The 55,902-nt window shown below is 61.6% G+C and carries 52 protein-coding genes and 8 tRNA genes (1 of these 60 only partly in view); 30 read left to right on the top strand and 30 right to left on the bottom strand.

The genetic code is table 11. The features are described from left to right. Positions 1-18: 18 nt before the first annotated feature. The 7 genes from AB5Y93_RS09080 to orn form a co-directional block, all read right to left on the bottom strand. Positions 19-94, bottom strand: a tRNA-Gly gene (locus tag AB5Y93_RS09080). Between the two features lie 38 nt (positions 95-132). After that, positions 133-208 (bottom strand) — tRNA-Gly (locus tag AB5Y93_RS09085). 24 nt (positions 209-232) lie between these two features. Further along, positions 233-308, bottom strand: a tRNA-Gly gene (locus tag AB5Y93_RS09090). Between the two features lie 114 nt (positions 309-422). Continuing rightward, positions 423-498, bottom strand: a tRNA-Gly gene (locus AB5Y93_RS09095). Positions 499-530: 32 nt separating this feature from the next. Beyond that, positions 531-606, bottom strand: a tRNA-Gly gene (locus AB5Y93_RS09100). 25 nt (positions 607-631) lie between these two features. Beyond that, positions 632-707, bottom strand: a tRNA-Gly gene (locus AB5Y93_RS09105). 177 nt (positions 708-884) lie between these two features. After that, on the bottom strand, positions 885-1,430 hold the full coding sequence (gene orn / locus AB5Y93_RS09110; RefSeq protein WP_041212448.1) for an oligoribonuclease: 546 nt from the start codon (positions 1,428-1,430) through the stop codon (positions 885-887). Between the two features lie 91 nt (positions 1,431-1,521). Here orn and rsgA point away from each other — a divergent pair, with 91 nt between their 5' ends. The 5 genes from rsgA to AB5Y93_RS09135 are packed head-to-tail and all read left to right on the top strand — an operon-like array spanning position 1,522 to position 4,363. After that, positions 1,522-2,556 carry a small ribosomal subunit biogenesis GTPase RsgA gene (gene rsgA / locus AB5Y93_RS09115; RefSeq protein ID WP_042879889.1) on the top strand — a complete coding sequence of 345 codons (1,035 nt, stop codon included), beginning with the start codon at positions 1,522-1,524 and terminating at the stop codon, positions 2,554-2,556. A 29-nt stretch (positions 2,557-2,585) separates the two neighbouring features. After that, positions 2,586-3,458 carry an archaetidylserine decarboxylase gene (gene asd, locus AB5Y93_RS09120; RefSeq protein ID WP_042879887.1) on the top strand — a complete coding sequence of 291 codons (873 nt, stop codon included), beginning with the start codon at positions 2,586-2,588 and terminating at the stop codon, positions 3,456-3,458. Continuing rightward, complete coding sequence (locus AB5Y93_RS09125) at positions 3,455-3,703, top strand: VF530 family DNA-binding protein (RefSeq protein WP_041212447.1); 249 nt, start codon at positions 3,455-3,457, stop codon at positions 3,701-3,703. The genes asd and AB5Y93_RS09125 overlap by 4 nt, the downstream gene beginning before the upstream one ends. A 4-nt stretch (positions 3,704-3,707) precedes the next feature. Continuing rightward, positions 3,708-3,959, top strand: coding sequence for a DUF2960 domain-containing protein (locus tag AB5Y93_RS09130; protein WP_010675489.1), 252 nt, complete (start codon positions 3,708-3,710; stop codon positions 3,957-3,959). 2 nt (positions 3,960-3,961) lie between these two features. Beyond that, the gene (locus AB5Y93_RS09135; RefSeq protein ID WP_042014295.1) at positions 3,962-4,363 is read left to right on the top strand and encodes a hypothetical protein; all 402 of its coding nucleotides are present in this window, start codon (positions 3,962-3,964) and stop codon (positions 4,361-4,363) included. A 100-nt stretch (positions 4,364-4,463) separates the two neighbouring features. On the opposite strand, the gene AB5Y93_RS09140 is transcribed toward AB5Y93_RS09135, so the two are convergent. Beyond that, a complete protein-coding gene (locus AB5Y93_RS09140; protein WP_029314787.1) occupies positions 4,464-4,958 on the bottom strand; it encodes a hypothetical protein in 495 nt (164 codons plus the stop codon). Between the two features lie 166 nt (positions 4,959-5,124). Between AB5Y93_RS09140 and AB5Y93_RS09145 the strand changes: the two genes are divergently transcribed. Continuing rightward, positions 5,125-7,098 carry an EAL domain-containing protein gene (locus tag AB5Y93_RS09145; protein WP_069652056.1) on the top strand — a complete coding sequence of 658 codons (1,974 nt, stop codon included), beginning with the start codon at positions 5,125-5,127 and terminating at the stop codon, positions 7,096-7,098. Between the two features lie 68 nt (positions 7,099-7,166). On the opposite strand, the gene rraB is transcribed toward AB5Y93_RS09145, so the two are convergent. After that, entirely contained in the window at positions 7,167-7,502 is a 336-nt protein-coding gene (gene rraB, locus AB5Y93_RS09150) for a ribonuclease E inhibitor RraB (protein WP_010675493.1), read from the bottom strand. 380 nt (positions 7,503-7,882) lie between these two features. Here rraB and AB5Y93_RS09155 point away from each other — a divergent pair. Beyond that, positions 7,883-7,958 (top strand) — tRNA-Phe (locus tag AB5Y93_RS09155). Between the two features lie 5 nt (positions 7,959-7,963). After that, positions 7,964-8,039 (top strand) — tRNA-Asn (locus tag AB5Y93_RS09160). 64 nt (positions 8,040-8,103) lie between these two features. Here AB5Y93_RS09160 and AB5Y93_RS09165 read toward each other — a convergent pair. Next, complete coding sequence (locus tag AB5Y93_RS09165; RefSeq protein ID WP_010675494.1) at positions 8,104-8,325, bottom strand: hypothetical protein; 222 nt, start codon at positions 8,323-8,325, stop codon at positions 8,104-8,106. Positions 8,326-8,480: 155 nt separating this feature from the next. Beyond that, complete coding sequence (locus AB5Y93_RS09170) at positions 8,481-8,615, bottom strand: hypothetical protein (protein ID WP_080560565.1); 135 nt, start codon at positions 8,613-8,615, stop codon at positions 8,481-8,483. Between the two features lie 236 nt (positions 8,616-8,851). Here AB5Y93_RS09170 and AB5Y93_RS09175 point away from each other — a divergent pair, with 236 nt between their 5' ends. Then, a complete protein-coding gene (locus AB5Y93_RS09175) occupies positions 8,852-10,129 on the top strand; it encodes an alpha/beta fold hydrolase (RefSeq protein WP_368229208.1) in 1,278 nt (425 codons plus the stop codon). A gap of 97 nt (positions 10,130-10,226) precedes the next feature. After that, a complete protein-coding gene (locus AB5Y93_RS09180; protein ID WP_368229209.1) occupies positions 10,227-13,787 on the top strand; it encodes an ATP-binding cassette domain-containing protein in 3,561 nt (1,186 codons plus the stop codon). A gap of 55 nt (positions 13,788-13,842) precedes the next feature. Here the strand turns inward: AB5Y93_RS09180 and AB5Y93_RS09185 are convergent, their stop codons facing one another. Beyond that, positions 13,843-14,049 carry a YgdI/YgdR family lipoprotein gene (locus AB5Y93_RS09185; protein ID WP_041215736.1) on the bottom strand — a complete coding sequence of 69 codons (207 nt, stop codon included), beginning with the start codon at positions 14,047-14,049 and terminating at the stop codon, positions 13,843-13,845. A gap of 879 nt (positions 14,050-14,928) precedes the next feature. Between AB5Y93_RS09185 and AB5Y93_RS09190 the strand changes: the two genes are divergently transcribed. The 6 genes from AB5Y93_RS09190 to AB5Y93_RS09215 all read left to right on the top strand — a co-directional run bounded on the left by AB5Y93_RS09190 (position 14,929) and on the right by AB5Y93_RS09215 (position 22,373). After that, positions 14,929-17,469, top strand: a complete 2,541-nt coding sequence (locus AB5Y93_RS09190; RefSeq protein ID WP_368229210.1) for an SLBB domain-containing protein — start codon at positions 14,929-14,931, stop codon at positions 17,467-17,469. Between the two features lie 47 nt (positions 17,470-17,516). Further along, complete coding sequence (locus tag AB5Y93_RS09195; RefSeq protein WP_151027896.1) at positions 17,517-18,476, top strand: Wzz/FepE/Etk N-terminal domain-containing protein; 960 nt, start codon at positions 17,517-17,519, stop codon at positions 18,474-18,476. Between the two features lie 107 nt (positions 18,477-18,583). Then, on the top strand, positions 18,584-18,829 hold the full coding sequence (locus tag AB5Y93_RS09200) for a hypothetical protein (protein ID WP_213319685.1): 246 nt from the start codon (positions 18,584-18,586) through the stop codon (positions 18,827-18,829). Positions 18,830-18,895: 66 nt separating this feature from the next. After that, complete coding sequence (locus AB5Y93_RS09205) at positions 18,896-19,540, top strand: YjbF family lipoprotein (protein WP_368229211.1); 645 nt, start codon at positions 18,896-18,898, stop codon at positions 19,538-19,540. Next, positions 19,537-20,286 (top strand): capsule biosynthesis GfcC family protein, encoded by a 750-nt coding sequence (locus AB5Y93_RS09210; protein ID WP_041212433.1) that lies wholly within the window; start codon positions 19,537-19,539, stop codon positions 20,284-20,286. The genes AB5Y93_RS09205 and AB5Y93_RS09210 overlap by 4 nt, the downstream gene beginning before the upstream one ends. Next, positions 20,286-22,373 (top strand): YjbH domain-containing protein, encoded by a 2,088-nt coding sequence (locus AB5Y93_RS09215; RefSeq protein WP_368229212.1) that lies wholly within the window; start codon positions 20,286-20,288, stop codon positions 22,371-22,373. The genes AB5Y93_RS09210 and AB5Y93_RS09215 overlap by 1 nt, the downstream gene beginning before the upstream one ends. Before the next feature lie 82 nt (positions 22,374-22,455). Here the strand turns inward: AB5Y93_RS09215 and AB5Y93_RS09220 are convergent, their stop codons facing one another. The 4 genes from AB5Y93_RS09220 to trmB form a co-directional block, all read right to left on the bottom strand. After that, on the bottom strand, positions 22,456-23,748 hold the full coding sequence (locus AB5Y93_RS09220; RefSeq protein WP_151027893.1) for a sulfurtransferase: 1,293 nt from the start codon (positions 23,746-23,748) through the stop codon (positions 22,456-22,458). Between the two features lie 29 nt (positions 23,749-23,777). Then, a complete protein-coding gene (gene glsB, locus AB5Y93_RS09225) occupies positions 23,778-24,698 on the bottom strand; it encodes a glutaminase B (RefSeq protein WP_010675499.1) in 921 nt (306 codons plus the stop codon). 96 nt (positions 24,699-24,794) lie between these two features. Then, complete coding sequence (locus tag AB5Y93_RS09230; protein WP_039040181.1) at positions 24,795-25,127, bottom strand: YggL family protein; 333 nt, start codon at positions 25,125-25,127, stop codon at positions 24,795-24,797. 26 nt (positions 25,128-25,153) lie between these two features. Continuing rightward, positions 25,154-25,867, bottom strand: a complete 714-nt coding sequence (trmB, locus tag AB5Y93_RS09235; protein ID WP_010675501.1) for a tRNA (guanosine(46)-N7)-methyltransferase TrmB — start codon at positions 25,865-25,867, stop codon at positions 25,154-25,156. 260 nt (positions 25,868-26,127) lie between these two features. On the opposite strand from trmB, the gene AB5Y93_RS09240 reads away from it, so the two are divergent. Both AB5Y93_RS09240 and AB5Y93_RS09245 read left to right on the top strand, forming a co-directional pair. Next, positions 26,128-27,195 (top strand): M28 family metallopeptidase, encoded by a 1,068-nt coding sequence (locus AB5Y93_RS09240; RefSeq protein ID WP_368229213.1) that lies wholly within the window; start codon positions 26,128-26,130, stop codon positions 27,193-27,195. A 199-nt stretch (positions 27,196-27,394) separates the two neighbouring features. Next, complete coding sequence (locus AB5Y93_RS09245) at positions 27,395-28,576, top strand: PLP-dependent aminotransferase family protein (protein WP_368229214.1); 1,182 nt, start codon at positions 27,395-27,397, stop codon at positions 28,574-28,576. A gap of 63 nt (positions 28,577-28,639) precedes the next feature. On the opposite strand, the gene AB5Y93_RS09250 is transcribed toward AB5Y93_RS09245, so the two are convergent. Further along, a complete protein-coding gene (locus tag AB5Y93_RS09250; protein WP_368229215.1) occupies positions 28,640-30,181 on the bottom strand; it encodes an EAL domain-containing protein in 1,542 nt (513 codons plus the stop codon). 245 nt (positions 30,182-30,426) lie between these two features. Here AB5Y93_RS09250 and AB5Y93_RS09255 point away from each other — a divergent pair, with 245 nt between their 5' ends. Continuing rightward, a complete protein-coding gene (locus AB5Y93_RS09255) occupies positions 30,427-31,332 on the top strand; it encodes a TIGR01777 family oxidoreductase (RefSeq protein ID WP_214004343.1) in 906 nt (301 codons plus the stop codon). Positions 31,333-31,374: 42 nt separating this feature from the next. On the opposite strand, the gene AB5Y93_RS09260 is transcribed toward AB5Y93_RS09255, so the two are convergent. Together AB5Y93_RS09260 and AB5Y93_RS09265 are read right to left on the bottom strand one after the other, a co-directional pair. Beyond that, positions 31,375-33,816, bottom strand: coding sequence for an ABC transporter permease (locus AB5Y93_RS09260; RefSeq protein WP_368229216.1), 2,442 nt, complete (start codon positions 33,814-33,816; stop codon positions 31,375-31,377). 64 nt (positions 33,817-33,880) lie between these two features. Continuing rightward, a complete protein-coding gene (locus tag AB5Y93_RS09265; protein ID WP_010675507.1) occupies positions 33,881-34,591 on the bottom strand; it encodes an ABC transporter ATP-binding protein in 711 nt (236 codons plus the stop codon). Positions 34,592-34,648: 57 nt separating this feature from the next. Here AB5Y93_RS09265 and AB5Y93_RS09270 point away from each other — a divergent pair, with 57 nt between their 5' ends. Further along, on the top strand, positions 34,649-35,257 hold the full coding sequence (locus AB5Y93_RS09270) for an arylesterase (RefSeq protein ID WP_039040186.1): 609 nt from the start codon (positions 34,649-34,651) through the stop codon (positions 35,255-35,257). An 87-nt stretch (positions 35,258-35,344) separates the two neighbouring features. Here the strand turns inward: AB5Y93_RS09270 and AB5Y93_RS09275 are convergent, their stop codons facing one another. The 3 genes from AB5Y93_RS09275 to AB5Y93_RS09285 form a co-directional block, all read right to left on the bottom strand. After that, positions 35,345-36,289 carry a chemotaxis protein CheV gene (locus AB5Y93_RS09275; protein ID WP_368229217.1) on the bottom strand — a complete coding sequence of 315 codons (945 nt, stop codon included), beginning with the start codon at positions 36,287-36,289 and terminating at the stop codon, positions 35,345-35,347. A gap of 335 nt (positions 36,290-36,624) precedes the next feature. After that, on the bottom strand, positions 36,625-37,725 hold the full coding sequence (locus AB5Y93_RS09280; RefSeq protein WP_043156284.1) for a porin: 1,101 nt from the start codon (positions 37,723-37,725) through the stop codon (positions 36,625-36,627). A 328-nt stretch (positions 37,726-38,053) separates the two neighbouring features. After that, positions 38,054-38,464 (bottom strand): CBS domain-containing protein, encoded by a 411-nt coding sequence (locus AB5Y93_RS09285; protein ID WP_041212425.1) that lies wholly within the window; start codon positions 38,462-38,464, stop codon positions 38,054-38,056. A 147-nt stretch (positions 38,465-38,611) separates the two neighbouring features. Between AB5Y93_RS09285 and AB5Y93_RS09290 the strand changes: the two genes are divergently transcribed. Genes AB5Y93_RS09290 through AB5Y93_RS09300 form a run of 3 tightly spaced genes read left to right on the top strand, consistent with a single transcriptional unit; the run spans position 38,612 to position 41,824 of the window. Then, positions 38,612-40,522 (top strand): ABC transporter ATP-binding protein, encoded by a 1,911-nt coding sequence (locus AB5Y93_RS09290; RefSeq protein WP_368229218.1) that lies wholly within the window; start codon positions 38,612-38,614, stop codon positions 40,520-40,522. After that, on the top strand, positions 40,515-40,976 hold the full coding sequence (locus AB5Y93_RS09295; protein WP_368229219.1) for a DUF2390 domain-containing protein: 462 nt from the start codon (positions 40,515-40,517) through the stop codon (positions 40,974-40,976). Before AB5Y93_RS09290 ends, AB5Y93_RS09295 begins: the two co-directional genes overlap by 8 nt. Then, positions 40,970-41,824: a 23S rRNA (adenine(2030)-N(6))-methyltransferase RlmJ gene (locus AB5Y93_RS09300; protein ID WP_180911392.1), complete on the top strand. Its 855-nt coding sequence runs from the start codon at positions 40,970-40,972 to the stop codon at positions 41,822-41,824. The genes AB5Y93_RS09295 and AB5Y93_RS09300 overlap by 7 nt, the downstream gene beginning before the upstream one ends. Positions 41,825-41,874: 50 nt before the next feature. On the opposite strand, the gene AB5Y93_RS09305 is transcribed toward AB5Y93_RS09300, so the two are convergent. Continuing rightward, on the bottom strand, positions 41,875-42,804 hold the full coding sequence (locus AB5Y93_RS09305; RefSeq protein ID WP_319900963.1) for a LysR family transcriptional regulator: 930 nt from the start codon (positions 42,802-42,804) through the stop codon (positions 41,875-41,877). Between the two features lie 109 nt (positions 42,805-42,913). On the opposite strand from AB5Y93_RS09305, the gene AB5Y93_RS09310 reads away from it, so the two are divergent. Further along, positions 42,914-43,510 (top strand): FMN-dependent NADH-azoreductase, encoded by a 597-nt coding sequence (locus AB5Y93_RS09310; protein ID WP_368229220.1) that lies wholly within the window; start codon positions 42,914-42,916, stop codon positions 43,508-43,510. Between the two features lie 113 nt (positions 43,511-43,623). Here AB5Y93_RS09310 and AB5Y93_RS09315 read toward each other — a convergent pair whose 3' ends face one another. After that, positions 43,624-43,845, bottom strand: coding sequence for a hypothetical protein (locus tag AB5Y93_RS09315; RefSeq protein ID WP_039040192.1), 222 nt, complete (start codon positions 43,843-43,845; stop codon positions 43,624-43,626). 181 nt (positions 43,846-44,026) lie between these two features. Here AB5Y93_RS09315 and AB5Y93_RS09320 point away from each other — a divergent pair, with 181 nt between their 5' ends. The 6 genes from AB5Y93_RS09320 to AB5Y93_RS09345 all read left to right on the top strand — a co-directional run bounded on the left by AB5Y93_RS09320 (position 44,027) and on the right by AB5Y93_RS09345 (position 48,577). Beyond that, a complete protein-coding gene (locus AB5Y93_RS09320; protein ID WP_010675518.1) occupies positions 44,027-44,395 on the top strand; it encodes a DUF2061 domain-containing protein in 369 nt (122 codons plus the stop codon). A gap of 110 nt (positions 44,396-44,505) precedes the next feature. Further along, the gene (locus tag AB5Y93_RS09325) at positions 44,506-45,099 is read left to right on the top strand and encodes an MliC family protein (RefSeq protein ID WP_368229221.1); all 594 of its coding nucleotides are present in this window, start codon (positions 44,506-44,508) and stop codon (positions 45,097-45,099) included. 396 nt (positions 45,100-45,495) lie between these two features. Then, positions 45,496-45,924 carry a VOC family protein gene (locus tag AB5Y93_RS09330; RefSeq protein WP_368229222.1) on the top strand — a complete coding sequence of 143 codons (429 nt, stop codon included), beginning with the start codon at positions 45,496-45,498 and terminating at the stop codon, positions 45,922-45,924. Between the two features lie 300 nt (positions 45,925-46,224). Continuing rightward, on the top strand, positions 46,225-47,277 hold the full coding sequence (locus AB5Y93_RS09335; RefSeq protein WP_368229223.1) for a hypothetical protein: 1,053 nt from the start codon (positions 46,225-46,227) through the stop codon (positions 47,275-47,277). Between the two features lie 208 nt (positions 47,278-47,485). Further along, on the top strand, positions 47,486-47,917 hold the full coding sequence (locus AB5Y93_RS09340) for a MerR family transcriptional regulator (protein WP_368229224.1): 432 nt from the start codon (positions 47,486-47,488) through the stop codon (positions 47,915-47,917). 54 nt (positions 47,918-47,971) lie between these two features. Further along, the gene (locus AB5Y93_RS09345; protein WP_324041739.1) at positions 47,972-48,577 is read left to right on the top strand and encodes an NAD(P)H-dependent oxidoreductase; all 606 of its coding nucleotides are present in this window, start codon (positions 47,972-47,974) and stop codon (positions 48,575-48,577) included. Between the two features lie 71 nt (positions 48,578-48,648). Here the strand turns inward: AB5Y93_RS09345 and putP are convergent, their stop codons facing one another. From putP to AB5Y93_RS09375, 6 genes are all read right to left on the bottom strand, one after another. Next, positions 48,649-50,157, bottom strand: coding sequence for a sodium/proline symporter PutP (gene putP / locus AB5Y93_RS09350; protein WP_368229225.1), 1,509 nt, complete (start codon positions 50,155-50,157; stop codon positions 48,649-48,651). A gap of 274 nt (positions 50,158-50,431) precedes the next feature. After that, on the bottom strand, positions 50,432-51,358 hold the full coding sequence (locus AB5Y93_RS09355; protein WP_010675523.1) for a L,D-transpeptidase family protein: 927 nt from the start codon (positions 51,356-51,358) through the stop codon (positions 50,432-50,434). Between the two features lie 185 nt (positions 51,359-51,543). Then, a complete protein-coding gene (locus AB5Y93_RS09360; protein ID WP_010675524.1) occupies positions 51,544-52,785 on the bottom strand; it encodes a mechanosensitive ion channel family protein in 1,242 nt (413 codons plus the stop codon). Between the two features lie 131 nt (positions 52,786-52,916). Continuing rightward, on the bottom strand, positions 52,917-54,116 hold the full coding sequence (locus AB5Y93_RS09365; protein ID WP_010675525.1) for an acetate kinase: 1,200 nt from the start codon (positions 54,114-54,116) through the stop codon (positions 52,917-52,919). Positions 54,117-54,334: 218 nt separating this feature from the next. Continuing rightward, entirely contained in the window at positions 54,335-54,805 is a 471-nt protein-coding gene (locus AB5Y93_RS09370; protein ID WP_368229226.1) for a YhcH/YjgK/YiaL family protein, read from the bottom strand. Positions 54,806-55,114: 309 nt separating this feature from the next. Next, positions 55,115-55,902 carry the 3' portion of a 1-acyl-sn-glycerol-3-phosphate acyltransferase gene (locus AB5Y93_RS09375; RefSeq protein ID WP_010675527.1) on the bottom strand. The gene runs 319 nt beyond the window's last position, so the window shows 788 of its 1,107 coding nt (coding positions 320-1,107); its start codon lies off the right edge, out of view; it ends in the stop codon at positions 55,115-55,117.

Consider the following 55,902-nt stretch of genomic DNA (forward strand, 5'->3'; position numbering starts at 1 on the left):
ATGTCATCTGCAAGTGATTGGAGCGGGAAACGAGACTCGAACTCGCGACCCCGACCTTGGCAAGGTCGTGCTCTACCAACTGAGCTATTCCCGCAACGGAATGTCACTTACACATATCTACCGGACACTGTTTGGAGCGGGAAACGAGACTCGAACTCGCGACCCCGACCTTGGCAAGGTCGTGCTCTACCAACTGAGCTATTCCCGCAACAGAATGTCATCTGCAAGTGATTGGAGCGGGAAACGAGACTCGAACTCGCGACCCCGACCTTGGCAAGGTCGTGCTCTACCAACTGAGCTATTCCCGCATCGGAATATCACTTACATATTTTTGGAGCCAGCAACGAGAATCGCGCTCGCTACCCCGACCTTGGCAAGCACTGAACATGCTCTACCAACGCGGTGACTCCGGCACTGCATATTGGAGCGGGAAACGAGACTCGAACTCGCGACCCCGACCTTGGCAAGGTCGTGCTCTACCAACTGAGCTATTCCCGCAACATGGATTGTCTTGAGGCTGTGCTGATGATTGGAGCGGGAAACGAGACTCGAACTCGCGACCCCGACCTTGGCAAGGTCGTGCTCTACCAACTGAGCTATTCCCGCATCGGAACGTCATCAGCAAACATTTTGGAGCGGGAAACGAGACTCGAACTCGCGACCCCGACCTTGGCAAGGTCGTGCTCTACCAACTGAGCTATTCCCGCAAAACCTGAAAACAGACCGTACAGCATTTGGTTGCTTGCGCTACTGTACGGGAGCCGAATTATAAGAGCAGACATTCCAATTGCAAGGGCTTTTTTGTCTGGTTGCAGCCGTTCGCTCAAAAGCTGGCCGAACTGCTGATTTTAGCAACCGAACGACGGCAAACCCTTGCCAGCCACTCAGATTTTGAAGACGTGGGTGCGGTAGAACTGCAGTTCGGCGATGGATTCGCGGATGTCGTCCAGCGCCTGGTGGGAGCCGCTCTTCTTGAATTGATCCAGCAGTTCAGGCTGCCAGCGACGGACCAGCTCCTTGATGGTGCTGACGTCCACGTTGCGGTAATGGAAGAAGGCTTCCAGATCGCTCATGTGCTTGACCATGAAGCGGCGATCCTGGCCGATGCTGTTGCCGCACAGGGGGCTGGTGCGCTCCGGCACCCACTGGCGAATGAAGGCGAGGGTCTCGGCAACGGCCTTGGCCTCGTCGTACTCACTCGCCTTGACCCGTGCCACCAGCCCGCTCTTGGTGTGGGTGTTGACGTTCCAGTCATCCATCTTGCCCAGCTCTTCCTCGCTCTGGTGGATGGCGATGACCGGCCCTTCGGCCAGCACGTTCAGGTCCTTGTCGGTGACGATGGTGGCGATCTCCAGTACCACGTTCTCTTCGGGGTCCAGACCCGTCATCTCCATGTCGATCCATACCAGGTTCTGCGCGCTGACTGTCATGATTGCTCTCTCTATTGGGAGGAATGGCGGAATTTTGCCAATTTGCATGTATCATACTGGCTTTGAATCTGTTCATAAACTGGCAAACCCCGTGGCAAAGAAAGCAAAACTCAATCTGGGTCAACAAAGGCGCGTCCAGGCCAACCGCGAGCGGCGGCTGCAAAAAGAGCACACCACAGAGGTGGATGACACCCTGTTCGGCCCCGCCATCGAAGGGGTGGTAATCAGCCGCTTCGGCCAGCACGCGGATGTCGAGGCGAGCGATGGTGCCATCCACCGCAGCAACCTGCGGCGCAGCAGCATCAGCAGCCTGGTGTGCGGCGACAAGGTGGTGTGGCGCCCCGGCCTCAATGCCGCGACTGCCGGCGTCATCGAGGCGGTGCATCCGCGCCACTCGGTGCTGACCCGGCCGGACTTCTACGACGGGGTCAAACCCATCGCCGCCAACATCGACCAGATCATCATCGTCTCGGCGGTGATGCCCGAGTTCTCCACCAACATCGTCGACCGCTACCTGGTGGCGGCAGAAGATGTGGAGATAGCGCCCCTCATCGTGCTGAACAAGGTCGATATGCTCGATGACGCGGCCCGCGCCCGTATCGAGCACCAGCTCGAGACCTACCGCAAGCTCGGTTATGAGGTGCTGCTGGTGAGCTGCGAGAGCGGTGAGGGCATCGACGCCCTCAAGGCGGCGCTCACCGACAAGATCAGCATCTTCGTGGGCCAGTCCGGGGTGGGCAAGTCGTCCCTCACCAACGCCCTGATGCCGGGGCTGGACGTGCTCACCGGCGAGATCTCCGAGAACTCGGGGCTCGGCCAGCACACCACCACCACGGCGCGGCTCTACCACTTCCCGAGCGGCGGCGATCTCATCGACTCCCCCGGGATCCGCGAGTTCGCCCTCTGGCACCTGGAAGCCGACCGCATCACCTGGTGCTTCGTCGAGTTTCGCGACTACCTGGGTGGCTGCAAGTTCCGCGACTGCACCCACAAGGATGATCCCGGCTGCGCCCTGCGCGCCGCGGTCGAAGCGGGCGCCATCAGCGCCGATCGCTTCCACAACTACCACCGCATCCTGGAAACCATGCAGGAAGCCCGACACGGTCGCCAACAGGCGCGGCTGTGACCCGTTCAACTCATTCCCAGATGAAGATCATGAGCATCACTGACAACCTGAAAATTGCCGGTCAATACTGCCTGCCCAAACACGCCCTCTCCCGCCTGGTGGGCAAACTTGCCGCCGCCGAAGCGGGCAACCTCACCACCAAAGTGATCGAGGCCTTTATCAAGCAGTACCAGGTCGACATGAGCGAGGCGCTGCACGAGAGCCCTGCCCACTACAAGAGCTTCAACGCCTTCTTCACCCGCGAGCTCAAACCCGGCATCCGCCCCGTGGTGGAAGACGCCATGACCCTGGCCCTGCCGGTGGATGGCACCGTCAGCCAGCTCGGGCCCATCAGCCAAGGTCGCATCATCCAGGCCAAGGGCCACGACTACAGCGCCCGCGAGCTGCTAGGGGGCTATGAAGATCTGGTGGCCCCGTTCAAGGATGGCGACTTCGCTACCATCTATCTGGCACCCAAGGATTACCACCGCATCCACATGCCGCTGGACGGCGTGCTGGAGAGCATGGTGTTCGTGCCGGGGGATCTCTTCTCCGTCAACCCCCTCACCGCCGAGAACGTGCCCAACCTGTTTGCCCGCAACGAGCGGGTGGTGGCCACCTTCCGTACCCCCCACGGCCCCATGGCCCTGGTGCTGGTCGGTGCCACTATCGTCGCGAGCATCGAGACCATCTGGGCCGGCAACATAGCGCCGACCAAAGAGAAGAAGGTGGTGCGCTGGGACTACACCGGCGACGAAGCCATCACCCTGCAAAAGGGGGCCGAGATGGGCCTGTTCAAGCTGGGCAGCACAGTGGTCTGCCTGTTTGGCCCGGGCATGCTGGCCGGTTTCGAGCCGCACCTGGCCAACGGGGTCACCACCCGCATGGGTCAGCCCTTTGCCACCCTGGCGGCGCAAGCATGAGCGATCAACCCGCTTCCCAGAAGAACAACCCGCTGCACGGGCTGACCCTGGAGGCCATCGTCACCGCCCTGGTCGCGCACTATGGCTGGGAAGCGCTGGGGCAGCAGATCAATATCCGCTGCTTCACCGATAATCCCAGCATCAAGTCCAGCCTGAAGTTCTTGCGCAAGACCCCCTGGGCCAGAGAGAAGGTCGAAAGCCTCTATCTGTACGTCCAGCGCAAGCAGGCCAAAGAGAAGGAGTGACGCCATGGCGTTCAAGATTACCTATACCTACAAGAAGCAGGCCAGGGAGATTGGCTACGCCAACGACAAGTTCAACAGCATCTATGATGCCGTTGCCGCCGCCGAGGGGATCGATCTGACCCGCTTCCACGCCATGGAAGAGCAGCTGGCACAGGTGTGCCGCCGCGACAAGAAGAGCGTGAAGGATTACCGGGAGAACTACTTCAAGGAACTGGGCTTCTCCAACATCGTCATCGAACGGGACGCCAAGGAGTAACCATGCGCACCCTGACCCTGATGGCGGCCACCCTGCTGCTGGCCGCCTGCAACACGACACCGAAGGAGCCCCTGGTCGGCGCGGATCGCGACGAACATGGCTGCATCGGCAGCGCGGGCTATCAATGGTCGGCGCTGGCAGGCCAGTGCGTGCGTCTGTTCGAGCAGGGCATTCGCCTCAACCCGACCGATGCCGGTCAGACCGTCAGCGCTTTCGTGCTGTTCAATGCCGATCAGAGTCAGGCCGAGCTGACCCTGCCAGAGGGCGAGCCGATCCGGCTGATCCGCCAGGGCGAAGAGGGCAACTGGTCCTGGCAGGGCGGCGGCTATCAGCTCTTCCCCTGGAAGGGGTATGTGCTCAAGTCCGGCGACCATGTGCTCTATCACGGCGATCTGACCCCCTGATCCTCTGGCTTCATCCCTCCCCCCACGCCCTGATCGGCGCTGAGCAGGCATAAAAAAACCCCGTAGCACGCAACGGGGTTTTTCATGATACCCGGCAGGATCAGTTGCCGAGGGTGGAGAACAGGCTCTGTTCCAGGCTGCCGCGGGAGACGCACACCGGGGTGATGGAGGGAGCCAGCACTCGCTCGCCGGAGGACTCGACGAAGTAGAGCTGGGTATTGCCCTTGACGTTCACGGTGGCGACGCTGTTGTTGCCGCTCTGGGTGATGATCAGGTTGATCTGCAGGTTGGGGTTGCCCAGCGCCACCTTGGACCCCATGGTGCCGCAATCCAGCCACTCCAGACCATCGGCCGAGTTTTCCACGTTGGCGGTCATCAGACCGGCACCACGCTGGCTGTTCTCGATGTTCAGGCCGTGATCGCCGAACCACTTCTCGGCACGGGCCCACACCAGATCCACCGGGATCGCCATCTCCTGGGTGTTGTTGGTTGCCTTGGCAACCGGCGGGGTATAGCGATACTGCTCGCCGCCGTTGTTGTCGCTCGCACAACCCACCATCAACAGGGCCAGGGCGCCCCCCATTATCTTCTTCATGCTGCTTCTCTCATCCATAAGGCCATAGGCCAACCGGCGGCTATTATGGCGATCGCGACACAGGCTGTCAGCAGGGATCCGCACAAATGGCGTACTCTTAACCCAGGCTTTACAAAACCCACCTGTTATCATAGATTTGCTCGAAGTCTCCCCCGTGAGTGCTCTCGTGACTTCTTCGCTCTCCCTGGCGCTGCTGCAGCAGATCATCGACCAGTTACCCATGAATATCTTCTGCCGGGACAAGCACGGACGGTACCTGTTTGCCAACAAGGCATTCGCCAGGGAAGCCGGCCTGCAAGACCCGAGCGAACTCATTGGCAAGAGCGATGCCGAGATGCCCTGGGGGGATGTATTCCGGGAGGAAGATGACCGCCTGCTGGCCGACGGCAAACCCCTGCTGCACCAGCAGCTCCATTGCCACAGCGGCGAAGGCGCCAGCTGGATGGAGATCAACAAGGTTCCCCTGTATGACGAGCACGGCGACCCCATCGCCCTGTTTGCCATGGTCAGCGCCATCGATCAGCGCAAGGAGCTGGAGCAAACCTTCCGCCAGCAGCAGTTGCTGCAACGCCGCCTGCTGGATGCCATTCCCGACCTCATCCGTCTCGAGGATCACCAGGGCGTGCTCATCGACTGCAACCAGGCCTTTCTCGACTTCATGGGGCTGGTGGCAAGCGAGGCTCTGGGTCGGCGCGTCCCGCCCCGGCTGCCCGTCGAACAAACCCTGGGTCAGGGGGAGTATTGCGTGGTGGATGCCCAGGGCAGAGGCCGCCATCTGGAGGTCACCCGGGTCGAGGTGCCGGATGACGAGGGCAACTCCCTCGGCATCCTTACCCTGAGCCGCGACATCACCGGGCTGCGCACCACCCAGGCCCAGTTGCAGCAGGAGCAGCACTACGACAGCCTGACCGGCCTGCTCAAGCTCTCCCACTTCCTCCAGACCAGCCGTCATCTGGGCGCCCGCAAGGCCAGCCTGCTGCTGGTGGATCTGCAACATTTTCGCGAGATCAACGATCGCTTCGGCATCCGGGTCGCCGACCGCCTGCTGAGCCAGGTGGCCCGCCGCCTGCAACGGCTGGCGCCGCCCCAGTCCCTGCTCTGCCGGGTCGCGGCGGATGACTTCGCCCTGCTGCTGCCCGAGCTCCCCCTCTCTCTGGATACGTGGAGCCGCAACCTGCAGCAGGAGCTGATGACACCCTACCAGGTCGAGGAGCACAGGATCCAGATCCCGGTGTTCCTCGGCATCGCCCATGGCAAGGCCAAGGATGCCGAGCGTCTGCTGAGCCACGCCGAGGCCGCCCTGGCCCAGGGCAAGCGCCAGCAGCAGCACTGCACCCTGTTCGACCCCGCACTCGATGCCAAGCTCAAACGCCGCCAGCTCATCGCCGCCCAGTTGCCACTCGCCATCAAGTCCGCCGAACTGACCGCCGTCTACCAGCCCATCATCTGCACCCACAGCAACCGGCTGCACGGGGCAGAGCTGCTCTGCCGCTGGCCCCATCCCGAATTCGGCATGATCTCCCCCGACGAGTTCATTCCGCTGGCGGAGGAGCTGGGGCTTATCGGCCAGCTCGGCCAGCTGATGCTGGAGCTCGGCTGTGCCCAGCTTGCCCGCTGGCAGGTGGCGGCCCCGGATCTGGTGCTCTCCATCAACCTCTCGCCCCTGCAGTTCCGCGATCCCGAGCTCTGCCCGCAGATCTTCGACTGCATCGCGCGCCACGGGCTCGCCCCCTGGCAACTGGAGCTGGAGATCACCGAAGGGGTGCTGATGGAGAATGCCGACGAGATAGAGAGCAACCTGGCCAGCCTCATCGAGGCGGGCTTCCAGCTCGCCATCGACGACTTCGGCACCGGCTACTGCTCCCTCGCCTACCTTCCCAGACTGCAGGTGGCGACCCTCAAGCTCGACAAAAGCTTCACCCAGGGGCTGGCCACCAACCAGGCCACCACCGCCATCGTGCGTTCCGTCATCGGGTTGGGCCATGAGCTTGGCATCAAGATCACCGCCGAAGGGGTGGAGACACCGGAGCAGCAGGCCTGGCTGGTGCAGGTCGGTTGCGATCGGCTGCAAGGCTATCTGTTCAGCCGCCCCCTCCCACCGGCCGACTTTGCCCGCAGCTACCAGCTGCCGGAGCAGTAAGCCAGCAACAACAAGGCCACCCGAGGGTGGCCTTGTTGTTTTTGCAAAGCGTGCATGATCTGGCGCACTTACTCCTGGAAGTAGGTGCCCCAGCCGTCGTAGTCCACCCCGTATTTCTCGAGGATGGGCAGCATCTTCTCGATGTCGGCGACGATGGTGTCGATGTCCAGCTTGCACTCCACCATGGCGTCGAAACAGAAGATGGTGGCGCCGTCGTCCAGCTCCATCTCCTCGGCGTCGGTCACTTCGAAACCGGCCTTGAACAGATCGACCGCCGCCTTCTCCAGCAGATCGAACTTCTGGCAGGCAAAGTGGTGCTCAATCTCGTAATCCAGATCCGGGTTGCTGCCATCGGCCAGCAGCTCGTTGACGATGGCGGCGGTCTCTTCGCGCCACTCTTGCATATTGGTATTCATATAAACCCCAGGCGATGTTGGATGGATGTCACCCCTGCCAGCCGCGTCGGCCCGGACCATGGCCAGGGGATGAGTGCGGCAAAGCATACCCGCAGAGCGCGGCAGGCTCAATCGATGGGCCAAGATAACTGGCGCCTCTTCCGGCTTGGCGCCAGCGGGCAGCCCTCGGCACGTCAGGCAGCTCGCCCCCTTCATGATGTTCTGCTGGCCGTCGGCCCACCCTGCCCCGCAGGCGCCCCTCTTTTCATGGTTAAAACGGGGAAATCGGTCCAATCACGGGAAGATTGCTCGGATATCGAGCGAACGGTACATCAATCTGCGGCCTGTGGTTGACACCTCAGTCCAGAAAGGGTTTAATGCGCGCCGTTGCCCAGATAGCTCAGTCGGTAGAGCAGGGGATTGAAAATCCCCGTGTCGGCGGTTCGATTCCGTCTCTGGGCACCAACTATTCCTCCTTAGTTCAGTCGGTAGAACGGCGGACTGTTAATCCGTATGTCACTGGTTCAAGTCCAGTAGGAGGAGCCAAATTCGAAAGGCCCGCTCAGATGAGCGGGCCTTTTTGCATCTGTCATTTACTCACATGCCGGGGCTAGTAGTGGTTTTCGTCCCCATGCCATACGTGTCCGGCCGAGCAGGCCCGGGCGACTTCGTGGCAGGGGTCGTCCGCATGGCGGCGGAAGAAGTGCTGATCCTGTTGCAGCAGGAGCGAACTCATCGAGTGGCTCATGCCAGCCAGTGCCTCGCCGGCGGTCAATCCTGCAACCCGGTGATCTGTGGCCAAATGAGCCAGGACTTTTTCACGACTGTTCATGATCGCCTCCCTCTGTGGATCCGGTCGTAAATTGACCATAGCAGCCGTGCTCTGCATACCGCAAACCCGCGTCAGCAAAGGGCTACAGGCAGGTCCCGACCTTCTGCTCCGGCATGAAAAAACCCGCTCATGACAAGCGGGTCTGTTTCACTCAGCTAACCGCCGTTGCAGGCCGCCAGCAACAGAGTGGCACCACAGGTGGCGCTGAACACCAGCAAACCCACCTGCAGCACCCCCTCCGGATCCCTCTGTGTGCGTCTCTTGCGAACACGTATCCATCTCGGCTTCATCGAGCCAACTCCATCCAGTTTCCTGCACCCGGGGTGCTGACCTATCCCTGCCCGTCCCGGCAGGCGGCTCATCTTTGTCCAGTTGCAGCCCGCCGTCAACCGCGGCGAAACCACACCTTGTACGACACCGACCTTAGGCTCCATCTCTGTTAACAATCTGGAAAACCGGCGTGACCCGCCCCTGCGCCAGGGCTATGATGAGGCCGACGATTTTCCTACCCTCAGGGAGACCCCAGATGAGCAGCCCCTTGCACTATGTGCTGGATGGCATCCATTGCGAGCCACACTTTTTTACCGTGCCCCTCGACCACCAGCATCCCGACGAGGAGGCGACCCTCACCCTGTTTGGCCGCACCCTCTGCCGCAAGGACAAGCTGGATGATGACCTGCCCTGGTTGCTCTATTTGCAGGGGGGCCCGGGCTTTGGCGCTCCTCGCCCGACCGCCGATGGCGGCTGGATCAAGCGGGCCCTGCAGGAGTTTCGGGTGCTGCTGCTCGATCAGCGCGGCACCGGCCACTCCACCCCCATCAGTGCTGACGCCCTGGCGGGGATGACCCCAGGTCAGCAGGCGGACTACCTCGGCCATTTTCGCGCCGACAGCATAGTGCGCGACGCCGAATGCATTCGCGAGGTGCTGAGCCCGGGGCGCCCCTGGAGCCTGCTCGGCCAGAGTTTCGGCGGCTTTTGCAGCCTTACCTATCTCTCGTTGTTCCCGCGGAGCCTGCACGAGGTCTACCTCACCGGCGGCGTGGCACCCATCGGGCGCAGTGCGGATGAGGTCTACCGCGCCACCTACCAGCGGGTAGCGGACAAGAACCGCGCCTTCTTCACCCGCTTCCCCCATGCCCAGGCCCTGGCCAACCGGCTGGCCAACCACCTGCACCACTACGATGTGCGCCTGCCCAACGGCCAGCGCCTGACGGTGGAGCAGTTGCAGCAGCAGGGGCTGGATCTGGGGGCCAGCGGCGCCTTCGAGGCACTTTACTTCCTGCTGGAAGACGCCTTCATCGGCGAACGCCTCAACCCCGCCTTCCTCTATCAGGTGCAGGCCATGCAGCCGTTCAACACCAACCCGGTGTTCGCCATCCTGCACGAGCTCATCTATTGCGAAGGGAGTGCCAGCAACTGGGCGGCCGAGCGGGTGAGAAGGGAGTTCCCTGCCCTGGCCTGGGCGCCAGGCAAAGATTTCGCCTTCACCGGCGAGATGATCTTCCCCTGGATGTTCGAGCAGTTCCGCGAGCTCATTCCCCTGAAGGAGGCCGCCCACCTGCTTGCCCAGAAAGCGGACTGGGGTCCCCTCTACGACCCGGCGCAGCTGGCCCGCAACACTGTGCCGGTGGCCTGCGCCGTCTATGCCGAGGACATGTACGTGGAGTTTGACTACAGCCGCGACACCCTGAAGGGGCTTGGCAACAGCCGCGCCTGGATCACCAACGAGTACGAACACAACGGCCTGCGGGTCGATGGCGAGCGGATCCTGGATCGGCTCATCCGCATGAACCGGGATCGCTGATCCCGCCGGGTGCACGCCCGCAGCAAGACAACAAGTTCGAGGGCGGCCCATGAGCCGCCCCGCCCATGGAAGCAACACAAAATAACAAGGACACCCATTGGATCATCCGGAAATCTCGGCCGGCTGGCTGAGTCGCCTCTTCTATCGCTGGACCGGCCCGCTGCTGCGCAAGGGGCTCACCCAGCCCCAGGTCAGTCTCGACGATCTCTATCCCCTGCTGCCGGAAGACAGGCGCGACGGCCGCGCCGACGCCTTCCTCGCGCTCACCGCCCGCCAGCCGGTGCGCCCCTGGCCCTTGACCGCCTTTATCTGGCGCCATTACAAGGGACGGATTGGCCTGCTCACCCTGCTGCAACTGCTCGGCATGCTCGCCACCCTGACCAGCCCCTGGCTGCTCAACCACAGCATGACCCAGCTCGGCACCGATGCCACCACTGGCCACAAGCTGCTGCTGGCCCTGGCCCTGTTCGCCTCCGTGCTCGCCGCCGGCATGCTGGCGGAGCACTCCCTGCAACTGGCCCTCAAGATGCACGTGCCCATCCGCCGTCTGCTGGCCGAATCCCTGCTCGCCAAGGTAATGAAGCAGGGTGGCAAGAGCTTCGACGACAGGGCCGGCGGCCGGGTTCAGAACCTCATCAACCGGGACGTGTGGGACATTACTTGGATCCTGGCTGACCCCGCCATGCCGGTCACCATGGCGCTGCAACTCATCGGCACCATCGCCCTGCTGGTGTGGCAGGTGGGCAGTGCCGGTCTGGTGGGCTTCGCGGTGCTGGCCCTGCTGCTGCTCATCTCCACCCGGGTGGTACGGCGCATGAACCAGCAGGAGCAGCAGCTCAAGCGTCAACAGGACGAGCGCAACGGCATCCTGGCGGAATACATCAAGAAGCTGCGGCTGGTGCGCCAGAACGGGCTTGGCCCCTTCTTTACCCGGGCGGCCAACACCAAGCGCCAGCAGGAATTGGGGGTGCTGGGCAGGGTGCTCAGGCTCGATGCCATCAACGAAGGGCTGATGCTGAGCACTCCCCTGCTGGTGACCCTGGCCACCTTCACCACCTACCTGGCGTCGGGCAACACCCTCACCCTGCCCCAGGTGTTCACCACCATCGCCCTGTTTACCGTGCTGCGCATCCCCATGATGCGACTGCCCTACCTCATCCGCACCCTGATCAACTTCAACACCGGCTTCAACCGGCTGTGCGAGTTCCTGAACAGCCCGGAGCAGCACCGGGAACTCGATGATCCCGCCCTGCCGGCGGGGGCCCTCCACCTGGAAGGCGTCAGTGCCTTGCACCAGCAAAAACCGGTGCTCGAGGGAGCCAACCTCGCCATCGCACCGGGGGAGCTCGTGGGGATCACCGGGGCCACCGGGGCGGGCAAGAGCTGCCTGCTGCATCTGGTTGCCGGCTTTGACAGCGAGTTTGCCGGCAGCATCCGTCGCCACGGCCGGGTTGCCCATCTGGGCCACAAGCCCTGGCTGATGAACGACACCATCCGCAACAACATCCTGTTCGGCCAGCCCTGGCACGCCGAGCGCTATCGTTGGGTGCTCGGCGCCTGCGCCCTCACGGCCGATCTCGCGCTGCTCAGCCACGGGGATCAAACCCTGGTGGGGGAGCTCGGCACCCGCCTCTCCGGCGGCCAGCAGCAGCGGGTCGCCCTGGCTCGCGCCCTCTACGCCCGGGCCGATATCCTCCTGCTGGACAACCCCTTGTCTGCGCTCGACCCCATGGTCGCGGCCCAGGTACTGGAGCAGGGGCTCGCCTTCAAGCCGGGGCCGACCCGGCTCCTAGTGAGCCACGACCCGGATGTGCTGGCCAGGTGCGATCGGGTGATCCGCATCGAGCAGGGGCGCCTGGTGGAGCTCGATGCCCACCAGTTGGCGGATCTTGTCCAGCATCCCCAGCCCGCCCCGCCGGTGCCCCCTCAGGAGGCGGAGCAGTTCAGCGAGGAGAAAGTGGTGGAGGGCAAGGTGGACTGGGGGCTGTTTGGCTTCATGTGGCAGCGCCTCGCCGCCCCCGGTGCCATCCTGCTCGTCCTGCTGCTCACCCTGGGCCAGGAAGGGCTGCGCATCGCCTCGGATCTCTGGCTCGGCGGCAAGGCCGAGGTGAGCGACGTCACGACCCTGCTCGGCATCTATGTGCTGCTGGGGGCGGGCTCCCTCACCTGCATCATGGCGGTGCGGGTCATCAACTACAAACTCGGCCTCAAGCTGGCCTGGACCCTGTTTGACGGCATGCTGGGACGCATCAGCCGCGCCCCCATGGCCTTCTTCGACAAGGTCCCCCAGGGGCGCATCCTCAACCGCTTCGACCGGGATCTGGGGGAGGCGCAGGAGATGCTGCTCTCCATGCTGGTGGGACTGTTCGGCATGCTGGTGTCCGTGGCCTTGCAGGTGGTGGTGATCGGCATCAATATTCCCCTGCTGCTGCTCATCGCCCCCCTGGTGGGATGGGCGCTCTATGTGTTGCAGCGCCGCTACCGGGCGGTGCAACTCAAGCTGCGGCGCCAGTCCTCGGTGCTGCGCTCCCCGCTCTACATCAGCATCAGCGAGACCATCCGCGGCGCCCCCGCCCTGCGCCTGGCCGGGGCCGAGCGTTTCGCGCTGGACCAGGTGCTGCACCACTATGACAACAACCTGCGCAGCTGGTACACCACCACCTCCATCAACCGCTGGCTCGGCATGCACCAGACCCTGCTCTCCGCCGCCCTGGTGGGGGCCGTGGCACTCATGGTGGCCTTTGGCAACAGCCCGCTGCTGGGGGCCGTGGCCATCACCTATGCCTTTACCGCTTCCGCCATGCTCAACTCCCTCATCCGCACCTTTGCCGAAGTGGAACAGGTGATGAACGCGGTAGAGCGGGTGCGCGAATACAGCGAAATAGAGAGCGAACGCCAGGAGGGAGAGGCCCTCACCACCCCTCACCCCGCAGTGCGCTTCGACAACCTGGGACTGCGCTACCCCCAGACCAGCCAGTGGGCGCTGCACAAGGTGAGCTTCGAGCTGGCCCCAGGTGAAAAGGTGGGTGTGTGCGGGCGTACCGGGGCAGGCAAAAGCTCCCTGCTGGGGGTATTGCAGGCCATGTATCCCGCCTCCCAGGGAGAGATTTTCTACGGCAATCAGCCACTGTCACGACTTGCACCGGAGGCGGTGCGCGATCTCTACGACACCGTCTCCCAGATCCCGCTCACCTTCTTTGGCTCCTTGCGGGCCAATCTGACGCCCCTGACCGAGCATGACGACGCCGTGCTTGAGCAGGCGCTGGCCCGGGTGGGCCTCGCCGAGCGCTGCGCCGGGCGGCTGGATGAGGATCTCGACAGGCTGCAACTCTCCGCCGGCGAGACCCAGTTGTTGGTGATCGCCCGCATCCTGCTGTCGCGCCGACCGCTCATCGTGCTGGACGAAGCCACCTCGGACCTCGATCACGGCGGCATGCGCAAGATGGCGGAGCTGCTCTACCGCTACCGGCCGGAGGCCAGCTACCTGGTGATCGCCCACCATCTGGAGCCGCTCTTGTCGGTGGACAAGGTGGTGGTGATGGAGGCCGGCACCGTGGTGGAGCAGGGTTCGCCGGTGAGCCTGCTGGCCAACCCCCACTCCCGCTTCCACCAGCTGTTCGTGGGTCAGGTGAACCGCCAGGTGCCCCAGACGGTGTGAGGGCTGAAAATGACAAGGGCTGCCCGCGGGCAGCCCTTGTTGCTTGAGGAGAGCCTCAACGCTCCATGATCTGGGTGATGTCGTCCTTGTTGATATGCACTTCCCTCCCCTCTTCATCGTAATAGCGATACATGCCTGTGGTCTCGTCCAACCTGGGTTTGCTGTCGGTGGCAATCATCTTGCCATCCTTGGTGCTCATGATGTATTGGGAGCTGCACCCCGCCAATCCCAACAGACAAACCAGCATCATCACAGCTTTCATCACTCTCCCCTTCTTCACGCTCACCCTGGCGGTGATAGATGAAGCCTAGCTCAGGGTGGGTTTCAGACTGCAGCAACCACAAAATTAGAGCAAAAAGTCAACCCCACCAGACAAAATCCATACGACACCCCCGCACAGATACCAGAAACAAAGTCATTACGCCCTGCATGTTGAATTATCCACACACAGTCACATACCCGGTCATTTATTGTGCCTTCTGTTCAAAGAAAGGAATAATCCGAGATTGGTCATAGGAATTGTCTGATATATGTTGCAAAAAAATACACTTTTGATAAATTTCCGCGCGGAAAACAAATCTCATAGTCATTGCCAATACAATCAACAATTTGACGCTTTGACCATCGGGATACGACGCACACTGTCGTCTAGCCTGAAAAAAATAACAAAAAATATACATCCCATGCCGATTTGCCCTTCGGATGCGGTAGCCATGTCTTTTTATCCCTGACCAGCATGGACGTTGTGACACGCATAATGAGTGAAGGCACAATAATTGCCGTACACAGGGCAGCACACTGACCCCAAGTACCAATCATGCCATCCCTGCCCCTGCGGGTGGTTTGTTCCTCATGCTGACAGCGCTGGGCATACCCGGACCTTCCATTACCTGGGTACCTTGCATATAAAAACGTCACACAAGCATGTTCTAATATACGGGGCTTGTTATTTTTCACGGATATATAAAGAAAGTCTAATTTACTCGATGACCGAGTAAACCCCCTATTTATTACCCACCATCTTCAGCAATCTGAACAAACACATTGCAAGGCTTTACCTAAAATGAAATTTATAACAGCGCCATGGATATTAGCTGCGATTAGTTTAAATGTATTCGCTGCGCCGCAAATCAGCCCGCAGATGATGGAACAATTCAAGCGCCTGCCCGCTGATCAGCAACAGGCTCTGGCCAAGCAATACGGTATTTCTGTCGACCAGTTCCAGAATGCTAGCGCCATGACCCCTGTCACCCCGTCAACACCGGTAGCTGCGCCACGGGAGGTCGACTATAGCCAGGTATCCCAGCGCCCGCTGATCGCAGGGGTAGCCCAGCCAGGGGAGCTCCAACCATTCGGTTACAATGTGTTCGCCGGGGAACCCATTCTGGATGCCCCCGTGACCGACATGCCCGTTGCTGATGATTATGTCATTGGCCCGGGGGATGAAATCCATGTACAGCTGTATGGCAAGGAAAACGCGGTCTATGACCTGAGCGTCGGTCGCGAAGGCTTCATCGATTTCCCCAGTCTCGGTCCTATCTCTGCCAGTGGATTGACCTTCCAGCAATTCAGAAGCGACCTTGAAACCCGGATCAAGGAGCAGATGATAGGCGTCAACTCCTTCATCAGCTTTGGTTCCATGCGCGCCATGCAGGTATTTGTGATGGGGGATGCCTATCGCCCCGGTGCCTACAATGTCAGCGGCATGGCGACCGTCACCCAGGTCTTGCAGGCGGCTGGCGGCATCGACACCGTCGGCTCCCTGCGCAAGATCCAGGTCAAGCGGGCCGGACAGAAAGTCATCGATGTGGATCTGTACAAGATGCTGGTCTGGGGGGATACCAGCCAGGATATTCGCTTGCAGGCGGGGGATACCGTCTTCGTCCCGGCCAAAGGCAGTGAAGTGTCCATCAGCGGACTGGTCAAGCGCCCCGCCATCTACGAATTGAGAAATTCGGCGCCCCTGGCGGACGTGCTCGCCCTGGCCGGTGGCGTAAAGGCGTCCGCCTTGCAGGAAGTCTCGGTAGAACGTCATACAGATACCGGTCTGAAGGTCTTCAACCTGACGCTGGCCAATGGCCATGATCGTCAGTTCAGCATCCGGGACGGTGACAAGATTTCGGTCAAACCGAGCAGCACCGAGTACAGCCAGGCCATCGTCGTCAAAGGGGCCGTGGTACGTGATGGCGTCTACAGCTATACCCCGGGCACCCGCATCAGCAACCTGCTCAAGAGCGTTCAGCGGGATCTCCTATCAGCGACCGACCTGAGCTATGCCCTGGTCGTCAGGGAAGTGGATTCCCAACGCAATATCAGCGTTATCCAGTTCAACCTGGGCAAGGCGCTGCAACAGCCGGGCAGCAAAGACGACGTGGTACTCCAGGCCAGGGACCAGGTACTGGTGTTCCGCAACGATGCCACTGACCGGCTCAGAGAGACCGCCGCAACCTCGACAAGAGTGCAAGATCTCAAGACCAAGACGAGAGAGCTGGACAACGCCGCCATGATGCGGACCGACGTCTCCACAGGCGCCGATGTCAAGACTGACGAGCTCAGCAATGACTCTCAGATCAAGCTCTCCTCCCTGTCCGACAAGACCGCCACGGACGCAGTGGTCGCCGATTCACGGCAAGCCCTTCTGGCGCCTGTCATCGAGCGCCTGAAGGCACAGTCTACCCTGGGTCAGCCGGTGAAGATCATGGAAGTGCGTGGTGAAGTGAAATACCCGGGCCTCTACCCGCTGACCGACAACAGCCGCATGTCCGATGCCATCCTGGCCGCCGGCGGATTCAACGAGCAGGCCAACGTGGTCGAACTCTCCCGCGTCAATGAGCGGGGCGACAGTATCCTGGTACAGAACGAACGATTCTCGCTGGATACCGCCAACAGCCCTTACGGTTCACCGCTGCTGCAATCCAAGGACAACATCAACGTCCTGCCCCATCCCCAGTGGCGGGAAGAGGCGACCGTCCAAGTCTTCGGTGAAGTGAAATTCCCGGGCACTTACACCGTGCGCCGGGGAGAAAGCCTGCATGATCTGATCGAGCGAGTGGGTGGCATCACGACCTACGCCAACCCCAACGGGGCCATCTTCGCCCGCAAGGCCCTGCGCAAGCAGGAGGAAGAGCGGCTGGTGATGCTGCGCGATGAACTTCGCCAGGAGATCTCGACCATGACCTTGCGCAGACAGAGCACCATTGCCAACTACAGCAGCTCCCCTGCCGAAGCCATGTCGGTGGTCAACCAGCTGGAAAACAGCAAGGCCATCGGACGCATGACCATCGACATGCCAGCCCTGCTGGCCGGAGAGAAACAGTCAGACGTCCTGCTTGAGGATGGCGACAAACTCTATATCCCGACCATGCAGAACGTGGTCTCCATCGCGGGCATGGTGCAGTTCCCCTCTTCCCATATCTACAAAGAGGAGACCAGCATCAACGAGTACATCAGCCTGGCCGGTGGAACCAAGAAGCAAGCCGATACCGATCGCGTCTATGTCATCAAGGCCAACGGCAGCGTGATGCTGCCCAATGACAGCTGGTTTGGCGGACGCAAGAGCCTGGAGCCGGGGGACACCATCATAGTGCCGGTGGATACCGACTATCTGGACAACCTGAGCATCATGTCTTCGGCGACCCAGATCATGTATCAGTTGGGCGTCGCCTGGTCCGCCATCAAGTAACGCGCTGGACGCGTCCAGTCATATTCCATAGGACTCATCACATCATCATGGAAGCACAAAAAGCGAACGTCATTCCCTTGCCGAGGGATCTTGCTCCGGCAAGCGATGAAATCGACCTGCGAGAGCTGGCTATTGCCCTGTGGCAAGGCAAGTGGTGGCTCTTTGCCACCACATTGATCGCGACCTGTCTCGCCGTTGCCTTCGCACTGTGGAGTCCCAACATCTATCGTGCCGAAGCGCTCCTGACCCCCTCCCTTGAACAACAGGGGGGAGGACTCTCCGCGCTGGCCTCCCGCTTCGGCGGGCTGGCCAGCCTGGCCGGGGTCGATCTGGGCAACAAAGGAGGAGACAAGGCTTCCATCGCCATCGAGGTGGGCAAGTCGCGGCTGTTTCTCGGGGAGTTCATTCGCCGCCATCAACTGGCCGTCCCCCTGATCGCCGCCACCGGCATGGATAAAACCACGGGGGAGCTGCTCATCGACCCCGAAGTCTATGACACCCAGTCCCAACAGTGGGTCCGCGAGATGCCGCCCGGCAGGTCTCCCGAGCCCACTGACTGGGAGCTCATCAAGGCGTTCAGGAGCCTGGTCAATCTCAATAGCGACCCCAAGACAGGGCTGCTGACCGTCAGCGTCGACTTCTACTCCCCGCAACTGGCAAAACAGTGGGTGGACTGGTTGATCGACGATCTCAACAGCACCATGAAACAGCGGGATCAGGAAGAGTCAAAACGCAATATCGCCTATTTGACCGAACAACTCTCCAAGACTTCCGTTGCAGATATGCAGAAAGTCTTTTATCAATTGATAGAAGAGCAGACCAAAACCTTGATGCTCGCCGAAGTCAATCAGGAATATGTCTTTAAAGTGCTTGACCCTGCCGTTATCGCCGAAGAGAAAATAAAGCCGAAACGGGCACTCATCGTCGTATTGGGTGCCCTCTTGGGCGGCATGTTGGGGGTGATGATAATTTTGGTTCGATTTGCATTCCGTCATGATAAAAAATAATGGATGCAAATTGATCAAAAACGATGGCTTGCCATCACAATAGAGTAGAACGATCGTCGACTATTCTGATTTTATAAGGGAAATATATGAAGAAGAGTGTTTTGATTATGACTGCACTGCTGGCCCTGTCCAGCCCGACCATGGCTGTTGAAGAAGCCGCTGCTGGCGCAGGCGCCAGCACTGGTGGCGCCGCTGCCGGTGCCGGTGCTGCTAGCGCTGCTGCTGTCGGTGGCATCACCGCTGGTGCCATCGCCGTTGGCGTAGCCGCTGCTGCTGCCATCGGTGTTGCCGTTGCCGTTGCCAGCAACAACAACGACGACAACTCCTCGACTGTCACCAGCACAGCTCGTTGATATAATGAAATAAAGACTGCCTCAGGGCAGTCTTTATTGTTTTTCTATTTATTCAGTGATGCTTTCATGCTAATCAAGCGCATTCTTTTATTGCTATCAATGTTGTTGTTTGGCTGTGCAGACAGCAACGTTGATAGCTATCAACAGCTCAAATATATCTTCACTGCGGATGATGAGATAACCATTACTCCGGAAGCCATCGAAAAGCTGCCCTATGCCAGTGCATTGCTCACCGTTGACGACAGACCACCTGTATTGCTCGTGCTCGCCTTTGCCGAGGGAGACCGCCTCTCCTGGGTCAGCAGCGACAGAGGCTTGATAGTGACCGAGCATGGTCGAATTACCAAGACGCTCAAGCTGGATAATGATCTTCGCTATTTCGCCGCCACCATGGCGGATCCCTTGAGTCAGGCCGTCATTCCCGGCGATGCCCAATTCAGTTATCTGGCCGAATGGGAACAACTTCGCCACAGCGGAAGAAACCTCCACACCACCTTCAAACAGCTGGCTGATGAAAATCTGGATATCAATGGCGCCGTGCTGACGACCTCCCTCTACGAAGAGACGGTCCAGTCGGTGAAGGATGACCTGACGTGGCAGAATTATTACTGGCTGGACAAAAAGACGGGCTTGGTCAGAAAAACCATTCAGCACATCGGCCCTGACAACAGCACCATCGAGATGGTCTTCACCAAGCCCTATGCACCATGAAAAAAATCATACTCTCGCTTCTGATTGGCTATGCCCCCTGGCTTCATGCCGACAGCATCACCCGGGTGATGGTCGGCCATGCCAGCAAGACCACCATTTCCCTCTCCGATAGCCAGCGTCTGGAACAACTGTTGAATGCGCCCGGCTTGCCCGGCGACGTCTACTGGCCTGCCGCCATCATCTCCTCCCCCGCCCAAGATGAGTCTGCACAGCAAGCCAAAGAACAGCTGCTCAGCGATCTGAAAGCCCTCCAGGTTTTCTGGATGAGAGCGCATCAGGGCGGTCTGGTTCAGGCCACCCAGCAACTGCTGCGCGAGCTGGATCAGCTCGATGTGGCCGGTCGGATTGACATCAAGCTGGATCCGGATCTCAGCAGAGTGGAGCCGGCAAACAACCCTCGTCTGTCTGGCGACTATTCTCTCTATCTCTCTCGCAGGCCATCCAGCCTTTACCTGTTGGGATTGATCAACAGTCGCAGGTCCATGCCCCATGAACCCGCCAAGGGGCTGGCTGAATATTGGCAGGGCCACAGTCTGCTACCCGGCGCCAACCCTGGCGAGGTCTATCTCATCCAGCCGGATGGCCGCGTCCAGTTGTCCCCCGTCGCGGTGTGGAACGAATACCATATCGAGCCCATGCCGGGTGCAACCCTGTTTGCCGGTTTCGATCCGGCGCTGTTGCCTGCCCAGTTCAAGAACATCAATCTCCGTATTGCCGACATGATTGCTAATCGGATACCCGAGTAATGCTGACCAGAATCGCCACTCTCTCGCTGCTTGCCTCCCCCTTCGCGTTTGCCAACACGGACAGCTTCTCGCCTCTCCTCCCCACCCAGAGTGATTTTGGTGGCGTGGGCCTGCTCCAGATGCCGACGGCACGCATGGCTCCGGAAGGCGAGTTTTCATTCAACTACATGGATGACCAGGAATACCGGCGCTGGTCCATCTCCATGCAGCCATTCTCCTGGCTGGAAGCCACCCTGAGATACACCGACATTCGCACCCGGCTCTACAGCAATGACGAGAATTTCAGTGGCGACCAGACCTACAAGGACAAGGGGCTGGATGTCAAAGCCCGACTCTGGACCGAATCCACCTGGCGCCCACAGGTCTCTGTGGGCCTGCGCGATGTGATGGGGACCGGGCTCTTTGACAGCGAATACATCGTCGCCAGCAAACGCTACAAGAACCTTGATTTCACCCTGGGAATGGCGTGGGGAAACATGGGTCAGAGCGGCAACATCAAGAACCCCTTCTGTGAAGTCCGTGAAGGCTGGTGTCAGCGTGATGACGGCTTCTCGGGCAGCGGCGGCAAGTTTGAATTCGGCAGCCTGTTCCATGGCCCGGCGGCCCTCTATGGAGGGATAGAGTACCAGACCCCCTGGCAGCCCCTCAGGCTCAAGCTCGAATACGAGGGCAACGACTACAGTCACGAGTCGGCGGGGGCCATCGTTCAGAGCACCCCCATCAATGTGGGCATCGTCTACCAGCCTTACGATGTGTTCGACATGCACCTCAGCTATCAGCGCGGCAATACCCTGATGTGGGGGCTGACATGGCATACCAACTTCAACGACCCCTCCCTGTCGCTGCCCAAGGTCATGGATCCCCCCGTTCCGGCCTATCAGGCCAGCCAGGTCGACTCCCTGGAGCAGGTCGACTGGTCGACGCTCTCTTCCCAGCTGGCCAACAATGGGGGCTGGCAACAGGCCTCACTCTACAGTGATAAGGAGACCCTGACGCTGGAGGCAGAGCAGACCCGATACAGGGATCAGGCCCAGAGCGAGCAGCGAGCCACCCTGCTGGCCGTCAATGCCCTGCCTTCCACGGTGAAAGAGCTGCGCATCATCGAGCAGAAGCAGGGGATGCCCCTGCAGGAGAGCCGAGTCGATCTCGACTCCGTGCGTCGTGCCAACAGCGATCTCCCCCTCGGCCAGACACAAGAGATCGAGGTCAGCCGCCAGCCACCGGCCCCCGTCGAAGGCACACTGCGCCATGGAGCCGAACCCCGCTCATGGGATTTCAAGATAGTGCCCAAGCTGAGCCAGTCCATCGGGGGAGCCGAGAGTTTCTACATGTACCAGCTCGGGTTGAATGCCAACACCGACTGGCACATGACCGAGCACGACTGGGTGAGCAGCACCATCTTCGTCAACCTCGTCAACAACTACGACAAGTTCAATTACACCGAGCCGCCGCCCGATGGAGAGGCCCTGCCCCGGGTCCGTACCTGGGTGCGGGAGTACGTGACGTCATCGAATGTGCTGCTCAACAACCTGCAGCTCACCCACATGGACAAGTTTGCCGATGGCTGGTACGGCCAGGCCTATGGCGGTTATCTGGAGATGATGTATGCCGGTGTTGGCGGGGAGGCCCTGTATCGCCCCTTCAACCGCAACTGGGCCATCGGCGCCGATCTCAACCTGGTCAGGCAGCGGGACTGGGAGAACACCCTCCAGCTCGCCGATTACCAGATCGCCACCGGCCATGTCACCACCTACTGGCAACCGGCGTTTCTGGACAAGGTGACCGCCCAGATCTCGGTGGGTCGCTACCTCGCGGGGGACTATGGCGCCACGTTCAACTTCGCCAAGACCTTTGATTCGGGGATCAGCGCCGGTTTCTTTGCCACCTTCACCAATGTGTCGGCAGAAGAGTACGGCGAAGGGAGCTTCACCAAGGGCCTCTACATAACCATCCCGTTCGACCTGATGATGTTCAAGTCCACCATCGACAGCGCCAACATCAGCTGGGTTCCCCTGACCCGGGACGGCGGCCAGATGCTGTCGAGGAAGTACGGCCTCTACGACCAGACCAGCGTGGCCTCCTTCTGATCCCGGTTCACCATGCCTTGCAGACAAAAAAAGCACCTTCCATGAAGGTGCTTTTTTATTTCCGCTGCTCGGCATTGCCGTCTCAGTTGCCCGGCTTGCGCTCGCCGGTGACGGTGGGGTTGGCCGGATCCATGCTCCACTCGTACCAGCCGCCGTCGTAGACGCTGATCCGCTTCCAGTCCATCAGCCAGGCGTAGAAGAACGCCTCGGAGGCGCGCCAGCCGGTGCCGCAGTAGAAAGCGGCCTGCTGGGTCGGCTCGATATTCCACTCGTCCCACATGGCGAGGATCTCGCGGGCGGGCTTCATGGTGCCGTCCGGGTTGTGGAAGTCGCTCATGCTGTTGGCATCCACCCCGCCATGACCCCATCTGGCCCCGGGAATGTCCCCTTTGGGCTTGATGTAGCTGTAGCCCGAGGTATTGCCCACGAACTCGTCCCAGGTGCGAACGCTGACCAGAGCGCCGTCCGGTTGCTTGAGCAGGGCCTTGGCCTGGTCAAGGGTGGTGTAGAACTCGGGACGGGCGGGGATGGCCACGCCAAACTCCCTGGCCGGTTTGAAGGTATTGGCCAGACCGGTCTCGGTGCGCAGATGCTGCACGAACCAGGCCTCCAGCCCGCCATCCAGCAGCCGCACATCCTCGACCCCCGCATACATCATCAGATGGGCCGCACGGGCCGCCGCCATGGTGTTGCGGCCATAGAGGATGACGGTGGTGTCATGACGGATGCCGTTCTCCAGCAGCAGCGCCTTGAGCGCCTCGTCAGAGACCTTGTTCCACAGCGGCTCCCCTTCCAGCCGGTTGGTGTCGATGTAGCCGGCTCCCGGAATGTGGCTCAGCAGATAGGCCTTGGGGGATCCCCAGTCCACCTCGAACACCTTCCACTCCCCCTTGGGGGCGGCGATGACCGGTTTGCCTGCCTGCAAGTCCGCCAGCCAGAGCGGATGGACCAGCTGCTGCCAGCGTGCCAGGTGCTCCCGGGGCGCCTCTTTCCATCCCTGCAGCTCGAACAGCTGCTTGATGCCCTGCTGGCGCAGCAGACGGGCCACCTCGGCCACCTCGCGAGGGGTGCCATAGAGGGCGACGGGTTTGTCGGCCTTCAGCCCCTTGCTCGCAAGCGCCGCAGGCCACTCCTCGTCGCTGTATTTCCACTCTGCGGAGAGCAGCTCGGCACCGGCTACATGGCCCCCCTGCTTCTCCCCGTCCATGGGCCAGCCCTGATAGAAATAGCTCGGGCGGGTATCCAGGATCACCGCCTCCTTGCCCTTGGCATCCGCCAGGGAGAGCGGGGGCAGCTCGGCGGCCAGCGCGGGCCAGGCACACCAGAGCAGCAAGGCGGTCAGGCAGCTTCGCCACAGTCCAGTCATTCGTTTCATGATGTCGTCTCGATGCATAGTGAAGAGAGTTAAAAAATGGAGCGGCCCAGGCGCTCGGCCAGCAGCTCCAGCGCCGCCGTCCCGGCCAGGGAGTTGCCCGCCTTGTTGAGCTCGGGTGACCAGACGCAGATGGAAAGCTCTCCCGGGATCAGCGCCATGATGCCGCCCCCCACCCCGGATTTCCCCGGCATGCCGACCCGGTAGGCGAAGTCGCCCGCCTCGTCATAGAGGCCGCAGGTGGCGAGCAGGGCATTGACCTGCTTGGTGGTACGGGCCGGCAGCAGGGGCGTGCTCTCGCCAAGGGGGACGCCCCGGTTGGCCAGATAGACGAAGGCTCGTGCCAGATCGACGCAGCTCATGCGGATGGCGCAGGCATTGAAGTAGCTCTGCAATACCTTGTCCACCTCGTTCTCGAAGTTGCCATAGGCCTTCATCAGATAGGCGATGGCGGCATTGCGGGCGGAGTGCTGGTACTCGGAGCGCGCCACCACCTGATCCGCCATGATGGCCGGGTTGCCGCACAGGCGGCGCACCAGCTCCAGAGTGCGTTGGCGAGGAGCGGTGAGCCGGGTTTCCAGCAGATCGCTCACCACCAGGGCACCGGCGTTGATGAAGGGGTTGCGAGGAATGCCCTGCTCGAACTCCAGCTGGACGAGGGAGTTGAACGGCTGGCCAGAGGGCTCCTTGCCCACCCGGGCCCAGATCTCCTCCTCCTGATAGAGGGTCAAGGCCAGCGTGAGGCTCAGGGCCTTGGAGATACTCTGGATGGAGAAGGGCTCGAAAGCGTCACCTGCGGTGAACAATTCCCCTTCAACGGTACAGACCGCGATCCCCAGCCGGTCGGCAGGCACCTGGGCCAGGGCGGGAATGTAATCGGCCACCTTCCCCTGCCCGAGCAGCGGACGCACCTCTTCCAGGATGCCGGCCAGTAATTCGGATGACAACACCATTGGCTATTCCATGACGTGAAACGAGGCGGGGCCAGCCCACCGACAAAAATCCCGCCGGCGGCGGGATTTTCTATCTGCCCGGGAGGCAGTCAGATATCAGGCCGGCTCGCCGTACCAGAGATCGAACAGCTCGGTGACCACCACGGCCTCCAGCCCTTTGCCTTGCAGCCAGGTCTGAACGGCGGAACGGTCTTCGTCGGTGCACTTGCCGAGCTGCTGGGTACAGATCATCCCTTCCCAGGCCAGGTGACCCGAGCCGGCGAAGGCCAGCTTGCGAGGCTCAATCACCTCGTCGATCAGCGCATCGACCACGGCATCAATGGTCTCTTCGGCGGTGCCGACCGGGAAGTTGAAACTGATGTCGAACCCCATTTCCTGGAATTCATCGACGCGCAGTTTCTTGCGCAGACGGCGGCTACGGTTGGCCATGATAGCTCCTTAGTTGATACGTTGACTCAGTTGACTCGTTTGAAAATCAGATCCCAGACACCATGGCCCAGACGATGGCCACGCTGCTCGAATTTGGTCAGGGGGCGCCAGTCGGGACGGGGCACCCAGTTGCCGGTGGCGGAGGTGTTCTCGTACCCCTCGGCGGCACTCATCACCTCGAGCATGTGCTCGGCGTAGTTCTCCCAGTCGGTGGCCATGTGGAAGACGCCACCGATGGCAAGCTTCTGGCGGATATCCTGGGCAAAGGCAGGCTGCACGATGCGGCGCTTGTGGTGGCGGCTCTTGTGCCAGGGGTCAGGGAAGAAGAGCTGCAGGCAGGAGAGAGAACCGTTCGGGATCATGTGCTCCAGCACCTCCACCGCATCGTGGCAGATGACGCGCAGGTTGGTGACGCCCGCCTCCTGGGCGGTGCCAAGGCAGGCGCCCACACCCGGAGAGTGCACCTCGATGCCGATGAAGTTCTTCTCGGGGGCGTTCTTGGCCATCTCCACCAGGGAGGCGCCCATGCCGAACCCGATCTCCAGCACCACGGGTGCCTCGCGGCCAAACAGGGCCACCATGTCGAGCGGCTCTGGTGCGAAATCGATGCCCATGACCGGCCAGAGCTCTTCCAGGGCCTTCTCCTGCCCTTTGGTCAGGCGGCCTTCGCGACGGACGAAGCTGCGGATCTTGCGCATGAACTTGCCGTCTTCGTTAAACACATCTTGGGTCACAGACATAGTAAATTGCTCGTTATTGCATCGCTCTGGAACAGAGCCGACATAAATGGATCGCTCGTTATTGCATCAGTTCGCAAAAACAGGGGAGCGAATTATCCCAAGATAGGCACAAGGCGCAAGTGTTTCCCACAACAAATCCCCCGGGACTGCCCACATCTACCGGCAAGGTTGACAAATGCCACCCCCTTCACAGAATCTGCCGGACGTCGGGTTCATCCTGACGCGGAAAAATAAAACCATATACAACAAAGGATTGCAGTATGAAGAAAACCCTGTTGGCCCTCGCCCTGCCTGCCCTGCTGGCCGGTTGCAACCCCTCAGACAACGACTCCCAACCCCCTGCCCCCGCAGCTCAGGCCCATGAATTTCTGGTGCAACTGAGCTCTGGCGCAGAAGGGATAGGCGCTCGTCCCACGGGCACCGAGGCCGAAACCCGCGCCGCCGCCTGGATCCAGGATCACCTGGCCGGTTGGGGTTACGAGGTGCAGAACCAGCCATTCACCTACACCCGGGGCGGCACAGATCGAACCTCCCAGAACATCGTCGCCGAGCTCAAGGGTCAGAGCGACAAGGTGATCCTCATCGGTGCCCACTATGACAGCACCGGCGAGAAGAAAGGATCCGAAGGCGCCACCGACAACGGGGCCGGCGTCGCCGCCCTGCTGGCGGTTGCCGAGGCACTCAAGGGAGAGACCCTGCCCTACACGGTGCGCTTCGCCTTCTTCGGCGCCGAGGAGAACGGCCTCAACGGCTCCAAAGCCTATGCCGCCAGTCTCGACACCGATGCCGTCGCCAAGCTGCTGGCCATGGTGAACTACGACACCATCGCCGGGGGTGACATCGTCTATGTCCACTCGGCCCACTCCGACGTGGCCGAGTACAACTGCGCCGACCCGAACCGCTACAGCTTCGATCCCAAGGTGCGCGATCGCCTGCTGGCCATCTCCCAGCAGACCGCCACCCCGTTCGCCATCCACCCCAGCTACAGCGGCTATCCGGAAGGGGAGACCGGCAGCTGGTCCGATCATGCCCCCTTCGCCTGCCTGGGGGTGCCCATCGCCTACGTGGAGGCCACCAACTTCACCATCAACGGGGAAGATGGCTATGACGGCTACTCCCAGAGCACCAATCCGGCGCTGTGGGACTGCTACGACGACGCCACCAAGAGCGCCTGCGACCGGGACAGCGAGACCCAGTGGGGCAAGATCTGGCACACGGAGCATGATCGCCTCGACAAGATGGCCGAGCTCTTCCCGGGCCGGATCGAGCAGCAGCTCGGGGCCAACACCGACCTGATGATCCGCTTCCTCAAGGCGCCGGGGCTCTGAGCCCCATCCCGCCCGATGTCCCCCTGACAGGGGTTTTTGCGCCCCCGGCCGGGGTCGGGACGATAAAATTCGGGCAGGTGCCAAACCTGCCCTTTTTTATGGATTTTTGTGACAGCCATTGCCTCATTTCTGAAATCTGATACAAACGGATAACCTGGCGGTTGAATGGAGCGACCGCCACCTAGTCAGAGAGAACCCTATGCAGCCGTTTTTTGCCCAGCGCTTCGAGAAGGTCGAGCCTTCCTTTATCCGCGAAATCCTCAAAGTTGCCGCCAATCCGGAGATCATCTCCTTCGCCGGCGGCCTGCCCAACCCCCATCTGTTCCCGGTCAAGGCCATCGACCAGGCCTGTCAGGACGTGCTGCGCGAGCAGGGAGCCGCCGCGCTGCAATATGCCACCACCGAGGGCTTTGCCCCGCTGCGCCAGTTCATCGCCGATCGCTACCTGAGCCGCCACGGCATGGCCGTCAATCCTGACAACATCCTCATCACCAGCGGCTCCCAGCAGGCGCTGGATCTGCTGGGCAAGGTGCTGGTGAACGAGGGGCAGGATCTCATCATCGAAGAGCCGGGCTACCTTGGCGCCATCCAGGCGTTCTCCGTCTATCAACCGAATTTCAAGCCCATCACCCTGGCGGAAGAGGGGCTGGATCTGGCCGCGCTGGATGCGCTGCTGGAGCAGGGCTCCAGCGCCAGGCTGCTCTACGGCGTGCCCAACTTCCAGAACCCGAGCGGTGTTTCCTACAGCCGCGCCAACCGGGAAGCCCTGGCGGAGCGCCTGGTGCGCCATGATCTGCTGATGGTGGAAGACGACCCCTATGGCGAGCTGCGCTTCGAGGGGGAACACCTCCCTCCCATCGCCAAGCTGGCCCCCCACAACACCGTGCTGCTCGGGTCCTTCTCCAAGACGGTGGTGCCCGCCTTCCGCCTGGGCTGGATGGTGGTGCCGGACTGGCTGCGCAAGAAGGTCACCATCGCCAAGCAGGCCACCGACCTGCACAGCAACGCCTTCAGCCAGCAGGTGCTGCACCGCTTCCTGACCGACAACTCCCTCGACGCTCACCTGGAGAAGATCAAGGAGGTCTATGGTCGCCAGCGTGCCGCCATGGAAGCCGCCCTCGCCCGCCACTGTCCGCCCGGCGTCAGCTACACCCGTCCCGAAGGGGGCATGTTCCTCTGGCTGACCCTGCCGCCCAGCGTCAGTGCCATGGCCCTGTTCGACGAGGCCATCAAGGAGAAGGTTGCCTTCGTGCCCGGCGCCCCCTTCTATGTGCGCCCCGAGATCCAGAACACCCTGCGCCTGAGCTTCTCCTGTGTGGATGAGGCGACCACGGAAGAGGGTGTTCAGCGTCTGTGCCGCGCCCTGGCCCGCATGCTCTGAGCCATCCGGCCATAAAAAAACCAGCGACCCGGTCGCTGGTTTTTTTTGCCTCGCGCTTGCCCCTCATCGCCCCTGCCCGGTCAGCTGGCTGACAAACTCCTTCATGGGCATGGGCCTGCCAAACAGATAGCCTTGCAGGAAGGTCACCTCGCGGGCCTTCAGATAGTCGGCCTGCACCTGATTCTCCACCCCTTCCGCCACCAGTTGCAGACCGAGCCGGGTCGCCAGATCGATGACGTTCTCCACGATGTGGCTGGAGAGCGCGTCCGACCCAATCATGCCGACGAAGCTCTGATCGATCTTGAGGAAGTCGACCTGGAAGGTCTGCAGGTAGGTCAGGCTGGAGTGGCCGGTGCCGAAATCGTCGATGGCGATGAAGACACCGAGGGCATGCAGCTCGGCAAAGAGCCGGTCCGTCGTCTCGTCCGCCACGATGAGCTCGCGCTCGGTCAGCTCCAGCACCAGCTTGATGGGATTCCCCTTGAAGGCGTTGATGAAATCCCGGCAATCCTCCACCAGGCTCAGATCCTTGCAGTGGCTGGCGCTGATGTTGAAGCCAAAGTGGAACCCTCGCGGCAGATGGTGCGCCTTGCCCGCAAACTGTTCGCGCACCTGCGCCATCAGCAGCCGGGTCATGGGCACGATGAGACCACTGTCCTCTGCCAGGGGAATGAAGCGATCCGGCGAGATCATCCCCTGACGGGGGTGTTGCCAGCGCATCAGCACCTCGCAACCGCTCCAGTGGCCGTCCTCCCCGTTCACCACGGGTTGCAGATAGGGGATGAATTCCTGCTGGGACAGTGCCCGTTTCAGCTCCTGGGCCGGCGAAGTCGAACGGCCCATCAGCCAGAAGACCGCCACCCCGAGCAGCAGGCTCAGCAGAGGATAAATAATGACGCCCACCTTGGAGTAGTCCCAGATGTGGGCACGGTACTCATCCACCGACACCGTGGTCACTACCTTGAACGGGTACCTGGTCGAGACCTGTTCGAGATAGCCATTGCGATCCTTGGGGATCAGCTTGTCGGTGAGTTCGCTGTTTCGCAGCAGCATCTCGTTGCCGACCACCAGCCCCAGTGGGGAGTTGCGGCTCAGCATGTCCAGGATGTTGAGCAGGTAGTAGCCGTCGACCCCCACCAGCACGCTGAACTCGCCCACCTCTTCCCGGTAGGCGATGAGGGGGCGATTCGGGGTGACCGGGTTGCCCTTCATCAGGTCGAGCCTGCCCCCGACATAGTCATCCAGTTTGATGCCGCCATCGACCGGGCCATAGAGAGAAGAGCAGTAGATCCGATCCCCCCTGGCCAGGTTGACGCTGCGCACATCCGGCACCGTGGCCACCTGATCCCTGAGCCCCTGCACCACCTCGAGACAGGGCCTGCCCAGGCTGCCGGTGAGGGCCGACGCCGCCAACTGGGCATTGTCCAGAGTGCGGTCGAACATGACCCTGGCATGTTCCAGGCGCGCCACCGCATCCTGTTTCACGCCGGTGGCGGTCTGCCAGATGACGATGACAAGCCCAAGGAGCATGGGCAACAGACCGGCCAGCAAGGCACAGAGCAGCCGGACATAGAATTGACGCACCTTCAAACGTCGAAATGGCATAACGGCCCTCATGAACATGGCGAAAAAGCGCTCGAGTTTACCCGCTGGCGCCCGTTTGGCAAGCCGGAATGAGCCCCTGATACCGCCACGCCACGGCGCCCCCCGTGGTCGCAACGCCCGGCAACCCCGTGGACAAAGGGGGCGGCGTCTTGGGAGACAAAAATCATAATGCTCATAAAAACAGGAGCTTGTCCATCGGGCACCCAGGCTCTAGAGTAGACCCTAGAGCGTCAGGGAGGCAGGACATGAAGATACTGATCACGGGGGGCACGGGGTTTATCGGCCGCCGTCTGGTGGCACACCTCAAGGTGGCGCACGAAGTAGTCGTGCTGACCCGCCAGGGCAGCCGGGCCTACGAGCTGCTCGGCCACGATGTCACCCTGCTGGACAGCCTGGACAGGCTGGATCACCTCAATGACGTGGACATCGTCATCAACCTGGCCGGCGAACCCATCGCCGCCGGACGCTGGAGCGAGTCCCGCAAGCAGTTGCTCTGCAACAGCCGCTGGCTGCTGACCGAACAGCTGGTGGATCTCGTCAAACTCTCCAGCACGCCCCCCAGATTGCTGCTCAATGCCTCCGCCATCGGCTGGTATGGCCGCCAGGATGACGCTCCTCTGGATGAAACATGCCAGAACCCTCACGACGAATTCACCCACCGTCTCTGTCAGCAGTGGGAGCAGCTTGCCCAGCAGGCCCGCTCGGCCCAGACCCGGGTCTGCATCCTGCGCATCGGCCTGGTACTCGGCATGGAGGGGGGCGCCTTGCCCAGGATGCTGCCCCCTTACCGCCTCGGCCTCGGCGGCCCGATGGGCAGCGGCACCCAGATGATGAGCTGGATCCACGTGCAGGATCTGGTGCGGGCCATGCTGTTTCTCATCGAGCACGGCGAGTGTGACGGCATCTTCAACGGCACGGCCCCGCAACCGGTCAGCAATCGCCGGTTCAGCGAGACCCTGGCCGCCACGCTCCATCGCCCGCACCTCTTCTTCGTACCGGCCCCCCTCCTGCGACTCCTGATGGGAGAGGCGGCGGATCTGCTGCTCACCGGACAGCAGGTACTGCCCGCCCGCTTGCAGCAGGCCGGTTTTCACTTCAGCTTCCCGGCCCTGCCCGGCGCTCTGGACAATCTGCTGCACTCACCCCGTTGACCCAATGACACATCCCGACCGAGGTCGGGATGTGTCGAGCCATCAGAGCAGCCCCTGCCCCAGTCCCCTGAGCCGGTCGCTCAGGGTACCCGCCAGCAGTTGGCGGCGCATGCCCTGTCCGGCCAGGGTCACCAGCACGGCCCCAAGCAGTGGGAGTGCCGCCCAGATGGCCCAGTGGAACTGCCACTGCGCCCCCTCCCACCACCACTGCAGACCGAAGGAGCAGAGCTCCACCACCATGGCGGCGCAGAGCCCTGCCAGGGCACCGCTCGCCACCAGCTCCCAGCGCAACATCTTCTCGAGCAGGGCGCTGCCCGCCCCCAAGGTGCGCATCAGCAGCAGCTCCCGGCGCCGATGGGCCATGCCGGCCTGGGTCTGGGTCAGCAGCACCAGCAGGGCGGCCACCGTCACCAGCCCGAGCATCAACCCCAGGGCGCGGCTCACCTGATCGGAGACCAGGGTGAGGCGGCCTATCAGATCCTCCACATCGATGAGGCTCACCGTGGGGTGGCGGCGGATGAGTTCCACCTCTGCCCCTCGCCCCTCAGGCGGCAGACGATAGCTGCCGAGCCAGGTCTGGGAGAAGGGGGCCAACACATCCGGCGAGAAGATCATGTAGAAGTTCGGCCTCATGTTGTCCCACTTGATGGACCTCAGGCTGGTCACCCTGGCCTCGAACGCCCGCCCCTCTATGGTGAAGCCGAGCACGTCTCCGAGCGCGATGCCGAGCCGTCCCGCCAGCGCCTCGTCGACGGAGACCTCCCCCTTGCCGGCCAGCCATTGACCGGCAGTGACCTTGTTGTCGGCGGGCAGGGCCGATGTGGTGGTGAAGTTGAGCTCCCTGTCCACCCCCTCCCGCGCCGCATCCTCCCCCACCGCCTCACCGGCGATACGGATCAGGCGCCCGCGCACCATGGGGTAGAAGTCCGAGGTGATGGCCCCGGCCTGGTGCAGATCGGCCAGGATCCCTTCCCGCTCGCTGTCCGCCACATTGACCAGGAAGCGGTTCGGGGAGTCGGCAGGCAACCGGGTGGAAAAATCCTCCAGCAGATCGACCCGCGCCGCCCACAGCAGTCCGAACAGCATCAGGGCCAGGGCGAAGCCCGCCAGCTGGAACAGACCACTGCCCCGCTCCCGGGAGAGGTGATTGATGGCCAGGCGCAGGGCATGGGGCCCCTTGAGCCGACTGCCAAGACGCAGCAGCACGGAGGCGAGCAGGGCCAGCAGCGCCATCAACACCCCCATGCCACCGATGAGCCCGCAGGCCAGCCTGATGTCGGCGGTAAAGCCCCACACCAGGGCAAACAGCCCGATGAGCCCCACGGGCACCGTCAGCCAGGGGGGGATCCCCGCCTCCAGTTCCCGGCGCAGCACCCGCAGCGGCGGTACCTTGAGCAGCCTCAGGAAGGGAACGAACGCCAGCATCAGGGTGATGAAGAAGGCAACCGCAAGGCCCAGGGCAAAGGGTCGCCAGGAGGGGGGCGGCAGATCCGCAGGCAGCAGATCCCCCAGCAGGTTCAGGGTCAGCCACTGCATGGCGCTGCCCGCCACCAGCCCCATCAGGGCCCCCACCAGGGTCAGGGAGAACAGCAGGGTGCCCATCAGTTGCCACAGGGTGCGCCGCGAGGCCCCCAAGGTCTTGAGCAGGGCCACCATGTTGGTCTGGCGCTCGGCGAAATGGCGCACCGCTATCCCCATGGCCAGGGCGCCGAGCAGCACGCCGGCAAGGGATGCCAGACGGAAGAAGCGCTCGGCATTGCCCAGGGATTTCCCCACCTGGGTACCCTGATCGTCGGGTTTGACGAGCTTCTGCCCGGCGCTCAGCCTGGGGTTGAGCCAGGCCTCATAGCGGGCGATGGCGTCGCGGGGCCCCTTGACGAGATAGCGCCACTGCTGGCGACTGCCCGGCAGCAGGGCCCCGGTCGCCTCGATATCGGCGCTGTGGATCAAGGCCCTTGGCGCCATCTGGAAGGGACTGAACCCCTGATCCGGCTCCTGGCCCAACTCCCCAGCCACCGTCAGCCGAGTGTTGCCGACCTCGAGTACCTCCCCCACCTTGGCGCCGAGCAGCTGCATCACCCTGGCGGAGAGCCAGATCTCGCCGGGCGCCGGGGCGCGCTGGGGAGTGAGCTCAAGCTTGCCGTAGAAAGGAAAATCCCCGGGCACGGCGCGGATGGAGGCCAGTTGCAGGGTATCGCCGTGAAACAGCATGCTGTTGAAGCTGACCGTGGTCTGCACGGCAAGCCCCTCCTGATGCGCCTGCGCCAGCCACTCTGCCGGTGCCGGCGTCGCGGAGCGCAGCACCCTGTCCCCTCCGATGAAATCCCGCCCGGAGGCCTTGAGCCCCGCGTCCAGCCGATCCGCCACCAGAGCCACGCTGAGCACGCAGGCGACGCTCAGCGCCAGCGCCAGCACAAACCAGCGCAGCTCGCCGCTGAACCCTTCCCGGCGCAGCAGCTTCAATCCCAGTCGCCACTGACTCATGATGCCTCCCTCACCGTCCATGCTGCTGCCAGCGATCCCCTGGTGCAGCTCTGTCTCCACTGACTCATGACAGCTCTCCCACCCTGGCCGCCATGACAGTCTGTGCCTCCAGCCGCCCGGCTGACATCACCAGCTGCCGCTGGCAGCGCTGGGCCAGCTCATGGTCATGGGTCACCACCACCAGGGTGGTGTTGTGCTCGCGGTTGAGACGAAACAGCAGTTCGATCACCGTCTCCCCGGTCTTGCTGTCGAGGTTGCCGGTGGGCTCATCCGCCAGCAGCAGGCTGGGGCGGGTCATGAAGGCACGGGCAATGGCGACCCGCTGCTGCTCGCCGCCGGAGAGGCGCGGCGGCAGGTGGTGCAACCGCTCTCCCAGACCGACCTGTGCCAACAGCTCCCGGGCACGGGGCTCGCTGTCGGTCTCCCCCCGCAGCTCGGCCGGCAACATGACGTTTTCCAGGGCGCTCAGGGTGGGCAGCAGCAGGAACGACTGGAACACGAACCCCACCTGCTCGGCCCGCAGCCTGGCGCGTCCCTCCTCGTCCAGCCGGGTGAGGGAGTGGCCGAGGATCTCTATCTCGCCGCTGCTCGGCAGATCGAGACCGGCCAGCAAACCGAGCAGAGTGGACTTGCCGGAACCGGACGCACCGACCAGCGCCAGCGTCTCGCCGGTATTGACTTGCAGATCGATCCCTTCAAGGATGGTGAGGCTTTCCTGACCGAGGCGAACGGTTTTACCGAGCCCCCTGACGGCGATAATGGGCGTTGAACTCATCTTGGGTATCCTGTTTGCCTGAACCTGTAATGACAATAGAACGTGGGAGTTGACTGCATGATGCGTCTCTTGTTTGCCGTGAGTTGCCTGTGCTGCTGGGCAGCGTCCGTCCAGGCCCAGACCCTGCTGGTACTGGGCGACAGCCTGAGTGCCGGCTACCAGATGCAGGCCGAACAGAGCTGGCCTGCCCTGCTCAATGAAAAGTGGCAACAGCAGGGGGGAGAACACACCCTCATCAATGCCAGCATCAGCGGTGAAACGACCCAGGGCGGCCTGGCCCGCCTGCCCGCCCTGCTCGAAACCCACAAACCGGACTGGGTGTTGATCGAACTCGGCGCCAACGACGGGCTGCGGGGCTTTGCTCCCGCCATCACCCGGGCCAACCTGACCAAGATGATCGAGCTCACCCGGGCGCACCAGGCGAAGACGGTGCTGACCCAGATCCTGCTGCCCCGCAACTATGGGGCGCGCTATCTGCAGCAGTTCGAGCAGATTTTCCCGGACCTTGCGAAGGCCAACGACCTGCCGCTGATGCCCTTCTTTCTGGATGATATTGTGCTGCGCCCTGAACTCATGATGAACGATGGACTGCACCCGACGGCCGCCGCCCAGCCTCGGATCCGCGACAAGGTCGCCCGCTTTGTCGAGCCTCTGCTGACTCAGTAGCCCGGTGGCCGGGCCCATGGCCCTTCCCCTTGCCCAGCAAAAAGCCCCCGCATGGCGGGGGCTTTTTCATGGTTCGGCGTGCCGGGTTCAACGACCCAGGATCTGCCGCATCCGCTGCTGGGCCACGTCCACCAGCAAGTCGGGCTGGAATTTGGAGATGAAGCGATCACACCCCACCTTCTTGACCATGGCCTCGTTGAAGTTACCGCTCAGAGAAGTATTCAGGGTGATGAAGAGATCGGACATGCGCGGATCGCTGCGCACCTCGTGAGTCAGGCGATAACCATCCATCTCCGGCATCTCGGCGTCCGTGATCATCAGCATGATCTCGTCGGTCACCTTCTTGCCCGCATCGCACCACCCCTTGAGCAGCTTGAGGGCCTGCAAGCCGTCCTGGCACTCGATGACCTCGAGCCCGAGCTGGGCGAGGGTCTCGCGCACTTGGTTGCGGGCCGTGCTGGAGTCATCGACGATGAGCACCCGACGTCCCTGCATCTGGGGCAGGATCTCCTCGTCCAGCACCTCGGACGAGATGCGCACGTCATAGGTGATGATCTCCGCCAGCACCTTCTCCACGTCGATGATCTCGACGATCTGGTCGACGCCCCCTTCCGGGATGCGGGTGATGGCGGTGAGGTAGTTGGCACGACCCGCCGAACGGGGCGGCGGCAGTATGTCCTTCCAGGTCATGTTGACGATGTGGGCCACCTGCCCCACCAGGAATCCCTGAATGGTGCGGTTGTACTCGGTGATGATGAGATTGGACTCCTGATCGATGGCCATGGGGCGCATCCCGATGGCACCGCGCAGGTTGATGACGGGGATGGAGACGCCGCGAATGTTGGCGACACCGCTGATGTTGTGGTGGGACCCCGGCATCTTGTTCAGATGGGGCAGCTTGACCACTTCCCGCACCTTGAAGACGTTGATCGCAAACAGTTGCTGGCCACCCAAACGGAACATCAGCAGTTCCAGGCGATTCTCCCCTACAAGCTGGGTACGTTGATCCACTGAATCCAATATGCTCGCCATATAACGCCCTTACGTCCATTTCCCGAAATTGCCCCGCACCGGAGCTGCGACATGCCAACCAGCCCCGCTTTCCCTGTCGGGACAACGCAAGCCTATATAGAAATAATGAAAAGCGTCGAGGAAAGATAGGATCTTGACCACGGGGCGTGATCATCGCCCCATCACTGCCTCATGGCAAGCACAGCCACGCACCGGCCCCGACAACAAGGGTATCGACCACACGGGGCCATTGCTGAACCCCGGCGTGCCGCTCTTGTCATCCAGCGCGGTCAGCCAGCAACAAAAAGACCGGCCACATGGGCCGGTCCTGGGATGTGCAATGCGTCCGGGACGACTTAGAAGTTGTACTGCAGGGCCACGGCGACGATGTCGTCGGTGGACTTGTTCAGGCTGTTCTTGCCGGTGGAACCCACTTCGTCCAGCAGGTTGATCTTGTAGTCCACGTAGGCATTGAAGTTGTCGGTGAAGTTGTACCAGGCGCCCACGGAGACATATTCGGTCGCGGTGTCATCGATGCCGTGAGCGCTGTCCTTCACGTCGGTACGCAGGTAGGCCAGGGAGGGCTTGAACTTCGGCGTGATGTTGTACTGCACGACCGCTTCGTAACCATCCATCTTCTCGGCGTAACCGCGCAGGGAGCCGGTGTCCACGAAGAGGTGATCTTCACCGTGGGAGTAGGTGGCGGCCATGTAGAGGTTGCCGACGGCGTACTTGGCGCCCACCCCGAACAGCTTGGCGTCGCTGTCGCCGCCGAAGCTCACGTTCTCGGCCTGCTCGTCGGTCTTGCCTGCCTGGTTGTAGGCGGCACCCAGGCTCAGGCCCATGTTGAAGTCATAGTTGGCAGAGAGGGCATACCCCTCGGAAGAACCTTTCGGGCTCCAGGTGCTGTTCGGGCCGACGCGCTCGCTGCGGCTCGCGTTCTGCGGGTCGTTGTTGCCGGTGAACTGGGCACCCAGGGTCAGCCCCTGCCAGTTGTACATGTACTGGGCCAGGCCGTTGGTACGACCGGTGCCGAACACCTCGGTGTCCTTGCCCAGACCATCACCACCCCACTCCGGCAGCACGTCGGTGTAGTTGTTCACCGCCTTGGTGAACAGACCGTCCTGGCGGCCGTAGCTAAAGGCACCGAAGCGATCGTGCTTGATGCCCGCATAGGCGTAACGCAGCTCGTCGTTGTCAGAACCGGAGACCGGCAGGTTGTACTCGGCGAAGCCGAACGCGGTCAGATCCTCGTCAACCTTGGTTTCACCTGCGATGTGCAGACGCAGGTAGCTGGCATCGCCTTCGGTGGCGTTGTCATCGGTGCCGTAGTACATGCCGTTGACGCGGCCGCCGATGTCCAGTTTGGTACCATTCTGATCGTAAACGTTGGCGGCCTGTGCACCACCGGCCAGCAGCAGGCTGGAGATGGCCATCGTCAATGCTGTCTTTTTCATTGTTCTTTCCTCAGGTGTAAGCACTCTCTGTCAGACCAGAGTTCGGTCGTGATGATCGGTTGATGTGCCGATGGCCTAAGGTAGATCCGGAAACCTTGATGGGAACTGAAGCGGCGAACGATTAATTATAAAAGCATCAATTCGAGCAGGCACCGCGACATATAGTGTCACATTAAATAACATTGGTGGAATTTATGACCACAAAAATCACTTTTGCAATATAAGTGAACTGAAAGATTTGATTAATGCAGTTTAATCCTTCAACAAGGCGAGAAGCAGGGAAGCGCTGCCGGGCGACACGGACTCCCCGCTTATGTTCCCCGCCTCGTCAGACCGGCTGCCAGCCGCGCATGACCCTCAGCAGATCCTTCCAGCTCACTATGCCCACCAGGGCGCCGTTTTCCAGCACAGGCAGGCAGGAGATCTGGTGCTCCAGCATGAGGCCGGCGGCCTCTTTCAGGGAGCGTTCGGGGGAGACGGTGATGGGTTCACGGCTCATGATCTGGTGGGCGCGCCGGTTGAGGGTCTCGGTGTCCCGGTTCATCTCGGCATCCGTGTCCAGATAGGGGCTGATGGCACGCAGCAGATCCCGGTCCGAGATGACCCCCACCAGCTTCTCTTCTTCCACCACCAGGAGGTGGCGGAAATGGGCCTGCTCGAAGATCTCCTTGATGACGCTCAGCCTGTCATCCATGGAAACGGTCGCGACCCGGGTCGTCATGATCTCTTTAATCAACATGGTCAGCCTCCTGCCCCCCAGATGTCTCTGTTATGACACGTTTTTCCGGCGGCAGCCATCCCCCCCGCCCTCAAGTGCAAATTTGTGTCATTTCACGTAAGATCCACGCCAGTTTCTCTCCTTCAATCGAGCCAAGCAGACCCATCCATGATAGTTGCCAGTCAAATCGAACTGATCCGCGGCGGCCGCACGCTGCTGGACAACGCGTCCGCCACCATACACCCCGGCCACAAGGTGGGCCTGGTGGGCAAGAACGGCTGTGGCAAGTCCACCTTCTTTGCGCTGGTGCGGGGCGAGCTGGCCATCGACAACGGCAGCTTCAGCCTGCCCGCCGGCTGGCAGATTGCCGGCGTGGCCCAGGAGACCCCGGCGCTGGACTGCTCCGCCCTGGAGTACGTGATCGACGGCGACAAGGAGTTCCGCGCCCTGGAGGGCGAGCTCGCCCGGGCCGAGGCGGATGACAACGGTCTGCTGGTGGCCGAGCTGCACGGCAAGCTCGATACCATAGGTGCCTACAGCATTCGCGCCCGCGCCGCCGAGCTGCTGCACGGTCTGGGTTTTGGCGGCGATCAGCTCGACTCGCCGGTCAGAAGCTTCTCCGGTGGCTGGCGCATGCGCCTGAACCTGGCCCAGGCGCTGCTCTGCCGCTCCGATCTGCTGCTGCTGGATGAACCGACCAACCACCTGGATCTGGACGCCGTCATCTGGCTGGAGAAGTGGCTCAAGGGCTATCAGGGCACGCTGGTGCTCATTTCTCACGACCGCGACTTCCTCGATTCCGTGGTGAATCGCATCATCCATATCGAGAACGGCAAGCTCAACGAATACAGCGGCGGCTACTCCGACTTCGAACTGCAACGGGCCGAGCACCTGGCCCAGCAGCAGTCCATGTACGAGAAGCAGCAACGGGAGATGGCCCACATGCAATCCTATGTGGACCGCTTCCGCTACAAGGCCTCCAAGGCCCGTCAGGCCCAAAGCCGGCTCAAAGCCATGGAGCGGATGGAGAAGATCCTGCCCGCCCACGCCGACTCCGAGTTCAGCTTCGAGTTTCGCGAGCCCTCCGCTCTGCCGACCCCGCTCATCGCCATGGAGAACCTCAGCGCCGGTTACGGCGACAAGGTGATCCTGGAGAAGATCAAGCTCAACCTGGTGCCGGGCTCGCGCATCGGCCTGCTCGGTCGCAACGGCGCGGGCAAGTCCACCTTCATCAAGATGCTGTCGGGCTCCAACCCGCCCCTCTCCGGCAAGCTGGAGGTGAGCGCCGGGGTGAGCATCGGCTACTTCGCCCAGCATCAGCTCGAGACCCTGCGCCTCGATGACAGCCCCCTCGATCACCTGGTGCGCCTCGCGCCGGACAAGACCGAGCAGGAGCTTCGCAACTACCTCGGCAGCTTCGGTTTTCACGGCGACAAGGTACTCGACAAGGTGGCCCCCTTCTCCGGTGGTGAGAAAGCGCGTCTGGTACTGGCCCTCATCACCTGGCAAAAGCCCAACCTGCTGCTCCTGGATGAACCGACCAACCACCTGGATCTGGAGATGCGCCACGCCCTGACCATGGCCCTGCAAGGGTTCGAGGGAGCCATGGTGGTGGTCTCTCACGACCGTCATCTGCTGCGCACCACCACGGATGACTTCTATCTGGTCCACGGCGGCCGGGTCGAGCCCTTCGATGGGGATCTCGACGACTACCACAAGTGGCTCGGCGAGCAGGAGAAAGAGGCCAATGCCAAGCCGTCAGATGGCCCCGTCTCCGCCAACTCGGCGGTGGCGCGCAAGGATCAGAAGCGCCTTGAGGCCCAGTTCCGGCAAGCAACCCGGCCGCTTCGCCAGAAGCTCGAGAAGCTCGAGGCCAGCATGGAGAAGCTGCAAGGCAGGCTCGCCGACATCGAGCACCAGCTGGCCGATCCCGCCATCTATGAAGAGATCGCCAAGGGCAAGCTCTCCGAGCTACTCAAGTCCCAGGGCCCCCTCAAGGAGGAGCTGGAGCACGTCGAGCTGGAGTGGATGAGCCTCTCTGAGGAGCTGGAAACCATGGAGCAGGCCTTCTTTGCGTGATGAAGCCTTGATGGCCAGCGAGCGGGTCAGCCCCGACGCCCTGCCCACCCCTTCCGAGTTCTGGACATGGAGCACAGGCGCCTATGGCCAGCGCAGCCAGGACTGGCTCCACGTGCAAAGCATGGGGGGCAACGTCAACCTGGCACTCCTGCTGCACCACCTCGACCTGCTCCGGATCCCGGTCGACCTCACGGACTTGCAACCGGCCCTGGTACAGACCGAGGCGGTGCTGCTCCCCTGGCGCACCCTGCGCCAGCAGGCCAAGTCACGGGTGGGGGCCGAGGAGTACCATACCATGCTGGCCCACGAACTGGAGCTGGAGCGGCTGCAACAGGGGGTCTTGCTGCAGACCCTGCGCACCCTCGCCCTGTTTCGCGGCGACAGCCGCAACCTGTTTCACTATCTATCGTTACTGGGTGCCCAGCAGGGCCCCCTCAGAGATCTCATATGCTGAGCTACCGCCACGCCTTTCACGCCGGCAACCACGCCGATGTGCTCAAACACGCCGTCCAGGCCCTGATCATCGAGTCCCTCAAGAAGAAGGAGAAACCCTTCATCGTGCTGGACACCCATGCCGGTGGCGGTCTCTACGACCTGCGCGGCGACTGGTCCCAGAAGAAAGCGGAATATGCCGACGGGATCAAACGCCTGTGGGATGAGCGGGCCCAGTGGTCTGCCATGGCCCCCTATCTGGGTGTCATCGAGGAGATGAACAGCGATGGCCAGCTGCACTACTACCCCGGCTCGCCGGAGCTGTCCCGCCGCCTTATCCGCGATCAGGACAAGCTGGCGCTGATGGAGCTGCACAACAACGAGGTGGAGGATCTTCGCGCCAACATGGGGTACGACCCCCGCGTCGCCGTCCACCATCGCGACGGCTTCGAGGGGCTGGTGGCCCTGCTGCCCCCCACCCCGCGCCGTGGCCTGGTGCTCATCGACCCCCCTTATGAGCTCAAGGAAGATTACTTCGCCGTGGTCGATACCCTTAAAAAAGCGCAAAAGCGCTGGGCCACCGGCATCTACGCCCTCTGGTATCCCATCCTCGGGCAAGAGGCGGACAAGTCCCGCGACATGCTCAAAGCGATCAAGCGCGAGAACTTCGGCAACGTCCTGGTAGCGGAGTTGGAAGTGGCCGGCCAGACTGCCGATTGGGGCATGAACGGCTCCGGCATGCTCATCGTCAGCCCCCCCTGGATGCTGGACGAGCAGATCGAGGCCTTCTTGAAACCCTTGTGCGCCAGGCTGGCCCAGGGCGCCGGCGCCCAGTACAGGGTGGAGTGGCTGAGCAAGGCCGAGGCCTGACCCTCGGAACCGCAGAAAATGGGAAAGGGCCTGCCACAGCAGGCCCTTTTTCATTGGGGCAGATGATCCGGCCCGCTCACCCTGGCCAGCCGCTCGGGCAGGCGGCTCGCCAGCCAGTCGATGGCGAGCCGGGTCTTGAGGGGCAGATGCGGGCCATGGGGCCAGAGGGCGTTGATGGGATAGCGCCGACCCGGCAACCGGGCCAGCAGCTCGCGCAGCTCGCCCCGCTCGAGGTGGGGCCGCGCCAGCCAGGTCGGCAACCAGGCCAGGCCAAAGCCCGCGATGGCCGCCTGGGTGATGGCGTTGAGATCGTCCATCTGCAACCGCCCTCTGGGCTGAACCTCGCGCCATGCCTCGGCCTCCTGCCACCACCACGACAGCACCCGCCCCTGGCGCAAATAGGCGATGCACTCATGATCCGGTAACTCGGCCAGGGTCACAGGTTCCCCCCGCTCGGCCAGATAGGCGGGCGAGGCGCAGAGCGTCATGCCGTGCTCCCCGAGCCTGCGCGCCGCCAGATCCAGGCTGTCCGGCGGCTCTGCGTTGCGGATCACCAGATCCACCCCCTCCTCCACCAGATCCACCTTGCGATCGCTGAACGACAGCTCCAGGGCCAGCCCGGGATGCGCCTTCGCCAGCGCCAGCAAAATGGGGGCCACGCACTGCTGGCCGAACAGCACCGGCATGGAGACCTTCAATCTGCCGTTGAGGGTGAGCTTGTTGCTGGCCAGCGCCGCTTCCCCAAGACGCACCTCCTCCAGCGCCCGCAGGCAGTGGCGATAGAAGAGCGCCCCCTCCTCGGTCAGGCTCTGGCTGCGGGTAGTGCGATGAAACAGTTGCACGCCGAGACGCAGCTCCAGCCGCGCCACCCCCTTGCCCACCGCCGAGCGGGTGAGGTGAAGCCGCTCCGCCGCCTGGGCGAAGCTGCCCGCCTCCACCACGGTGGCGAAGAGATCGATGCCGTTGAGCGTGTTTGCCATCTATTGCATACCTTTTGGAACCAATATGGCGAAATACTATCAGCACTGCGGAAAAAAATGACTGGTAAGCTCCCTTCATTCTTCACACGTTTCAGATGGAGTTCCCCTCATGAGCCAGATCCTGCTGCTGCAATCCAGCCTCAACGGCCCCGCATCCCGCACCAACCAGTTGATGGAGCACTTCCTGCAAACACGCCGGGAGCAGGGCCACCAGGACCAGGTGGTGGTGCGCGACCTGACCGCCCTCGACTTGCCCGCCCTCGACAGGCCGTTGTTTCACGCCCTGCGGGGGGCTGAACCGGCCAATGAGGCCATCCGGCAGGCGGTGGCGCTGTCGGATCGGCTGATTGCCGAACTCAAGGCCGCCGACCTGCTGCTGATCGGCGCCCCCATGTACAACCTCAACGTGCCGACCCCCCTCAAGAACTGGTTCGGTCTGGTGGCGCGGGCCAGGGTGACCTTCCGTTACACCGACACCTACCCCATGGGGCTGGTGGAGGGGGTCAACGCCCTGGTGTTCAGCAGCCGCGGCGGCGTGCATCAGGGACAGACGACAGATGCGGTCACCCCCTACCTCAAGTCCGTGCTCGGCCTGATGGGCATCCCGGTGGACTTCGTCTACGCAGAGGGGATGGATCTGCGCCCCCACGGGGCGGAACAGGGAATGCGCGAGGCCCATGCTCGGATCGCTGACCTAGGCAGGTAGGGCCATCATCCGATCTTGCCCCTTCCAACCGGCCACCTGCTGCGCGGGACATTCCAAGTAAAAAAGCCCCGCAAGGGGCTTTGCTATGACTGCGGCAGTGGCGGCTGAAGAGACTAGGCTTGCCTGGCATCGGCGCCTGCGGGCATGTCCCGCCAGAGCGCCAGAATGAGCAGCGCCAGCAGGGCAAAGGGCGGCACCAGGCAGAGCAACACGCACAGGAAGGTGACAAGCCCCGGGTGGCGGCTCTTGCGCCGGGCCAGTCGCCAGGCCACCACGCCGACGACGATCATCAGCAGCAGCATGAAGAGAACAAACAGGTTGGAGTTGATGGTCATGAAAGCTCCTTTTTCATGGCAAAAGGCACACTCTAGCGCCGCTGCGGTCCCGGGCAACTCCCAATCTGGTGGGGCCTCCCCCTGGTCGATAGGCATTTTCTATTTCGCCGATAAATGAGAATGGTTTTCATTTGATGGAATTCTGGGTGATACTGCTTTCATCGCCAGAGGAGACACCACCATGAAAAAGACCATCAGCTTCGCCATCCTGCACTTTTGTGTCGCCTTCACCGTGGCTTACCTGCTGACCGGCGAACTGCTCACCGCCAGCCTGATCGCCCTCATCGAGCCCGCCGTGAACACGGTCGCCTTCTACTTCCACGACCTTGGCTGGCACAAGCTCAAGCCTGAACACAGCCTGCAGGCCAAGACCAGCAGCTTCGCCCTGGTCCACTTCTCGGTGGCCTTCGGTGTCGCCTACCTGCTGAGTGGCGAGCTGCTCACCGGCGGCGTGATGGCACTGATCGAACCTGCCATCAACACCGTCGTTTTCTTCTTCCACGAGCGGCTGTGGCGCAGCCGCCAGACCTTGGCGCTGGCCGGCGTCTGATTGCCATGCAGGGCCGCCCGCCACCCAAAAACACGGGGTGCTCCTGCCTCCTTCGGGTGTAAAGTGTGCTCTGGTCACGGGGCATCATGCCCCCTGTTGGAGCCCTGTCGATGAACAAGATCTTGCTTGGAACCCTGCTGTTTTACCCTCTGCTGGCCACGGCAGCCACCCCCTCCTTCGAGTGCGCCAAGGCGAAAGGCGCCGCCGAAACCCTCATCTGCAAGGATGCCGGACTGGCTGCGCTGGATAACGAGCTGTCAGCCCTCTATCCCAAGGCGATTGCCGGGTTCTCCCCCGAGCAGCAGAAGAGCGAGCGCGCCATCCAGCGCGGCTGGATCAAGGGGCGCAACGACTGCTGGAAGGCGGGCGACCTGCGCCAGTGCGTGGAAGAGAGCTACCAGTTGCGGATCACCGAGTTGCAGATAAAAGGCGGCCAACTGAGGGTGCCGACGCCGATTGATTACCAGTGCGGCAAGAGCCTCACCCTCTCCACCTACTTCTACAACGAGGCCAAGCGGCCCGCCGCCATGATCAATTTGAGCGAGGGGAACGACCAGCAGCAGGTGCTCGCCTATGAGACCCCCAGCGCCAGCGGCGCCCGGTACGAGGGACAAAACCTCACCTTCTGGACCAAGGGGAGCGACGCCATGCTGGAGCGCTACGGTCAGCCCACCCTCAACTGCAGCGAGATCCTGGGCAACTGATCCCCCGCCCGGCCAAGGGCCGGGCAACCACTCCCGTACAGGCAGCAAGAGGGTCACCAGTTGGTGGCCACTCGCCCCCCTTTTACCTATCCTCTCCCCCTCTCCCCCTCTCCCCCTCTCGCCAATCCAGCCCGGACGCCAGGCTTTCGGGCTGGCCTCCATTTGTTGATCTTGCCCGGCAATTCGCCATTTCCTCCTTCCCCTTCGCTCGCGGGCCGTTAATATAGCCAATTGGCAACACACGCCTCGTCGGAGTCTCCCATGTGCCATGCCAACCACGCCCCTTTGGTCAATCGCAGCAAGCTGGAAGCTGACATTCAGGGCGGTAGCGTCGCCAAAGGGCACAACCGGCAAGAGGTAAGTGACTGATTCAACCATGTCGAGTGGAGTGAATGTATGGAAACGCACACACTGCATCGGGGTCGGCTGATCGACCATCTCCAGCTGGTGGTGAAAGACCTGACCGCCAGCGAGCCCTTTTACAGGGCCATACTGGCCACCCTCGATGTGCCAATCGGCGGCGCGGGTGAGGGTTACTTCTGGGCTGACGAGCTCTTTGTCACATCCATCGACAGCCCGGCAGCGCTCGGCACACTGACCGGCCGCCATCATCTCGCCTTCCAGGCACAAGACAGGGCCATGGTGGATCGCTTCTATCAGGCGGCCCTCGCCCACGGCGGTCAAGACAACGGCGCCCCCGGCGAGCGCAATTATCACCCCGGCTATTACGCCGCCTTTGTGCTCGATACGGACGGCAACAATATCGAAGCAGTTTATCACGGTGAGGCAAGGCGCAGCGCAGAGTCGGTGGAAATTCGGTTTTAGAAATTAACGGAGCGCCGATGATATGGGGTTCGCCAAGGTGCAATGAGGTGGTTACGCCTTGCTCAACATAGTGACGCCCAGAGTTTCTTATCGACTGTATTTTTATTCAGTCGTAATGGTCGTGCCAGATGAAGAGGCCAAGCGAAGACGGGCAGACTCAGAGCCAAGCTGGCAATATTATTATTTTAAATAAATTTTCGTCACAGTGATAAAGTAGGTACGGAATTATGCGGAAGACTCGATTATCGGATTAATACCACCCGCCATCTATTAACTGTTATATGCATTACGAGAAACAACATGGAAAAGATTCCGATATATCAAGATAAGTTGACAGTTTATCTAGATCAAAACATGCTAGATATGTTCATGAAATTTGGTTTAGGTGAACTTGGGAAAATGCTTGCTTGTAAATACCAAGTCATTTACTCAGATGAAACTCTAAAAGAGATAAAGCGTTCAGTTGGCTATGAGAGCAAATTTCTTGAAATACTGAACCAGCTAGGTGCATTTCATTTGAAAATTTGTTTTGATGAGCACTTCCAGCCAACTGGTAAGGCAACAATTACAGAAAGAGATAGTTATCTTTCTTTTAATGAATACAACTCAAACGAACCAGTATACGAACGCATCTATCAATCAATTATGCTCAATGTTCAAAAGGTTTACGGTGGCTTAAGTCAGAATACATTTTGGGACACCAGAGATACACAAGTTGACGCTTATAATGAGTTGCATGATTTCATGCTTAAAAACATTGAGGATTTGAAACCCCATTTCCCTGAGTTAGCAGTACAGTTAGAAACTCAATCCAGTGAAATTAAAAGGAAGATGTCAGATGCCATTTTTGAGAGCGCAAGACTTGCGTCAGAGAGTGTTAGTGACTCTATTGGTTGGTCGGGCATAAAAGACTTTCGTAAATCTTTAGATATAGGGCCGATACAGTTGAATAACATAGAACCACCAAACGTTATTCAGCAGATATGGTCTCTTATTCATGAAAAACTCCCAAAAGAATCAGACATAACCTTAGAGCAATTTTTCGGTATAGAAAGCAACCCCATTTACCCAACAATAGAATTTTTCAAGTATCAGAAAGTCAATTCAATATATCACATGTTAAATATGCTGGGATATCATCCAGATTCAAAGGTTCATATAGAACGGCGATTCTTTGCCTCGATAAGTGACCAAAGTCATGCAAGTTTCGCAACTTTCGCTGACATATTACTTTCTAGGGATAAGTCTTTTCTTAAAAAGGTAGAAGCCGCTTATGCATTTCTGGATGTAAGCACTAATATTTTTTATGTTGAAGAAAACATGTATAACAAAGCGTTTAAAAGTGACTTGTAACGCTTGGTATTTCTGCTTCACGTTGATTCTAGTGATTAAGGTGGTTTCCATATAACAATTTATGATACCCACTATCTCGATAGCAGACTTGCCTAGCAAGGTGGATGTCCCTTGCCAATCCAACTCCTCCCTCCCCCATGGGGATTCTCTCCCGCCAGCCACTGACCTATAGTGAGCCCCTACTCGAACAACCTTTGCGAGCAGCACCATGTATATCGGCGAATTTGCCCGGCTGGCGGGCACCACCCCAAAGGCGGTCCGCCTCTACGAGCAGCTCGGGCTGCTGCCCGAGCCCAGGCGGCGCGGCAAGTATCGCGTCTACCGGGCTGAGGATCTGGAGTGGGTCGGCTTTATTCGCGAGGCTCAGCAGCTCGGCTGCAAATTGAGCGAGCTGGCCCCTCTGCTCGCGGGCCTCACCAGTCTCGCCGAGTTTCCCTGGCAGAAGGTGGAGCAGCTTATCGCGGGCAAGCTGGCACAGATAGAAGCGGAGGTCGCCCGGTTGCAACGCCAGCACCAGGGCTTGAGCCAGTGCGCCACGCTGCTGGCGCAGCACCCTTGCCGATATGGTGCCCCGGCGCAGCAATCCCCCGACGGGCGGGATCATCCCGCCGCCGCGGATCGGGGGCAAAAGGTGGCTTGACTCTGTCCCATGGGGCAAGGGGTGTAATGGGGGCTCACTTCAAGGAGCCATACCATGACCCCCAACCTGCTTGTTCTCAACGGCAACCCCAAACCCGACAGCCTCTGCCACGCCCTCGCCCGAGAGTATGCCCGCAGCGCCGAGCAAGGGGGCGCGCGCGTCACCCTGCATCACGTGGGGGAGCTCGCCTTCGCGCCGGACCTGCAACATGGCTATGACGAGGCGCAGCCCCTCGAACCGGATCTGCAGGCGGTGCAGCAGAGCCTGGTGCAGGCCCACCATCTGGTGATCGTCGCCCCCGTCTGGTGGGGCCACCTGCCTGCCCGGCTCAAGGGGCTGCTGGATCGCACCCTGCTGCCGGGTTTCGCCTTTCGCTACCAGCCGGGGAAGGCCCACCCGGAGCAGTTGCTCGCCGGCAAGACGGCGCGCCTGCTGCTCACCATGGACAGCCCCCCCTGGTATTACCGCTGGTGGCAGGGTGCCCCCCTGGAGCGCACCCTGGACAAGCCGGTGCTGGGGCTGTGCGGCATCCGGCTGACCCACCGCCAGCATCTGGGGCCCGTCCACACCTCGGATGAGGGGGCCCGCCAGCGCTGGCTTGCCCAAGCCGGGGCCGCCGCCCGCCAGGATGTGCAACGGCTGGGCAGGCGTCCCGCCTAATCCCTGCCATGGGCATGTGTTGCCCATTAAAAAGCCCCGCAGTTGCGGGGCTTTTGTCGTCGAGGCGGGGGTTATTTTGCCGCGATGGCGTCTGCCATGGGGCTCTGGAACTCCTGCTCGGCTTCTGCGAAGCGATCCTGCATGGCCTTGGAGGGAGCCTTGTCCAGCAGGCTGAACAGCACGATGGCCAGGGTGGCAAACAGGAAGCCCGGGATGATTTCGTACAGACCCAGCCAGCCGAACTGCTTCCAGATGATGACGGTCAGGGCACCGACCAGCATGCCAGCCAGGGCGCCGTTGCGGGTCATGCGGGACCAGAGCACGGAGAGCAGCACCACGGGGCCGAAGGCGGCACCGAAACCGGCCCAGGCGTAGCTCACCAGCCCCAGCACCCGGTTTTCCGGGTTGGTGGCGACGGCGATGGCCACCAGGGCGATCAGCAGCACCATGGCGCGGCCGACCCACACCAGCTCTTTCTGGGAGGCGTTCTTGCGCAGGAAGGGCTTGTAGAGATCCTCGGTGATGGCGCTGGAGCAGACCAGCAGCTGGCAACTGAGGGTACTCATGACCGCCGCCAGGATGGCGGAGAGCAGCACGCCGGCAATCCAGGGGTTGAACAGGATCTTGGAGAGCTCGATGAAGACGCGCTCCGGGTTGGCGGTCACGCCGCCCGCCTGCTCGGTGAAGGTGGAGAAGTAGGCCAGGCCGAAGAAACCGATGGACACGGCGCCACCCAGGCACAGCACCATCCAGGTCATGCTGATGCGACGGGCGCTGGCCATGGAGTGGTGGGAGTCCGCCGCCATGAAGCGCGCCAGGATGTGGGGCTGGCCGAAGTAGCCCAGGCCCCAGGCCATCAGAGAGATGATGGCGATGAAGTCCAGGTTCTTGAACATGTCGAGGTTGCTGGCGTTCTGCGCCGCCACCTGCACCATGGCGGTGTCGATGCCGCCCACGGCGATGATGACGAACACCGGGGTGAGGATGAGGGCGAAGATCATCAGGGTCGCCTGCACGGTGTCGGTCCAGCTTACCGCGAGGAAGCCGCCGAAGAAGGTGTAGGTGATGGTGGCCGCGGCACCGATCCAGAGGGCGGTGTCATAGCTCATGCCGAAGGTGCTCTCGAACAGGCGGGCACCGGCCACCACACCGGAGGCGCAGTAGATGGTGAAGAACAGCAGGATCACCAGGGCGGAGAGGATGCGCAGCACCCGGCTCTTGTCCTCGAAGCGGTAGGTGAAGTAGTCCGGCAGGGTCAGGGCGTTGCGGTTCTTCTCGGTGTGAACCCGCAACCGACCGGCCACCCAGCGCCAGTTGAAGTAGGCGCCGATGATGAGGCCGATGGCGATCCAGCTCTCGGAGATGCCGCCGATGAAGACGGCGCCAGGCAGGCCCATCAGGAGCCAGCCACTCATGTCGGAGGCACCGGCGGAGAGGGCGGTCACCCAGCTCCCCATCCGGCGGCCGCCGAGAATGTAGTCGTCAAAGTTACGGGTGGCGCGATAGGCGATGAAGCCGATCAACACCATCCCGAGGATGTACACCAGAAAGGTGATGAGCATGGGGGTGCTAGCTGTCATTCAAAACTCCGTTATGTGACGTCTGTGCCCGTTCTTGCGACGGACTCTTCCTTAAAAAAACCGGCCTAGAGTAATCAGCAGATCGCCGGACCACAACCACTTTTAACAAATAAAAAACACATGAAAAACGTTTAACACCTAACCAAGCAACCACTCAATTGCAATAAGGCCGGATTTTATCCCGACCTGCCAAGGGTTTACCCTGATGATCCCCTCCCCCGCGCCATAAAAAAGCCCCGACAGTGGCCGGGGCTCGGGATACCGACGGGCGGGATCAGCGGTTGATGGCGATGGGCATGCCGCTGCGCTGCTCCAGGGCCTGCTTGACCAGCTGGGAGTCGCTGTCCGCGTGGGCGATGAAGCGGGTCACGGCGGTGGACATGGGCAGCGGGGCCGGCAGGCTGGAGTTGAACTCCTCCTGATTGCGGGAGAGGGGCTGGTGCACTTCCAGGTAGCGGCGGCCATCCGGCTCGACAGAGGCCTTGATGGGCTGGTTCACGAACTGGACGCGGGTACCGACCGGGACCTGCTTGAACAGGTACTCGATGTCGTCGTTGCGCAGACGCACGCAGCCGTGGCTCACCCGCAGGCCGATGCCGAACTGGGCGTTGGTGCCGTGGATGGCGTACATCTTGCCGATGTAGAGCGCGAACAGCCCCATGGGGTTGTCCGGTCCGGCCGGCCAGACCGCAGGCAGGGTCTCGCCACGGGCGGCGTACTCGGCGTGCATCTTCGCGGTCGGGGTCCAGGTCGGGCCCGCCTTCTTGCGCTGCACGCTGGTCACCCAGTCTTCCGGGGTGTCGGTGCCGAGCTGGCCGATGCCAATCGGCAGCACTTCCACCACCTTCTTGCCTTTGGGGTAGTAGTAGAGGCGCATCTCGGCGACGTTCAGCACGATGCCTTCACGGGGGGCATCCGGCAGGATCAACTGATGCGGCACGACCAGCTTCTCGCCCGCCTGCAGCAGCAGGGGGTCCGCCTTGGGGTTGGCTTCCAGCATGTTGGTCAAGCCGAGCTGGAATCTGGCCGCTGCCGCTTCCAGGGGTTGGCCCGCCTCTTCCGGGGACACCACGTAGTCCAGGTTCTCCCCCACCAGGCGGCTGTTGGCTGCGGGCAGGGCATATTCGATAGCGAGGGCGGGCATGGCGGCCAGGATCAGGGAGCAGCACAGTGCGGCCGCCGTGTTGTGGAGGAGCTTCATAACTTTCCTGTGATAAAGGGGGTGGTTCAGCACTCTGGCCAGCGCGGAGGCGACGGGCGCGCCCGGGGCGAAGAGAAGGCCGCCATTTTTCTCCTCTGCCATGCAAATTTCAACCGCCACGTGCTGACGGGTCGGCGATTAAATACGGTGCAGCGCTGCGCCACGGCACCTTGTCATAAGCGGGATCAGCCATTTTTCCAACTGTGCATATCATAACCGGTTGGAGACTGATGCAAACGCAGATGGAATTGCTCAATTATCGCAAATATGTGGTCGAAAATATCAGCCTGTATCCCTTCATACTCGGCCCAGGCGGTGGTCGCCGTGAAGCAGTAGATCTCCAGCGGCAGGCCGTCCGTGGTCGGTGCCAACTGGCGCACCATCAGGGTCATGTCCTTGCGAATGCCCGCATGAGCCCGCAGGTAGGCGTCCAGATAGGCGCGCAGGGTGCCGAGGTTGGTGAGGTGGCGACCATTGATGGGGCAGCTGATGGCATCGCTGAGCTGCTGGTTGTAGCTGCTGAGCTCCTGCTCCTTGCGGCTGAGGTAGGGCGCCAGCAACCTGGCCTGCTTGAGCTGCAACTGCTCCTGCGAGGTGAGGAAGCGCACGCTGGTCATGTCGATGTTGACGCTGCGCTTGATGCGGCGCCCGCCGGATTCGGTCATCCCCTGCCAGTTCTTGAAGGAGTCGGAGATGAGGGCATAGGTGGGGATGGTAGTGATGGTCTTGTCCCAGTTCGACACCTTGACCGTGGTGAGGCCGATGTCGGTCACCTCGCCGTCCGCGCCGTACTTGTCCATCTGCAGCCAGTCACCGACGCTCAGCATGCGGTTGGCGGAGAGCTGGATACCCGCCACCAGGCCGAGGATGGGGTCCTTGAACACCAGCATCAGGACCGCGGTCATGGCCCCCAGGCCGCTGAACAGGAAGAGGGGCGACTTGCCGAGCAGCAGGGCGATCATCAGGATGCCCACCAGGATGCTGGCCACCAGTTTCACCCCCTGGAAGATGCCGCGCAGGGGCAGATCCCGCCCAAGCCGGGTATGACGGCTCAGGGAGAGCAGGCAGTCGAGCAGGGCGAACAGGGCCAGTAGCAGGAACAGCAGGATCCAGAGCTGGGCCAGCAACTCGATAAGCGCCAGGCTCTCGGACGCTTTGGGCAGCCAGATCTCCGCCTGACCGAGCAGCACGGCCCCCTGGAACACGAAGGCGAGCCGGTAGAAGAGGCGTTGCTGCAACTGGGGCGGCAGCCACATCTGCTTGGTCTTGCCAAGCAGCCCCACCAGGCGCACCAGCAGGATGCGGTGCAGCACCAGGTGCAGCACCATGGCGGTCAGCACGATGAACCCCAGGGCGATCACCAGGGCCATCATGGGGGTCACATCGACCCCCAGGCCTGACAACCAGTTGAAAAACATCTCTTTCATCGTTACCTCCGCAATATCACACAGCGGTCAGGGTACGCATCTGGTCCCCCATGTCAAATGACAGGCCGATCACTATTGCCGAAACGACAACGCCCGGCAGGGGCCGGGCGTTGTCGTCACCAGAGGGTGCCTTAGCCGACCAGGCTCAGGGCATCACGGGCGATCACCAGCTCTTCGTTGGTGGGCATCACCAGGGCCAGACGGCTGCCTTCGACGGTGATGGGGCCTTCACCGCCCAGTACGGCTGCGTTGTTGGCCTCCTTGTCGATCTTGAAGCCGAGCAGGGCCAGTCGGGCCAGCACCATCTCGCGCACCATGGCGGCGTTCTCGCCGATGCCGCCGGTGAACACCAGGGCGTCCAGGCGACCATCCATGGCGGCGGCATAGGCGCCGACGTACTTGGCAACGCGATAGGTGAAGACATCCAGCGCGCGCTTGGCACCTGCGTCGGTGGCGTAGTTGCCGGTGACGTAGCGGCAGTCGCTGCTCTCCTCGGTCATGCCCAGCAGGCCGGATTCGCGGGTCAGCACCTGGTTGATCTTGTCCACGCTGTAACCCAGGTTGTCGTGCATGAAGAAGACGATGGCAGGGTCGATGTCACCGGAGCGGGTGCCCATCGCCAGCCCTTCCAGCGGGGTCAGCCCCATGGAGGTGTCGACGGACTCGCCGTTCTTGATGGCGCAGACGGAGGCACCGTTGCCCAGGTGGCAGTTGATGATGTTGAGCTCATGGAGCGGTTTGCCCAGCGCCTTGGCGGTCTCTTCGGCGATGAAGCGGTGGGAGGTGCCGTGGGCGCCGTAACGACGGATGCCGTTCTCGCGATAGAGCTTGTAGGGCAGCGCGTAGAGGTAGGCTTCCTCTGGCAGGGTCTGGTGGAAGGCGGTGTCAAACACGGCCACGTTCTTGTCGGCCAGGGCCGGGAACACCTTGAGGGCTGCACGGATGCCGATGAGGTGCGCCGGGTTGTGCAGGGGGGCGAACGGAATGGCGGCTTCGATGCCGGCAATCACGCCGTCATCGATGCGCACGGAGCGGGAGAACTGCTCGCCGCCGTGCACGATGCGATGGCCGATGGCGACCAGCTGATCGGCCAGGGCGGGATCCTGAGGCAGGATGTGGCCCACGATGTGGTCGAGGGCTTCCTGGTGCGCGGCACCGGCGCCCAGCATGGCGTCGCCCTTGACCCCGTGGAGTTTCCATTTGATACGTGCGTCATCCAGATTGAAGCATTCGGCCAGGCCGGACAGCATGTCCTCGCCCGTTTCAGCGTCCATTACGGCAAATTTCAGGGAAGAGCTACCGCAGTTAAGGATCAATACCAACTTGCTCATGTTCTACATCTTCCTGTGCTTCGGCTTTACGCCGACAGTGTCGTGTCATCCAGCGATGGATGGGATTCCCCTGCCGGGGGCTTATGGTCGCAGGAGGGTGCGTCCAATTTTTCAAATCGTTGGGCGCAGACCGTTCGTCTGGCGCGCGCGTCGAATCAGCGATTCGCAACGGGCCTCTGTTGGCCCAATCACTCTGGACTCCAGGCCCCGGTTGCCACTCAGGCGCCGGTCAGCAGCGACTGGTGAACCTTGACGACCAGCTTCTTGACCGGACCTGGGGTCGTCAGGGTGCAGAGGGGGCGATGCAGTTCTCCCGGCCAGAAGATGGCGAAGTCGCCGGGCTGCAACGCCAGATAACTGGTCTGCTCGTCATCGACGAACCAGAGATCGGGGTGAGGATGATCGGCACCGTCCCGGCTGTAGGCGTGAGGGCCCACGCCGATCCACTCCTCGCCGCGCAGCAGCAGCTGGATGTCCAGATACTGCTCATGAAACTCGCCCCGGCGATCCGCCACCGGCTCTGTCAGATCCTCGCTCACCAGGCAGAACAGCATGAGGCCGTCGACCTCCTGCTTGCCGAGGGGGACGTGCAGCCAGCGTTCGACGCTTTGCACCACCTCGGCCACGATACGGTTCAGGGGGGCTGGCAAGGGGGTGCGTCGCAAGGTATCCAGACTGCCGGTGATCATGAGGTTCGCATCCTTAGGTATATCTGTGGTCTATCTTTGTGCACCAATGAAAAAGGACCATTGAAGGTCCTTTTATCGTCTCGTCTGCCATCCGTGCAGACGGGGGCGCTGTCGCTTCCAAGCCGATGGCGCCGAGTCACTGTTGCATACTCGTCCGCCCCTGCCAAGAGATACTCGCCCATTCACCCGATGATCGTACCAGTTGAAACAATATTATTCACTACCCAATCTCCCCCGACTTTGACCAGACGCAAAAACGGGAGCATCTGCTCCCGTTTTTTTTCCATCACCCGCTCAAAGCGGTGCCATTCAAACCTTGCCGGCGTTTTCCACCGGCTTGGCGTACATGGCGCGCCAGATGGCCTTGTGCTCTTGTGGCACCTCGGACTGGCGAGTCAGGAAGGCACTTTGCTCTATGGTGCTGGCCTTGCCGGGCACATCCGCCGCGAGGTAGTTGCCCGGGAAGAGGCGATAGCTGCTCCAGATCGCCTTGTCGATGAGCGCCGCCAGCTCGTCCGGATCGCTGAAGCCCTCGGTGATGGGGGCGCCGAAGGAGACATGTACCCGCCCCTTCTGGCCGACGATGCCCGCGACGATACTCTCGATGTCCTCGAACTCGCCCTTCTCGTAGCTGCCGTTAACCGACTTCTCGTAGAGCTCGCGCGCCTTGGCCTTGTCGGTAGGATCCAGCTCGTAGCTGATGCTCACCGGCACGATGTTGAGGCTGCGCATGTAGTCGACGAACTCGATCTTCTGCTTCTTGCCGTCCACGTAGAACATCTTGAGGATGGCCGGATCCGTCTTGTCATCCCCGTCCTTGGCTCGCCCCTCCTTCTGGGCGATCCAGATGGAGTGGCCCTCGTGCACCGACTGGCCGATGTAGGCCGACAGCTCCCCGAGGGCCTTCATCATCTCCCGCGGTCCCTTGGCGGAGCGCTTGACGATGAAGCTCTTGTTGAGCTTCATCAGCTCGGTGGCGCAGGGCTTGCGCAGCAGGTTGTCGCCGATGGCGATGCGCACGGTATCGAACCCGTGGGTGTGCAGCCCCCAGTTAACGAACGCCGGATCCATGGCGATGTCCCTGTGGTTGGAGACGA

The sequence above is a fragment of the Aeromonas sp. R10-1 genome (genome assembly GCF_040908465.1).
Taxonomy (GTDB): domain Bacteria; phylum Pseudomonadota; class Gammaproteobacteria; order Enterobacterales; family Aeromonadaceae; genus Aeromonas; species Aeromonas caviae.

Excerpts from the sequence above, each read along its gene's own strand:
- orn (WP_041212448.1), bottom strand. The coding sequence starts at position 1,430 with ATGACAGTCAGCGCGCAGAACCTGGTATGGATCGACATGGAGATGACG.
- asd (WP_042879887.1), top strand. The coding sequence starts at position 2,586 with ATGAGCATCACTGACAACCTGAAAATTGCCGGTCAATACTGCCTGCCC.
- AB5Y93_RS09125 (WP_041212447.1), top strand. The coding sequence starts at position 3,455 with ATGAGCGATCAACCCGCTTCCCAGAAGAACAACCCGCTGCACGGGCTG.
- AB5Y93_RS09130 (WP_010675489.1), top strand. The coding sequence starts at position 3,708 with ATGGCGTTCAAGATTACCTATACCTACAAGAAGCAGGCCAGGGAGATT.
- AB5Y93_RS09135 (WP_042014295.1), top strand. The coding sequence starts at position 3,962 with ATGCGCACCCTGACCCTGATGGCGGCCACCCTGCTGCTGGCCGCCTGC.
- AB5Y93_RS09140 (WP_029314787.1), bottom strand. The coding sequence starts at position 4,958 with ATGAAGAAGATAATGGGGGGCGCCCTGGCCCTGTTGATGGTGGGTTGT.
- rraB (WP_010675493.1), bottom strand. The coding sequence starts at position 7,502 with ATGCAAGAGTGGCGCGAAGAGACCGCCGCCATCGTCAACGAGCTGCTG.
- AB5Y93_RS09165 (WP_010675494.1), bottom strand. The coding sequence starts at position 8,325 with ATGAACAGTCGTGAAAAAGTCCTGGCTCATTTGGCCACAGATCACCGG.
- AB5Y93_RS09170 (WP_080560565.1), bottom strand. The coding sequence starts at position 8,615 with ATGAAGCCGAGATGGATACGTGTTCGCAAGAGACGCACACAGAGGGAT.
- AB5Y93_RS09175 (WP_368229208.1), top strand. The coding sequence starts at position 8,852 with ATGAGCAGCCCCTTGCACTATGTGCTGGATGGCATCCATTGCGAGCCA.
- AB5Y93_RS09185 (WP_041215736.1), bottom strand. The coding sequence starts at position 14,049 with ATGAAAGCTGTGATGATGCTGGTTTGTCTGTTGGGATTGGCGGGGTGC.
- AB5Y93_RS09190 (WP_368229210.1), top strand. The coding sequence starts at position 14,929 with ATGATGGAACAATTCAAGCGCCTGCCCGCTGATCAGCAACAGGCTCTG.
- AB5Y93_RS09195 (WP_151027896.1), top strand. The coding sequence starts at position 17,517 with ATGGAAGCACAAAAAGCGAACGTCATTCCCTTGCCGAGGGATCTTGCT.
- AB5Y93_RS09200 (WP_213319685.1), top strand. The coding sequence starts at position 18,584 with ATGACTGCACTGCTGGCCCTGTCCAGCCCGACCATGGCTGTTGAAGAA.
- AB5Y93_RS09205 (WP_368229211.1), top strand. The coding sequence starts at position 18,896 with ATGCTAATCAAGCGCATTCTTTTATTGCTATCAATGTTGTTGTTTGGC.
- AB5Y93_RS09210 (WP_041212433.1), top strand. The coding sequence starts at position 19,537 with ATGAAAAAAATCATACTCTCGCTTCTGATTGGCTATGCCCCCTGGCTT.
- AB5Y93_RS09215 (WP_368229212.1), top strand. The coding sequence starts at position 20,286 with ATGCTGACCAGAATCGCCACTCTCTCGCTGCTTGCCTCCCCCTTCGCG.
- AB5Y93_RS09220 (WP_151027893.1), bottom strand. The coding sequence starts at position 23,748 with ATGAAACGAATGACTGGACTGTGGCGAAGCTGCCTGACCGCCTTGCTG.
- glsB (WP_010675499.1), bottom strand. The coding sequence starts at position 24,698 with ATGGTGTTGTCATCCGAATTACTGGCCGGCATCCTGGAAGAGGTGCGT.
- AB5Y93_RS09230 (WP_039040181.1), bottom strand. The coding sequence starts at position 25,127 with ATGGCCAACCGTAGCCGCCGTCTGCGCAAGAAACTGCGCGTCGATGAA.
- trmB (WP_010675501.1), bottom strand. The coding sequence starts at position 25,867 with ATGTCTGTGACCCAAGATGTGTTTAACGAAGACGGCAAGTTCATGCGC.
- AB5Y93_RS09240 (WP_368229213.1), top strand. The coding sequence starts at position 26,128 with ATGAAGAAAACCCTGTTGGCCCTCGCCCTGCCTGCCCTGCTGGCCGGT.
- AB5Y93_RS09245 (WP_368229214.1), top strand. The coding sequence starts at position 27,395 with ATGCAGCCGTTTTTTGCCCAGCGCTTCGAGAAGGTCGAGCCTTCCTTT.
- AB5Y93_RS09250 (WP_368229215.1), bottom strand. The coding sequence starts at position 30,181 with ATGCCATTTCGACGTTTGAAGGTGCGTCAATTCTATGTCCGGCTGCTC.
- AB5Y93_RS09255 (WP_214004343.1), top strand. The coding sequence starts at position 30,427 with ATGAAGATACTGATCACGGGGGGCACGGGGTTTATCGGCCGCCGTCTG.
- AB5Y93_RS09260 (WP_368229216.1), bottom strand. The coding sequence starts at position 33,816 with ATGAGTCAGTGGCGACTGGGATTGAAGCTGCTGCGCCGGGAAGGGTTC.
- AB5Y93_RS09265 (WP_010675507.1), bottom strand. The coding sequence starts at position 34,591 with ATGAGTTCAACGCCCATTATCGCCGTCAGGGGGCTCGGTAAAACCGTT.
- AB5Y93_RS09270 (WP_039040186.1), top strand. The coding sequence starts at position 34,649 with ATGATGCGTCTCTTGTTTGCCGTGAGTTGCCTGTGCTGCTGGGCAGCG.
- AB5Y93_RS09275 (WP_368229217.1), bottom strand. The coding sequence starts at position 36,289 with ATGGCGAGCATATTGGATTCAGTGGATCAACGTACCCAGCTTGTAGGG.
- AB5Y93_RS09280 (WP_043156284.1), bottom strand. The coding sequence starts at position 37,725 with ATGAAAAAGACAGCATTGACGATGGCCATCTCCAGCCTGCTGCTGGCC.
- AB5Y93_RS09285 (WP_041212425.1), bottom strand. The coding sequence starts at position 38,464 with ATGTTGATTAAAGAGATCATGACGACCCGGGTCGCGACCGTTTCCATG.
- AB5Y93_RS09290 (WP_368229218.1), top strand. The coding sequence starts at position 38,612 with ATGATAGTTGCCAGTCAAATCGAACTGATCCGCGGCGGCCGCACGCTG.
- AB5Y93_RS09300 (WP_180911392.1), top strand. The coding sequence starts at position 40,970 with ATGCTGAGCTACCGCCACGCCTTTCACGCCGGCAACCACGCCGATGTG.
- AB5Y93_RS09305 (WP_319900963.1), bottom strand. The coding sequence starts at position 42,804 with ATGGCAAACACGCTCAACGGCATCGATCTCTTCGCCACCGTGGTGGAG.
- AB5Y93_RS09310 (WP_368229220.1), top strand. The coding sequence starts at position 42,914 with ATGAGCCAGATCCTGCTGCTGCAATCCAGCCTCAACGGCCCCGCATCC.
- AB5Y93_RS09315 (WP_039040192.1), bottom strand. The coding sequence starts at position 43,845 with ATGACCATCAACTCCAACCTGTTTGTTCTCTTCATGCTGCTGCTGATG.
- AB5Y93_RS09320 (WP_010675518.1), top strand. The coding sequence starts at position 44,027 with ATGAAAAAGACCATCAGCTTCGCCATCCTGCACTTTTGTGTCGCCTTC.
- AB5Y93_RS09325 (WP_368229221.1), top strand. The coding sequence starts at position 44,506 with ATGAACAAGATCTTGCTTGGAACCCTGCTGTTTTACCCTCTGCTGGCC.
- AB5Y93_RS09330 (WP_368229222.1), top strand. The coding sequence starts at position 45,496 with ATGGAAACGCACACACTGCATCGGGGTCGGCTGATCGACCATCTCCAG.
- AB5Y93_RS09335 (WP_368229223.1), top strand. The coding sequence starts at position 46,225 with ATGGAAAAGATTCCGATATATCAAGATAAGTTGACAGTTTATCTAGAT.
- AB5Y93_RS09340 (WP_368229224.1), top strand. The coding sequence starts at position 47,486 with ATGTATATCGGCGAATTTGCCCGGCTGGCGGGCACCACCCCAAAGGCG.
- AB5Y93_RS09345 (WP_324041739.1), top strand. The coding sequence starts at position 47,972 with ATGACCCCCAACCTGCTTGTTCTCAACGGCAACCCCAAACCCGACAGC.
- putP (WP_368229225.1), bottom strand. The coding sequence starts at position 50,157 with ATGACAGCTAGCACCCCCATGCTCATCACCTTTCTGGTGTACATCCTC.
- AB5Y93_RS09355 (WP_010675523.1), bottom strand. The coding sequence starts at position 51,358 with ATGAAGCTCCTCCACAACACGGCGGCCGCACTGTGCTGCTCCCTGATC.
- AB5Y93_RS09360 (WP_010675524.1), bottom strand. The coding sequence starts at position 52,785 with ATGAAAGAGATGTTTTTCAACTGGTTGTCAGGCCTGGGGGTCGATGTG.
- AB5Y93_RS09365 (WP_010675525.1), bottom strand. The coding sequence starts at position 54,116 with ATGAGCAAGTTGGTATTGATCCTTAACTGCGGTAGCTCTTCCCTGAAA.
- AB5Y93_RS09370 (WP_368229226.1), bottom strand. The coding sequence starts at position 54,805 with ATGATCACCGGCAGTCTGGATACCTTGCGACGCACCCCCTTGCCAGCC.